Source organism: Streptomyces sp. NPDC046939, assembly GCF_040644575.1.
Lineage (GTDB): Bacteria > Actinomycetota > Actinomycetes > Streptomycetales > Streptomycetaceae > Streptomyces.
Genome location: NZ_JBEYWV010000019.1, coordinates 55,908 through 111,026, shown reverse-complemented (window position 1 = coordinate 111,026; position 55,119 = coordinate 55,908). Strand labels below are relative to the sequence as shown.

At 71.2% G+C, this 55,119-nt stretch carries 54 protein-coding genes (2 of these 54 running past the window's edge); 21 read left to right on the top strand and 33 right to left on the bottom strand.

What is annotated here, in order from left to right:
* From ABZ877_RS21670 to ABZ877_RS21650, 5 genes are all read right to left on the bottom strand, one after another.
* Nucleotides 1–11, bottom strand: partial view of a hypothetical protein gene (locus ABZ877_RS21670; RefSeq protein ID WP_361073648.1) — the 5' portion only. It extends 580 nt beyond the left edge of the window; only the first 11 of its 591 coding nucleotides appear in the window; the start codon lies at nt 9–11; its stop codon lies off the left edge, out of view.
* A 14-nt stretch (nt 12–25) separates the two neighbouring features.
* A complete protein-coding gene (mqnC, locus tag ABZ877_RS21665; protein ID WP_361073646.1) occupies nt 26–1,225 on the bottom strand; it encodes a cyclic dehypoxanthinyl futalosine synthase in 1,200 nt (399 codons plus the stop codon).
* Between the two features lie 68 nt (nt 1,226–1,293).
* Nucleotides 1,294–1,998, bottom strand: a complete 705-nt coding sequence (locus tag ABZ877_RS21660) for an A24 family peptidase (RefSeq protein WP_361073645.1) — start codon at nt 1,996–1,998, stop codon at nt 1,294–1,296.
* Nucleotides 1,999–2,003: 5 nt separating this feature from the next.
* Entirely contained in the window at nt 2,004–3,686 is a 1,683-nt protein-coding gene (locus ABZ877_RS21655; RefSeq protein ID WP_361073643.1) for a protein kinase, read from the bottom strand.
* A 213-nt stretch (nt 3,687–3,899) separates the two neighbouring features.
* A complete protein-coding gene (locus tag ABZ877_RS21650; RefSeq protein ID WP_361073641.1) occupies nt 3,900–4,772 on the bottom strand; it encodes a menaquinone biosynthesis protein in 873 nt (290 codons plus the stop codon).
* Nucleotides 4,773–5,121: 349 nt separating this feature from the next.
* On the opposite strand from ABZ877_RS21650, the gene ABZ877_RS21645 reads away from it, so the two are divergent.
* Nucleotides 5,122–5,325, top strand: a complete 204-nt coding sequence (locus tag ABZ877_RS21645) for a cold-shock protein (RefSeq protein WP_003948780.1) — start codon at nt 5,122–5,124, stop codon at nt 5,323–5,325.
* 151 nt (nt 5,326–5,476) lie between these two features.
* Here the strand turns inward: ABZ877_RS21645 and ABZ877_RS21640 are convergent, their stop codons facing one another.
* Nucleotides 5,477–6,001: a DUF2000 domain-containing protein gene (locus ABZ877_RS21640; protein ID WP_361073639.1), complete on the bottom strand. Its 525-nt coding sequence runs from the start codon at nt 5,999–6,001 to the stop codon at nt 5,477–5,479.
* On the opposite strand from ABZ877_RS21640, the gene ABZ877_RS21635 reads away from it, so the two are divergent.
* A complete protein-coding gene (locus tag ABZ877_RS21635) occupies nt 6,000–6,821 on the top strand; it encodes an AraC family transcriptional regulator (RefSeq protein WP_361073637.1) in 822 nt (273 codons plus the stop codon). The genes ABZ877_RS21640 and ABZ877_RS21635 overlap by 2 nt on opposite strands.
* A 746-nt stretch (nt 6,822–7,567) precedes the next feature.
* Here ABZ877_RS21635 and ABZ877_RS21630 read toward each other — a convergent pair.
* The gene (locus ABZ877_RS21630) at nt 7,568–8,863 is read right to left on the bottom strand and encodes an acetyl-CoA C-acetyltransferase (RefSeq protein ID WP_361073635.1); all 1,296 of its coding nucleotides are present in this window, start codon (nt 8,861–8,863) and stop codon (nt 7,568–7,570) included.
* 69 nt (nt 8,864–8,932) lie between these two features.
* Between ABZ877_RS21630 and ABZ877_RS21625 the strand changes: the two genes are divergently transcribed.
* Both ABZ877_RS21625 and ABZ877_RS21620 read left to right on the top strand, forming a co-directional pair.
* Complete coding sequence (locus tag ABZ877_RS21625; protein ID WP_361073633.1) at nt 8,933–10,279, top strand: 3-oxoacyl-ACP reductase; 1,347 nt, start codon at nt 8,933–8,935, stop codon at nt 10,277–10,279.
* Between the two features lie 47 nt (nt 10,280–10,326).
* Nucleotides 10,327–11,181 carry a MaoC/PaaZ C-terminal domain-containing protein gene (locus ABZ877_RS21620; protein WP_361073631.1) on the top strand — a complete coding sequence of 285 codons (855 nt, stop codon included), beginning with the start codon at nt 10,327–10,329 and terminating at the stop codon, nt 11,179–11,181.
* Here the strand turns inward: ABZ877_RS21620 and ABZ877_RS21615 are convergent.
* From ABZ877_RS21615 to ABZ877_RS21605, 3 genes are all read right to left on the bottom strand, one after another.
* The gene (locus tag ABZ877_RS21615; protein ID WP_361073762.1) at nt 11,167–11,784 is read right to left on the bottom strand and encodes a TetR/AcrR family transcriptional regulator; all 618 of its coding nucleotides are present in this window, start codon (nt 11,782–11,784) and stop codon (nt 11,167–11,169) included. The two genes, ABZ877_RS21620 and ABZ877_RS21615, sit on opposite strands and share 15 nt — an antisense overlap.
* Before the next feature lie 157 nt (nt 11,785–11,941).
* Complete coding sequence (locus tag ABZ877_RS21610; protein WP_361073629.1) at nt 11,942–13,270, bottom strand: dicarboxylate/amino acid:cation symporter; 1,329 nt, start codon at nt 13,268–13,270, stop codon at nt 11,942–11,944.
* Nucleotides 13,271–13,650: 380 nt separating this feature from the next.
* Nucleotides 13,651–13,944, bottom strand: coding sequence for a DUF4229 domain-containing protein (locus tag ABZ877_RS21605; RefSeq protein ID WP_361073627.1), 294 nt, complete (start codon nt 13,942–13,944; stop codon nt 13,651–13,653).
* A 97-nt stretch (nt 13,945–14,041) separates the two neighbouring features.
* Here ABZ877_RS21605 and ABZ877_RS21600 point away from each other — a divergent pair, with 97 nt between their 5' ends.
* Nucleotides 14,042–14,566 (top strand): GNAT family N-acetyltransferase, encoded by a 525-nt coding sequence (locus ABZ877_RS21600; protein WP_361073625.1) that lies wholly within the window; start codon nt 14,042–14,044, stop codon nt 14,564–14,566.
* A gap of 15 nt (nt 14,567–14,581) precedes the next feature.
* On the opposite strand, the gene mqnE is transcribed toward ABZ877_RS21600, so the two are convergent.
* From mqnE to ABZ877_RS21585, 3 genes are all read right to left on the bottom strand, one after another.
* The gene (gene mqnE, locus ABZ877_RS21595; protein ID WP_361073623.1) at nt 14,582–15,745 is read right to left on the bottom strand and encodes an aminofutalosine synthase MqnE; all 1,164 of its coding nucleotides are present in this window, start codon (nt 15,743–15,745) and stop codon (nt 14,582–14,584) included.
* Between the two features lie 73 nt (nt 15,746–15,818).
* Entirely contained in the window at nt 15,819–16,274 is a 456-nt protein-coding gene (locus ABZ877_RS21590) for an Lrp/AsnC family transcriptional regulator (protein WP_361073621.1), read from the bottom strand.
* Nucleotides 16,275–16,375: 101 nt separating this feature from the next.
* Entirely contained in the window at nt 16,376–17,053 is a 678-nt protein-coding gene (locus tag ABZ877_RS21585; protein WP_361073619.1) for a UbiX family flavin prenyltransferase, read from the bottom strand.
* A gap of 79 nt (nt 17,054–17,132) precedes the next feature.
* On the opposite strand from ABZ877_RS21585, the gene ABZ877_RS21580 reads away from it, so the two are divergent.
* Together ABZ877_RS21580 and ABZ877_RS21575 are read left to right on the top strand one after the other, a co-directional pair.
* A complete protein-coding gene (locus ABZ877_RS21580; protein WP_361073617.1) occupies nt 17,133–17,762 on the top strand; it encodes a rhomboid family intramembrane serine protease in 630 nt (209 codons plus the stop codon).
* A gap of 59 nt (nt 17,763–17,821) precedes the next feature.
* Nucleotides 17,822–18,580 (top strand): hypothetical protein, encoded by a 759-nt coding sequence (locus ABZ877_RS21575; RefSeq protein ID WP_361073615.1) that lies wholly within the window; start codon nt 17,822–17,824, stop codon nt 18,578–18,580.
* Here ABZ877_RS21575 and mqnP read toward each other — a convergent pair.
* From mqnP to ABZ877_RS21560, 3 genes are read right to left on the bottom strand one after another with little or no spacing between them, the layout of a single operon-like run.
* Nucleotides 18,570–19,475 carry a menaquinone biosynthesis prenyltransferase MqnP gene (gene mqnP / locus ABZ877_RS21570; RefSeq protein WP_361073613.1) on the bottom strand — a complete coding sequence of 302 codons (906 nt, stop codon included), beginning with the start codon at nt 19,473–19,475 and terminating at the stop codon, nt 18,570–18,572. The genes ABZ877_RS21575 and mqnP overlap by 11 nt on opposite strands.
* A complete protein-coding gene (locus ABZ877_RS21565; RefSeq protein WP_361073611.1) occupies nt 19,472–20,926 on the bottom strand; it encodes a menaquinone biosynthesis decarboxylase in 1,455 nt (484 codons plus the stop codon). The genes mqnP and ABZ877_RS21565 overlap by 4 nt, the downstream gene beginning before the upstream one ends.
* 46 nt (nt 20,927–20,972) lie before the next feature.
* On the bottom strand, nt 20,973–21,374 hold the full coding sequence (locus tag ABZ877_RS21560; protein WP_361073609.1) for a hypothetical protein: 402 nt from the start codon (nt 21,372–21,374) through the stop codon (nt 20,973–20,975).
* A gap of 125 nt (nt 21,375–21,499) precedes the next feature.
* Between ABZ877_RS21560 and ABZ877_RS21555 the strand changes: the two genes are divergently transcribed.
* Nucleotides 21,500–21,889: a PLD nuclease N-terminal domain-containing protein gene (locus ABZ877_RS21555; protein WP_361073607.1), complete on the top strand. Its 390-nt coding sequence runs from the start codon at nt 21,500–21,502 to the stop codon at nt 21,887–21,889.
* 11 nt (nt 21,890–21,900) lie between these two features.
* On the opposite strand, the gene ABZ877_RS21550 is transcribed toward ABZ877_RS21555, so the two are convergent.
* The 8 genes from ABZ877_RS21550 to hemL form a co-directional block, all read right to left on the bottom strand.
* Nucleotides 21,901–22,407: an SRPBCC domain-containing protein gene (locus ABZ877_RS21550; RefSeq protein ID WP_361073605.1), complete on the bottom strand. Its 507-nt coding sequence runs from the start codon at nt 22,405–22,407 to the stop codon at nt 21,901–21,903.
* Nucleotides 22,408–22,432: 25 nt separating this feature from the next.
* The gene (ccsB, locus tag ABZ877_RS21545; RefSeq protein WP_361073603.1) at nt 22,433–23,533 is read right to left on the bottom strand and encodes a c-type cytochrome biogenesis protein CcsB; all 1,101 of its coding nucleotides are present in this window, start codon (nt 23,531–23,533) and stop codon (nt 22,433–22,435) included.
* A complete protein-coding gene (locus ABZ877_RS21540; protein ID WP_361073601.1) occupies nt 23,530–25,296 on the bottom strand; it encodes a cytochrome c biogenesis protein ResB in 1,767 nt (588 codons plus the stop codon). Before ABZ877_RS21540 ends, ccsB begins: the two co-directional genes overlap by 4 nt.
* A gap of 3 nt (nt 25,297–25,299) precedes the next feature.
* Nucleotides 25,300–26,064, bottom strand: coding sequence for a cytochrome c biogenesis protein CcdA (locus ABZ877_RS21535; RefSeq protein ID WP_361073598.1), 765 nt, complete (start codon nt 26,062–26,064; stop codon nt 25,300–25,302).
* A 6-nt stretch (nt 26,065–26,070) separates the two neighbouring features.
* A complete protein-coding gene (locus ABZ877_RS21530) occupies nt 26,071–26,691 on the bottom strand; it encodes a TlpA disulfide reductase family protein (RefSeq protein WP_361073596.1) in 621 nt (206 codons plus the stop codon).
* A 78-nt stretch (nt 26,692–26,769) separates the two neighbouring features.
* Entirely contained in the window at nt 26,770–28,056 is a 1,287-nt protein-coding gene (locus tag ABZ877_RS21525) for a hypothetical protein (protein ID WP_361073594.1), read from the bottom strand.
* Nucleotides 28,057–28,221: 165 nt separating this feature from the next.
* A complete protein-coding gene (locus ABZ877_RS21520) occupies nt 28,222–28,929 on the bottom strand; it encodes a histidine phosphatase family protein (RefSeq protein ID WP_361073592.1) in 708 nt (235 codons plus the stop codon).
* A complete protein-coding gene (hemL, locus tag ABZ877_RS21515) occupies nt 28,926–30,251 on the bottom strand; it encodes a glutamate-1-semialdehyde 2,1-aminomutase (protein WP_361073590.1) in 1,326 nt (441 codons plus the stop codon). The genes ABZ877_RS21520 and hemL overlap by 4 nt, the downstream gene beginning before the upstream one ends.
* Nucleotides 30,252–30,501: 250 nt before the next feature.
* Between hemL and ABZ877_RS21510 the strand changes: the two genes are divergently transcribed.
* From ABZ877_RS21510 to ABZ877_RS21500, 3 genes are all read left to right on the top strand, one after another.
* The gene (locus tag ABZ877_RS21510; RefSeq protein ID WP_361073588.1) at nt 30,502–31,092 is read left to right on the top strand and encodes a hypothetical protein; all 591 of its coding nucleotides are present in this window, start codon (nt 30,502–30,504) and stop codon (nt 31,090–31,092) included.
* Nucleotides 31,093–31,317: 225 nt separating this feature from the next.
* Nucleotides 31,318–32,625 carry a glycosyltransferase family 4 protein gene (locus ABZ877_RS21505; RefSeq protein WP_361073586.1) on the top strand — a complete coding sequence of 436 codons (1,308 nt, stop codon included), beginning with the start codon at nt 31,318–31,320 and terminating at the stop codon, nt 32,623–32,625.
* Nucleotides 32,573–34,159 carry a hypothetical protein gene (locus ABZ877_RS21500; RefSeq protein ID WP_361073584.1) on the top strand — a complete coding sequence of 529 codons (1,587 nt, stop codon included), beginning with the start codon at nt 32,573–32,575 and terminating at the stop codon, nt 34,157–34,159. Before ABZ877_RS21505 ends, ABZ877_RS21500 begins: the two co-directional genes overlap by 53 nt.
* A 13-nt stretch (nt 34,160–34,172) precedes the next feature.
* Here the strand turns inward: ABZ877_RS21500 and ABZ877_RS21495 are convergent, their stop codons facing one another.
* The 3 genes from ABZ877_RS21495 to ABZ877_RS21485 form a co-directional block, all read right to left on the bottom strand.
* On the bottom strand, nt 34,173–34,829 hold the full coding sequence (locus ABZ877_RS21495; RefSeq protein ID WP_361073582.1) for a CE1759 family FMN reductase: 657 nt from the start codon (nt 34,827–34,829) through the stop codon (nt 34,173–34,175).
* The gene (locus ABZ877_RS21490) at nt 34,826–35,935 is read right to left on the bottom strand and encodes an LLM class flavin-dependent oxidoreductase (protein ID WP_361073580.1); all 1,110 of its coding nucleotides are present in this window, start codon (nt 35,933–35,935) and stop codon (nt 34,826–34,828) included. Before ABZ877_RS21490 ends, ABZ877_RS21495 begins: the two co-directional genes overlap by 4 nt.
* A gap of 93 nt (nt 35,936–36,028) precedes the next feature.
* Nucleotides 36,029–36,634 (bottom strand): TIGR03086 family metal-binding protein, encoded by a 606-nt coding sequence (locus tag ABZ877_RS21485; RefSeq protein ID WP_361073578.1) that lies wholly within the window; start codon nt 36,632–36,634, stop codon nt 36,029–36,031.
* A gap of 85 nt (nt 36,635–36,719) precedes the next feature.
* Between ABZ877_RS21485 and ABZ877_RS21480 the strand changes: the two genes are divergently transcribed.
* Nucleotides 36,720–37,547, top strand: a complete 828-nt coding sequence (locus tag ABZ877_RS21480) for a helix-turn-helix domain-containing protein (RefSeq protein WP_361073576.1) — start codon at nt 36,720–36,722, stop codon at nt 37,545–37,547.
* Nucleotides 37,548–37,556: 9 nt separating this feature from the next.
* On the opposite strand, the gene ABZ877_RS21475 is transcribed toward ABZ877_RS21480, so the two are convergent.
* Together ABZ877_RS21475 and ABZ877_RS21470 are read right to left on the bottom strand one after the other, a co-directional pair.
* Nucleotides 37,557–38,324 carry an SDR family NAD(P)-dependent oxidoreductase gene (locus ABZ877_RS21475; protein ID WP_361073574.1) on the bottom strand — a complete coding sequence of 256 codons (768 nt, stop codon included), beginning with the start codon at nt 38,322–38,324 and terminating at the stop codon, nt 37,557–37,559.
* A gap of 65 nt (nt 38,325–38,389) precedes the next feature.
* Nucleotides 38,390–38,725, bottom strand: coding sequence for a YnfA family protein (locus ABZ877_RS21470; RefSeq protein WP_361073572.1), 336 nt, complete (start codon nt 38,723–38,725; stop codon nt 38,390–38,392).
* Nucleotides 38,726–39,025: 300 nt separating this feature from the next.
* Here ABZ877_RS21470 and ABZ877_RS21465 point away from each other — a divergent pair, with 300 nt between their 5' ends.
* Nucleotides 39,026–39,820: a hypothetical protein gene (locus ABZ877_RS21465; RefSeq protein ID WP_361073760.1), complete on the top strand. Its 795-nt coding sequence runs from the start codon at nt 39,026–39,028 to the stop codon at nt 39,818–39,820.
* A 44-nt stretch (nt 39,821–39,864) separates the two neighbouring features.
* Here ABZ877_RS21465 and ABZ877_RS21460 read toward each other — a convergent pair whose 3' ends face one another.
* Complete coding sequence (locus ABZ877_RS21460; protein WP_361073570.1) at nt 39,865–41,058, bottom strand: RtcB family protein; 1,194 nt, start codon at nt 41,056–41,058, stop codon at nt 39,865–39,867.
* Between the two features lie 223 nt (nt 41,059–41,281).
* On the opposite strand from ABZ877_RS21460, the gene ABZ877_RS21455 reads away from it, so the two are divergent.
* The 3 genes from ABZ877_RS21455 (at nt 41,282) to ABZ877_RS21445 (ending at nt 44,537) form a co-directional block, all read left to right on the top strand.
* Nucleotides 41,282–42,109: a DUF3558 domain-containing protein gene (locus ABZ877_RS21455; protein ID WP_361073568.1), complete on the top strand. Its 828-nt coding sequence runs from the start codon at nt 41,282–41,284 to the stop codon at nt 42,107–42,109.
* A gap of 158 nt (nt 42,110–42,267) precedes the next feature.
* Nucleotides 42,268–43,131, top strand: coding sequence for a DUF3558 family protein (locus tag ABZ877_RS21450; RefSeq protein ID WP_361073566.1), 864 nt, complete (start codon nt 42,268–42,270; stop codon nt 43,129–43,131).
* Between the two features lie 131 nt (nt 43,132–43,262).
* Complete coding sequence (locus ABZ877_RS21445; protein WP_361073564.1) at nt 43,263–44,537, top strand: DUF2637 domain-containing protein; 1,275 nt, start codon at nt 43,263–43,265, stop codon at nt 44,535–44,537.
* A 71-nt stretch (nt 44,538–44,608) separates the two neighbouring features.
* On the opposite strand, the gene lysS is transcribed toward ABZ877_RS21445, so the two are convergent.
* Entirely contained in the window at nt 44,609–46,387 is a 1,779-nt protein-coding gene (lysS, locus tag ABZ877_RS21440; RefSeq protein ID WP_361073562.1) for a lysine--tRNA ligase, read from the bottom strand.
* 141 nt (nt 46,388–46,528) lie between these two features.
* Between lysS and ABZ877_RS21435 the strand changes: the two genes are divergently transcribed.
* Nucleotides 46,529–47,659: a PA14 domain-containing protein gene (locus ABZ877_RS21435; protein WP_361073560.1), complete on the top strand. Its 1,131-nt coding sequence runs from the start codon at nt 46,529–46,531 to the stop codon at nt 47,657–47,659.
* A gap of 139 nt (nt 47,660–47,798) precedes the next feature.
* Complete coding sequence (gene argS / locus ABZ877_RS21430) at nt 47,799–49,565, top strand: arginine--tRNA ligase (RefSeq protein ID WP_361073558.1); 1,767 nt, start codon at nt 47,799–47,801, stop codon at nt 49,563–49,565.
* 7 nt (nt 49,566–49,572) lie between these two features.
* On the opposite strand, the gene ABZ877_RS21425 is transcribed toward argS, so the two are convergent.
* Together ABZ877_RS21425 and ABZ877_RS21420 are read right to left on the bottom strand one after the other, a co-directional pair.
* A complete protein-coding gene (locus ABZ877_RS21425; protein WP_361073556.1) occupies nt 49,573–50,778 on the bottom strand; it encodes a PLP-dependent aminotransferase family protein in 1,206 nt (401 codons plus the stop codon).
* Nucleotides 50,779–50,902: 124 nt separating this feature from the next.
* Nucleotides 50,903–52,732 carry a helix-turn-helix domain-containing protein gene (locus ABZ877_RS21420; RefSeq protein ID WP_361073554.1) on the bottom strand — a complete coding sequence of 610 codons (1,830 nt, stop codon included), beginning with the start codon at nt 52,730–52,732 and terminating at the stop codon, nt 50,903–50,905.
* Nucleotides 52,733–52,919: 187 nt separating this feature from the next.
* Here ABZ877_RS21420 and ABZ877_RS21415 point away from each other — a divergent pair, with 187 nt between their 5' ends.
* From ABZ877_RS21415 to ABZ877_RS21405, 3 genes are all read left to right on the top strand, one after another.
* A complete protein-coding gene (locus ABZ877_RS21415; protein WP_361073552.1) occupies nt 52,920–53,693 on the top strand; it encodes a DUF4232 domain-containing protein in 774 nt (257 codons plus the stop codon).
* A 109-nt stretch (nt 53,694–53,802) separates the two neighbouring features.
* A complete protein-coding gene (locus ABZ877_RS21410; protein ID WP_361073550.1) occupies nt 53,803–54,717 on the top strand; it encodes an NAD(P)-binding domain-containing protein in 915 nt (304 codons plus the stop codon).
* Nucleotides 54,718–54,730: 13 nt separating this feature from the next.
* Nucleotides 54,731–55,119: the 5' portion of a nucleoside/nucleotide kinase family protein gene (locus ABZ877_RS21405; protein WP_361073548.1), read on the top strand. The gene runs 286 nt beyond the window's last position; the window shows 389 of its 675 coding nt (coding positions 1–389); it begins with the start codon at nt 54,731–54,733; its stop codon lies off the right edge, out of view.

The following is a 55,119-nucleotide window of genomic DNA, read 5'->3' as shown; positions in this document are numbered from 1 at the left end:
AGGGTCAGCACAGGGGGGGCCGGGCCTAGTTGGTCGCGACGAGCTTGAGCTCGGGGTGGGCGGTGCCGCCGTCGATGGCCGTGGAGGAGATGTGGGACATGACGCGCTCGTCGACGGGGTCGTTGGCCGGGTCGTCGTGCACGACGAGGTGCTCGTAGGTGGTGGCCCGCTGCGCGGGGACGCGGCCCGCCTTGCGGATCAGCTCGATGATCTCCATGCGGTTGGAGCGGTGCTTGGCTCCGGCGGAGGAGACGACGTTCTCCTCCAGCATGATCGAGCCGAGGTCGTCGGCGCCGTAGTGCAGGGAGAGCTGGCCGACCTCCTTGCCCGTGGTCAGCCAGGAGCCCTGGATGTGCTGGACGTTGTCGAGGAAGATCCGGGCGATCGCGATCATGCGCAGGTACTCGAAGAGGGTGGCCTGCGTGCGGCCCTTGAGGTGGTTGTTCTCGGGCTGGTACGTGTACGGGATGAACGCGCGGAAGCCGCCGGTGCGGTCCTGCACGTCGCGGATCATCCGCAGGTGCTCGATGCGCTCGGCGTTGGTCTCGCCGGTGCCCATCAGCATGGTGGAGGTCGACTCGACACCCAGATTGTGCGCGGTCTCCATGATCTCCAGCCAGCGCTCGCCGGACTCCTTCAGCGGCGCGATGGCCTTGCGCGGCCGCTCAGGCAGCAGCTCGGCGCCGGCGCCCGCGAAGGAGTCCAGACCGGCCGTGTGGATGCGCTGGATCGCCTCCTCCACCGACACCTTGGAGATCCGCGCCATGTGCTCGACCTCGGAGGCGCCCAGGGAGTGGATGACCAGCTGCGGGAACTCCTTCTTGATCGCGGAGAAGTGCTGCTCGTAGTACTCCACGCCGTAGTCCGGGTGGTGCCCGCCCTGGAACATGATCTGCGTGCCGCCGAGTTCGACGGTCTCCGCGCAGCGGCGCAGGATGTCGTCGAGCTCCCGGGTCCAGCCCTTCTTGGTGTCCTTCGGGGCGGCGTAGAAGGCGCAGAACTTGCACGCCGTGACGCAGACGTTCGTGTAGTTGATGTTCCGCTCGATGATGTACGTGGCGATGTGTTCGATGCCCGCGTACTTGCGGCGGCGGATCGCGTCGGCGGCGGCGCCCAGCGCGTGCAGCGGCGCGTCGCGGTAGAGGGCGAGGCCCTCTTCGGGGGTGATACGCCCGCCGGCGGCGGCGCGGTCGAGGACGGACTGAAGCGCGGCCTTCTCGGTCACCGGACGTGCCCCTTTCGGAGGGTTGAACACGGTTTGAACAAAATCAGGGCGGACCGTCTCAGCGTACGTCAGGCCCCCAGAGCGCCCAGCAGAACCCCCGCACAGGCCCCCGCGATCATGAACGGGCCGAAGGGCAGCAGCGTTTTCCGGCCCGCCCGCCGGAAGACGACGAGCACCGCCGCGAACAGGCCGTTGAGGCACACCCCGACGAACGCGCCGAGGAACAGCACACCCCACCCGTACCAGCCGAGCGCCGCCCCGAGCCCGACCGCCAGCTTCACGTCACCGAAGCCCAAGCCCGGGGGATAGAGGAGGTGCAGGATCAGGTATCCGCCGCCCATCCCCGCGGCACCGAGCAGCGTGCCGCGCCAGGACCCGCCGGGTTCGGGCAGCAGCGCGGCGGCGCCGAGCACGGCGAGGGCTAGCGCGGCGAGCGGCAGTGTCAGTAAGTCGGGGAGCCGGTGCACGGCGAAGTCGACGGTGGCAAGGAGCACGCCGAGCGGGGCGAGCAGCAGCCAGGCGGCCAGTTCGGGCCGGGTGCCGGTGGCGGCGGCGAGCAGGGCACAGATGAGGGCCGTACAGGTGGAGAGAACCACGGTGCTGGGCCCGTACCGCGCGGGGCCTATCCAGCCGGGGATCGGCCGGCCCTCGGGGTCCGTGGAGCGCCACGGTTCCTCCGGCTCCACGGAGAGGCGGTAAGCGGGGCGCGGCAGGAGCGCTCCGGCCGCGGCGCCCCAGAGGGCGGCGAGGACGGTCAGCGCGACGGTCTCCACCCGGGTCAGCCTTTCGGTACGCGCGCGAGGTCGGCCGTGGGGTTGCCCGCCTGGGGGTACTGGGACGTGTACGTGAGGGCGTCGCCGTCGCGCGTGAGGTGCACGGTGTGCGGGCCCTTGGCGCACGTGCCGGGGTTGTCCCGCGCGGCCTCGCCCCCGGCGACCAGTTCCTTGCCGTCGACGGACTTCAGTGTGAGTACGTCGACGCACTGGATGCCGAGCGGGTCGGTCGAGGTCACCTTGCCGACCTGTTCGCCGGCAGCGGCCTGCCTCAGGTCGACCCGGAACGTGCCGAAGGGCATGCCCGCCTGTACCGCCGGGCCGTTCCAGGCGCCTAGGTAGAACGCCGGTACGGACCCCGTCCCGGACGGTGACGCCGACCCTGAGGGCGGGACGGAGTCCATGGGCGGGGCCGGTGTGGAGGTCGAGGGCTTCGCTCCCGCCTCCTTGCTGCCCGAATCCGGCAGCATGTTCACCACAAGAATCCCGCCGACCGTGACCGCCGCGAGCGCCCCGGCCACCGCGAGCGCCACCGAGCAGCTCAGCCTGCGTCCCCGTCCGTCGGCGGACGTGGGCGTGGACGTCGCCGACACGGAGACGGAGAAGCGGCCCGGAGTGGCGTCCTCCGTGACGGATGCGGGGTCGGGGGACGGCGGCGCTTCCTGCGGGCGCTGCGGCGGCACCGTCGCGTACCCCGGGTCCGGCGGTCCGAAGACGCCCGCCGGGGCCGAACCCCCGCTCACCGACGGGCTCGTGAAGCCGACCGGGCCCGACGGCGGCACCGGTGTCGGCGCCCCCTCCAGGTCCAGGAGCTGCACCGCGCTGCGCGAGACCTGCTCCACCAGCGCCCCGGGCAGCCAGCCCGCCGCGACGAGCCGGGCCGCGCCCTCGGGTGCGAGGCGCCGCGCGACCTCCTCCGGGGCGGGCCGGTCCGCCGGGTTCTTCGCCAGGCAGGCAGCGGCCACGTCCCGTACCTCGCCGGTGAGTGCGCCGAGCTCGGGCTCCTCGTGGACGACCTTGTAGAGGAGCGCCGCCGACGAGTCACCGGGGAACGGGGACTCGCCCTTCGCCGCGTACACGAGGACCGCGCCGAGCGAGAACACGTCCGCCGCGCCGGTCACGCCCTTGCCGAGGATCTGCTCGGGCGCCATGTAACCCGGCGAGCCGATGGAGACGCCGGTGCCGGTCAGCGAAGCCGTACCGGCGGTGGCCCGCGCGATGCCGAAGTCGATCAGGCGCGGTCCGTCCACCGTGAGCAGCACGTTCGACGGCTTCACGTCCCGGTGGACGAGGCCCAGGCCGTGCACCGCCGCCAGCGCCTCCGCGAGGCCCGCGCCCAGGACCCGTACGGAGTGCTCCGGCAGCGGCCGGCCGTCACCGGCCGCCTGGGCGAGCGAGGGGCCCGCGACATAGCCCGTCGCCACCCACGGCACGGCCGCGTCGGGGTCCGCGTCCAGGACCGGGGCCGTCCACGCGCCGCCGACCCGCCGCGCCGCGTCCACCTCGCGTCGGAACCGCGCCCGGAACTCCTCGTCCAGGGCGAAGTGCGGGTGCACCACCTTCACGGCGACGGTCCGGCCGCCGGCGCTGCGGCCCAGGTAGACGCGGCCCATTCCGCCGTGCCCGAGCCTGCCGAGGACGCGGTAGGGACCGACCGTCGTCGGATCGTCGGCCGCGAGCGGTTGCATCCGGACCCTCCCCCGTACTCTTCCGGACTCCGTGGCGCTTGAGGCGCTTGTGCTGCAGCAGCGTAGTCGCGTCACCGGAATGCCGTGCGTTCACGCCGATTTCATCCCGGCGCCGGGGAATTCCGGTGCGGCGTTCACGGAATTCCTCCGCGCGTACGTGATGCGCGGGGCACACGCGCCATACGCGGCATACCCGGCGGAATTCCGTCCGCGTCACCGCGCGAGCAGTTCGACCGTCACGTCGGAGGGAAATCCGGTCGACGGGCCGACCCTGCGCGCGAACTCCGTGACGCCTTCGAGCTGCGCCGCGCCGAACCGGAAGTCGAGCGTCGTGAAGTACTCCTCCAGAACGCGCTCGTCGAACACCTCCCAGCGCGCCGCCTGCTCCGCCACCTTCGCGACCTCCTCCAGGGACACGTCCCGCGACCGCAGGAACGCCTCGTGCACCTGGTGCGTGATCACCGGCTCCCGCGCCACGTACTCCTTGCGCGCCGCCCACACCGCGAAGACGAACGGCAGCCCCGTCCACTCCTTCCACATCGCGCCCAGGTCGTGCACCCGCAGCCCGAGGCGCGGCGCGTCGTGCAGGTTCGCGCGCAGCGCCGCGTCACCGATGAGCACCGCCGCCTCCGCGTCCTGCATCATCAGGCCCAGGTCCGGCGGGCACGTGTAGTAGTCCGGCCGTACGCCGACGCGCTCCGCGAGCAGCAACTGCGCGAGCCGGACGGACGTACGGGACGTCGAACCCAGCGCCACGCGGCGCCCGTCGAGCTGGTCGAGCGGGACCTGCGAGACGATCACGCAGGACATCACCGGGCCGTCGCAGCCGACGGCCAGATCGGGGAAGGCGACCAGGTCGTCCGCCGCCTTCAGGAACTCGACGAGGGTGATCGGGCCGATGTCCAGATCGCCCTGGACCAACTGCTCGCTGAGCTTCTCCGGGGTGTCCTTCGTCAGCTCGAAGTCGAGGAGCGATCCCGTCCGCGCGAGGCCCCAGTACAAGGGCAGGCAGTTCAGGAACTGGATGTGGCCGACGCGGGGGCGGGCGCGCCGCTCGGCCTGAGGAGTCTCGGGAGAATTGTCCACATCGGCGAGGCTAGACCCCATGAGGTACGGTGCAGGCTCCGGGCCGGACGGGACATCCGCCCCCGGCTTCCGCGAGACACCGGACCGCGCCGCGTCAAGACGCCGCTCCGGTCGTGTCAAGACGCCGCACCGGTCGTGTCAAACCTCCGAGTGACGTGATCTTGCCCTCTATTGCTTTCGGCTGCCTACGTGCTAGGCTCGCCGCAAGTTGCAGTTTGGTTTCCCTTGCAGTACAGAGCCTGCGGAGCATGTAACCGCAGGCTCTCGTCGTATTCAGACTTTTGCAGTTGTTCGTAAGCGCATTTGCAGGTTCTGGAGCAGGGCGACCCTTTGGCCCATAGGAGGGCTTATGGCTACCGGAACCGTGAAGTGGTTCAACGCTGAAAAGGGCTTCGGCTTCATCGCCCAGGAAGGCGGCGGCCCGGACGTCTTCGTCCACTACTCGGCGATCAACGCGAACGGCTTCCGCTCCCTCGAGGAGAACCAGGCCGTGACCTTTGACGTCACGCAGGGTCCGAAGGGCCCGCAGGCGGAGAACGTCACCCCCGCCTAATTCCTTCGCGATCGCCGCACGGCAGGTGCCGTGACCCGATCCGGAACCTAGCGCAGTACCCAAGGAGCCCCGCTCCCCCGTCCCGGCCTCGCGCCGGGCGGGGTGAGACGGGGCTCCTGCCCTTTCCGTCCCGGGCCCGGCTCAGCCGTCCTCAGCCGTGCATGTGTGCGCCCTTCAGCACCTTGTCCACCGCGTTGCGCGGGCCGTACACCGCGATCCCCACCAGGTCCAGGTCCGCTGCGGCCACCGCCCGTACCGCCGCCCTGTTGTCCGTGTCGTTGCCCGTCGCGAACAGGTCCGACGTGAACACCGAACGGGGCAGCGCCCGCCGCAGCGCCCGCTCGTGCGCCGCCCTCAGCACCTCCTTGCCGCCCTCGAACACCAGCACCGGCTGCCGGAACATCGGCAAGTACGGCGTTCCGTCCGCGTCGGCGTACTCCTCCCCGACCACCTCGGGAACCTCCGTACCGAGACCGCTGACGAGGAACGCCGTCACGTTGAGGCGCTGCCATGTCTCCAGGTCGTCGCGGAGGAGGACGGCGATCTTTGTGTCGAAGCGGGTGGGGGGTTGAGCGGTGTGCTTCGCGCTCTGGGTCCCGGTTCGGGGCTCGGTCTCTGTGCTCATGCCTTGAGACTGCCGGTCGCGTTCGCGCCCCGTCTTGTACGTTTTTTGCATGGCCGCCGCGACGGGCTCCGAGCAGATCACCGCGTGGCGCCCCGAGGTCGCGGGCGTCACCGAGGTCTTCCACGCCCACTTCACCCGGCACGCCTATCCGATGCACGTGCACGACACCTGGACGCTGCTCATCGTCGACGAAGGCGCCGTCCGCTACGACCTCGAGCGGCACCAGCACGGTACGCCGCTCGGGACCGTGTCCCTGCTGCCCCCGCAGGTGCCGCACAACGGGTCCGCCGCGACCCCGCTCGGCTTCCGCAAGCGGGTGCTGTACCTCGACGCGGGGTGCGGGCCGCTCGACGCGTCGTACATCGGGCCCGCCGTCGACACGCCCGATCTCGCCGATCCGCTGCTGCGGCAGCGCATCAGCCAACTGCACGCCTCGCTGGCGCGGCGCGGGGACGAACTGGAGGCGGCGTCCCGGCTGGAGCTGGTCGGGGAGCGGCTGCGGGAACGGTTGCGGCCCCGGCTCGCGGAGGGGGTGCGGCGGCGCCGGACGGATCGGCGGGTGGCCGGGGCGTTGCGGGAGCTGCTCGACGCGCGGGTGGTGGAAGGGGTCGAGCTGAGGGAGGCGGCCTCGCTGGTGCACGCGCATCCCGCGCATCTGGTGCGGTCGTTCGGGGCGGCGTACGGGATTGCTCCGCACCAATACCTGATGGCGCGGCGGGTGGACCGGGCGCGGCGGCTGCTTCTGGAGGGGGTTGCCGCAGGGGAGGTGGCGGTGCGCTGCGGCTTCTACGACCAGTCCCATCTGACCCGCCACTTCAAACGCGTACTCGGCACGTCCCCGGGCCGCTACGCACGAGGCGCGCGTCTGTGAGTGGGGCGGGGCTGGGGCCTGCGAGGGTGCGGTAGGGCGCGGTCGGTTGTGTGGTGGGGCGGGGCCGTGCCAGGGGTACATGCAGGGCGCTGTAGGGCGCGGTCGGTCCGATGATGGGGCGGGGCCGCGCCGGCGTACCTCCTCGGCCGGATAGGTCTGGTCGTCCTCTGTCCGCCAGAGGGCGGGTCACCCGGCGCTGAATTCCGGCGGTGTCCTGCGGGGGCACCCCGACACGTCCCCTCCCGTAGCGACGCGGGTGCACCCCGGTGGTCCCCTACCATGGGCAACCCGCCGCTCCCCGCACCTCCCACCCCCCGGGCGCCCCGCCTAGGGCAACCTGCCATCCACCACCCCCACCCCGGCCGTTCCCGCCCGCCTTGGGCAATCTGCCGCTCCCCGCACCTCCCCACCCGGGACACCCCCGCCCCGCCTCGGGCAACCTGCCATCCACACCCCTACCCGGGGCACCCCGGCCCGCCCCGCCTTGGGCAATCTGCCGCCCACCTCCCCCGCCCAGAGCGCCCCCGCCTTGGGCAATCTGCCGCCTGGGGCGGCAGGGTGGGCAAGGCGGCACCCCAGCGCCGGGTCACCGTGCAAGCAGGCCCCCGCAAACGCCCCGCCCGGCGGCACCCCAGCGCAGGGTGACCGGGCGAGCAGGCCCCCCGCGCATACCCGGACCGCGCAAGAGCGCCGGGTCACCGCTCGAACAGGCCCCCGCCCCACCCCGGGTAACGCACAACCCCGCGTCACGCCCGTTCCAGGATCGCCGTCACTCCCTGGCCGCCCGCCGCGCAGATGGAGATCAGGCCGCGGCCAGAACCGTCGCGTTCCGAGAGGAGCTTGGCCAGGGTCGCGACGATCCGCGCCCCGGTCGCGGCGAAGGGATGCCCCGTGGCCAGGGATGACCCCGCAACATTGAGCCGCCCCCGATCAACCGCCCCGAGCCCCCGCTTCTCCCACGCCGCCAGCGTCGCGAGCACCTGGGAGGCGAACGCCTCGTGCACCTCGATGAGGTCGAAGTCCTCGATCCCGAGCCCGGCCCGTTCGAGCATGCGCGGCACCGCGTACGCCGGCGCCATGAGCAGTCCGTCCCCGCCGCCCCCGGTCACGTCGCCGCCGACGAAGTCGACCGCCGCCGTCTCGTACGCCGTCAGATAGGCGAGCGGTTCCAGCCCGCGCGCCCGCGCCCATTCCTCACTGGCGAGCAGTACCACCGCCGCCCCGTCCGTGAGCGGTGTCGAATTGCCCGCGGTCATGGTGGGGTTGGGGTCCTTCACGCCGAAGACCGGCTTGAGTTTGGCCAGTTGTTCGACGGTGGAGCCGGGGCGCAGGTTCTGGTCGCGTTCGAGGCCGCGGTGGGGGACGACCAGGTCGTCGAGGAAGCCCCGGTCGTACGCCGCCGCGAGGCGCTGGTGACTCGCGGCGGCGAGCGCGTCCTGGTCCGCGCGGGTGATGCCCCATTCGCGGGCCGTGACCGCCGCGTGTTCGCCCATCGACAGGCCGGTACGGGGTTCGGCGTTGCGCGGGATGTCGGGGACGAGGTGGCCGGGCCGTATCCGGGACAGCGCTTGGAGGCGGCCGGCGGTCGTCTTGGCGCGGCGGGCGGCGAGGAGGATCTTGCGCAGGGTGTCGTTGACGCCGAGCGGCGCGTCGCTCGCCGTGTCGGAGCCGCCCGCGACGGCGCTGTCGAGCTGCCCGAGCGCGATCTTGTTGGCGGCGGCGATGATCGCCTGGAGTCCGGTGCCGCAGGCCTGCTGGATGTCGTAGGAGGGTGTGCGGGGGTCGAGCGTCGAGCCGAGCACGGTCTCGCGCGCGAGGTTGAAGTCCCGGCTGTGTTTGAGCACGGCTCCGGCCACGAACTCCCCGACCGCGCCGGGCTCCTGGAGACCGAAGCGGTCCGCGAGGCCGTTCAGCGCCGCGGTCAGCATCTCCTGGTTGGAGGCGGTGGCGTAGGGGCCGTCGGAGCGTGCGAAGGGGATGCGGCTGCCGCCGATGACGGCGACTCGGCGGGGCGGTGCCGGGGTTTTGGCGGGGCTTTCCATCTCGACAACTCCTGACTACTGAGTAACCTTACTCCGAAGTAAATTTACGACCGCGCAGGGAGTTGGACAATGGCCGACCGCTATCTGAACTTCACCGGCACGGCCCCGGGCCGCCTCCTGACCCGCCGCCTGGGTCTGCCGCAGCCCGCGCCCCTGCGCCGCTGGTCGGCGGAGCAGCCCGGGTTCAGCGGGCAGTTGCTGCACTTCTCCGCCGGCCCCTCCTCGTACCGAGGTGAGCTGTCGGAGCTGCTGCGCCGTACCGGGCTCGATGTGCGCGGTTCGCTCTCCGGGCGGGGTCCGGAGGCGGCCCGCCCGGTCGGTGTCGTCGTCGACGCCACCGCCGTCACCGGTCCGGAGACGCTCGCCGAGGTGCACGCCGCCCTGCATCCCGTCGTGCGTTCCGTCGCGACGAGCGGGCGCGTGGTCGTGCTCGGGGCGCCGCTCTCCCCCGACGACCACCACCAGGCGGCCGTGCAGCAGGGGCTCGAAGGGTTCGTCCGCTCCCTCGGCAAGGAGATCGGCCAGGGGCGCACCGTCAACCTGGTGCGGATCGCGGGCCCGGTGAGCGCCGCCGAGTCGACCTTGCGGTTCCTGCTCTCGCCCCGGTCCGCCTACGTCAGCGGGCAGGTCATCGAAGTCGGCACGCCCGCGGGCGATGTGGCCGTGCCGGACGACTGGGCCGCTCCCCTCGCCGGGCGCACCGCGCTGGTCACCGGTGCCGCGCGCGGCATCGGCGAGGCCGTCGCCGAGACCCTCGTACGGGACGGGGCCCAGGTGGTGCTCCTCGACGTGCCGTCCGCCGAGGCCGATCTCGCGAAGGTGGCGGAGCGCCTTGGCGGGCGGGCCCTGCCGCTGGACATCACGGCCGAGGACGCCGGTGAGCGTATCGCCGGGTTCGTCGGCGAGGACGGGCTCGACATCCTCGTGCACAACGCGGGCATCACGCGCGACCGGCGTCTCGCCAACATGCCCGCTGACCGGTGGAGTTCCGTGCTCGACGTGAACCTCGCCGGCGTGCTGCGGACCACCGACGCCCTGCTGAAGGCGGGTGCGGTGCGGCGTGGCGGCTCGATCGTCGCCACGGCCTCCATCGCGGGCATCGCGGGCAACACCGGCCAGACCAACTACGCAACCAGCAAGGCCGGTGTCATCGGCCTCGTCCGCTCCCTCGCGCCCCGCGCCCTCGCCGAGCACGGCGTCACGGTGAACGCGGTGGCCCCGGGCTTCATCGAGACGAAGATGACGGCGGCGGTCCCGCTGTTCATCCGCGAGGCCGGGCGGCGCATGAACTCCCTCGGGCAGGGCGGCCTCCCGGTCGACGTCGCGGAGACCACGGCCTGGCTCGCCGCCGCGGCGTCCGGCGCCGTGAACGGACAGGTCGTCCGGGTCTGCGGGCAGAGCCTGCTGGGCGCGTGAGCCGACAAGCGCCGCCCGTGCCTCATCCCCTTCGGGAAGGACCCGCCATGCCGCCCGCACCCCGCACGCACACCCTCACCTCGCTTCCGTCCCTCGGTCCCCTCATGGCTCGCGGCGCGCTCCTGTCCCCGCTGAAGCGGCCACGGCCGGACGCCGAGGTGCCCGGCACGCGGCTCGTCCTTCCCTCGCTCCGAGTGGCACGGGCGCACCTCGCCGCGTACGAGCGCGTCTGTGCCTTCCCCACCGGGCGGGACGAGCTTCCGGTCACGTATCCGCATGTCCTCGCGTTCCCTGCGGCGATGCGACTGATGTCGGAGCGGGCGTTCCCGCTGCCGCTGCTCGGGCTCGTCCACACGTCGATCGACATCACGCAGCGACGGAGCCTCACCGCCGAGGGGACGTACGGACTGACCGTGTACGTGGACGGGTTGCGGGCCCACCGGCGCGGCACCGAGGCCGTCGTGCGGACCGAACTGCGTGCGGGCGAAAGTCTCGTCTGGGAGTCCATCAGTACGTATCTGGCGCGGCATGGGAGGGGTGGTGGGGGCAGCGTCACGGAGGAGAAGAGCGAGCCGCTTCCCGCGCTCCAGACCTGGGCGCTGCCCGGTGATCTCGGGCGTCGGTACGGGGCCGCGTCCGGCGACCGCAACCCCATCCACCTGCATCCGCTGACCGCCCGCCTCTTCGGCTTCCCGCGCGCCATCGCCCACGGCATGTGGACCGTCGCCCGGTGCCTCGCGGAGTTCGGCGCGGGCGGGCCCGTCCAGGTACAGGCACGGTTCAAGGCGCCCGTGCTGCTGCCGGGCACGGTGACGTACGCGGCCGAGGGGACCGCCTTCGAGCTGCGGGCGGCGAAGGGCGGCCGGGTGCACGTGGAGGGGGAGGTGTCAGCGCTGGGATGACCAGCGGCGTCCGTCCATGAGGTTGCCGAGGCCGGACCACGCGAAGTTCATCATTGTCGTGGCCGCCTCCTTCGCGGAGACGGACGGGGTGGTGTTGGCCCATCCGGCGAGGGCCTCCGCCGCGCCCACGAGGGCTTGCGCGAGCCCGGCGACCTCGCGTTCGGTCGGCCCCGGGTCCTCGTGCGCCTCGCGTGCGGCCTTGGCGATCAGGGACGTCACGAACGCGACGATCTCCTCGCGCATCGCCCCGACCTCCGCGACGAACGGGTCACCGCCGGAGCGTGCCTGGCTGTGCAGCACCGCCCAGCCGTCGGGGCGCTCGGCGGTGTGCGCGAAGAACGCGGTGAGGCCGTCCCAGAGCTGCCGGTCGGCGGGAACGTCCGTGCGGACGCCTGCGCGCACGGCCGCGACGAGCGCCGCCGCCTCGCGCCGGATGCAGGCGGTGAACAGGTCTTCCTTCGAGTTCAGATACAGGTAGACCAGCGGCTTGGAGACCCCGGCGAGCTCCGCGATGTCGTCCATCGACGCCGCCCGGTAACCCCGCTCCCCGAACACCCGTACCGCCGCGTCGAGCATCTGCCGCTCCCGCTCGGCCCGCGGCATCCGCTTCTGCCCCGCCCCGGCCCGCACGTCCCCGCCCACCCCTGCCGCCTTCCACCGCGTCCTGCCGTCCCTGCTTTTGCACAGGTCAGCCTACGACTGTGCCCCGCCCCCGGAGTCCGGGAGCGGGGCACGGGCCGGTGTACGAACCGGGGGACGGTCAGGCGGCGACCGAGACCGGCGCCGACTGCTGCGGCTCGTCCACCGGGGAGGAGGAGGCGTTGTCGTAGGCGTCGTGGTCGAGGATCTTCTCGCGCGCCGAGACGATGACCGGGACGAGCGCCTGGCCGGCCACGTTCGTGGCCGTGCGCATCATGTCCAGGATCGGGTCGATCGCGAGGAGCAGGCCGACGCCCTCCATCGGCAGGCCGAGCGTGGACAGCGTCAGGGTCAGCATGACCGTGGCGCCGGTCAGACCGGCCGTGGCGGCGGAGCCGATCACCGAGACGAAGGCGATGAGCAGGTAGTCACCGACGGAGAGGTCGATGTCGAAGATCTGCGCGACGAAGATCGCGGCGATCGCCGGGTAGATCGCGGCGCAGCCGTCCATCTTGGTCGTGGCGCCGAACGGCACGGAGAAGGAGGCGTACTCCTTCGGGACGCCGAGGCGCTCGGTGACCTTCTGGGTCAGCGGCATGGTGCCGACCGAGGAGCGGGAGACGAAGGCCAGCTGGATGGCGGGCCAGGCGCCCTTGTAGAACTGGAGCGGGTTCAGCTTGGCGACGGTCGCGAGCAGCAGCGGGTAGACGCCGAAGAGGACCAGGGCGCAGCCCACGTAGATGTCGGCGGTGAACGTCGCGTACTTGCTGATCAGGTTCCAGCCGTAGGTGGCGATGGCGTAGCCGATGAGGCCGATGGTGCCGATGGGCGCCAGCTTGATGACCCACCACAGGGCCTTCTGGAGCAGTTCGAGGACCGACTCGGAGAGGGTCAGGATCGGCTTGGCCTTGTCGCCGATCTGGAGGACGGCGATACCGGCGACGACGGCCATGAAGACGATCTGGAGGACGTTCAGCTCGGTGAACGGCGTGATGACGTCCGTCGGGATGATGCCGGTCAGGAAGTCGAGCCAGGAGCCCGCGTGGTCCGGCTTGGCGCCGTCCTTCGGGGTGAGGCCGGTGCCCGAGCCCGGGTTGGTGACCAGACCGATGACGAGGCCGATGGCGACCGCGATCAGCGACGTGATCATGAACCAGAGCAGGGTGCGGGTCGCGAGCCGCGCCGCGTTGTTGACCTTGCGGAGGTTGGTGATCGACACCAGGATCGCGAAGAAGACGAGCGGGGCGACCGCCAGCTTCAGGAGCTGGACGAAGATGTGGCCGACCTTGTCGAGGGTCGTGACCAGCCAGTCGATGTCCTGGCTGCGGGCGAGCCAGCCGAGCAGCACACCGAGGACGAGACCGCCCAGGATCTGCGCCCAGAACGGGATCTTCGGTATGCGGAAGCCCGACGCCGGCTTGGCGTCGGTGGGGGTGGTGTTCGCGGACACGGAAGCACTCCAGTGATAACGCGCGGGGACAAGGCGGGGACGTGACGACGTACGGGAGCGGCGACCGTGAGATGAGGTCAGGTCAGCGGCGCTCGCTGCGGCGGGATCGGTCGCGTCAGGCGCGACACGCCGCGGACACGCAGCGGCAGAGATCGACATGCAGGCGCGCCACGAGCGGGACGCCCGGGGTGGTGCGGTGCGCTGCGGATGTCTTCATGACAAGCACGTTAACACCAGTGCTTTGAGAACATCAAAGGGCTGCTTTGGGGAATAGATGCGGCGTGTGGCGCAGAAAGCCGCAAATGCCTTGAAAACGCAGGCGCCCCCGCCACCTGGAGGGGTGGCGGGGGCGGGTGCGGTGCTTGGGGGTGTGAGCGGGATTACGCGCCGTGGGCACGGGCGGCGTCGTCCGCCTCGTCCTCCATGGAGCGGTTGGCCTCCATGGTCGCCTTGGCGCGGTCGACGCGGGCGACGATCTTCTCGGAGGCCCGGTCGCGCTCGCCGCGCAGCAGGACGAAGCTGAGCGGCGCGGAGATGACGAGGGCGAGCAGCGCGATCCACAGGTAATTGGAGCCGCCCAGGCCGCGCGGGACGATGCCGGTGGCGACGAGACCCCAGACGACGAGGAAGCAGCCCGCGAAGATTCCGAGGCGCATCAGCGTGTAGCGGAGCATCTCAATCCACTCTTCCGTTGCGAAATGGTCCCTCCAGTGAAGCACGCGCCCGTGGAATCTTGTTGAGCGCCCCACTTGTAATGGGTACGGTCCACCCATGACACTTACTTTCGCGTTGGACCCGGTCATGGACGAGGCTCTGTGCGATCAGCTCCTCGCCTTGTGGACCGACGTGTCGAACGCCGGTGGAGCCGTCGGTTTCGTCCCGCCCGTCACCCGCGACGACATCCGGCCCGAGCTGGACAAGCGCCTCACGGCGATCGCGGAGGGCCGCACGCGCCTGCTCGTGGGACGCGACGAGCACGGCACGGTCGCCGCGACCGCCTTCCTCTCCCCCACCCCGCACCGCCTGATGAAGCACCACCTGTGGCTGTACACGGTGATGGTCCACCCCCGGCTCCAGGGCCAGGGGCAGGGCCGCGCCCTCATGGCGGCGGCGGAGCAGGCGGCCCGCACCTTCGACGGGATCGAGGCGCTGCGCCTGACCTGCCGGGGCGGCACGGGCGCGGACCGCTTCTACGCGGCGTGCGGCTACAAGGAGGTCGGCCGGGTCCCGGGCGCCATCCGGGTCGCCCCGGGGGACGACCGGGACGACGTCCACATGATGCTGCCGTTGAACTGAGCCCCGGGAGGGTCCTCAGACCCGCATCGGCTGCGGCTCGTCACGGCGGGCCGGGTCCGGTCCTTCGTACTCACGGATGATCTCGTAGCGGGTGTTCCGCTCGACCGGACGGAAGCCGGCGTCGCGGATCAGGTCGAGCAGGTCCTCGCGGGTCAGCTTGGACGGCGTGCCGTAGTTGTCCGCGTCGTGCGTGATCTTGTACTCGACGACCGAGCCGTCCATGTCGTCCGCGCCGTGCTGGAGCGCGAGCTGCGTGGTGTGCAGGCCGTGCATGACCCAGAAGCACTTCACGTGCGGCACGTTGTCGAACAGCAGGCGGGAGACCGCGAAGGTCTTCAGCGCCTCCGCGCCCGTCGCCATGGTGGTGCGCGCCTGGAGGCGGTTCCTGACCTTGCCGTCCTTCATGTCCACGAAGTCGTGCTGGTAGCGCAGCGGGATGAAGACCTGGAAACCGCCCGTCTCGTCCTGCAACTCACGCAGGCGCAGGACGTGGTCGACGCGGTGGCGCGGCTCCTCGATGTGCCCGTACAGCATCGTGGAGGGCGTCTTGAGGCCCTTCTCGTGCGCCAGGCGGTGGATACGCGACCAGTCCTCCCAGTGGGTGTCGTGGTCGACGATGTGCTGCCGGATCTCCCAGTCGAAGATCTCGGCGCCGCCGCCGGTCAGCGACTCCAGGCCCGCGTCGATCAGCTCGTCGAGGATCTCGGACGCGGAAAGGCCCGAGATCTTCTCGAAGTGGTGGATCTCCGTCGCCGTGAACGCCTTGAGGCCGACGTTCGGCAGGGCCTCCTTGAGCGCCTTCAGCGAGCGCGGGTAGTAGCGCCACGGCAGGTTCGGGTGCAGGCCGTTGACGATGTGCAGCTCGGTGAGGTTCTCCGACTCCATCGCCTTGGCGAGCTTCACGGCCTCCTCGATGCGCATCGTGTACGCGTCCTTCTCGCCCGGCTTGCGCTGGAACGAGCAGTAGGCGCACGAGGCGGTGCACACATTGGTCATGTTGAGGTGCCGGTTGACGTTGAAGTGCACCACGTCACCGTTCTTGCGCGTGCGCACCTCGTGGGCCAGACCGCCGAGCCAGGCCAGGTCGTCCGACTCGTAGAGCGCGATGCCGTCCTCGCGGGACAGCCGCTCACCGTCCCTGACCTTCTGCTCCAGCTCGCGCTTGAGCCCTGCGTCCATGCCCGTACCTCTCCTCACCAACACGACCCTTAAGTCCGCTCCACCGTACGCCCACCCTCGGACAGCGCCGCGCTCACACCTCCTCGGGCAGCTCCCCCACCCGGTTCTCCCACTTCGTGGAGAGCACGATCGTGGTGCGGGTGCGGGAGACGCCCTTGGTGCCGCTGAGGCGGCGGATCGTCTTCTCCAGGCCGTCCACGTCACCGACGCGCACCTTGAGCATGTACGAGTCGTCGCCCGCGATGAACCAGCAGTCCTCGATCTCGTGCAGGTCCTTCAGCCGGTGCGCGACGTCCTCGTGGTCGGCCGCGTCGGAGAGCGAGATGCCGATCAGCGCGGTCACGCCGAGACCGAGTGAGGCGGAGTCGACGGTGGCCCGGTAGCCGGTGATGACACCCGCCGCCTCCAGGCGGTTGATGCGGTCCGTGACGCTCGGCCCGGACAGGCCGACGAGACGGCCCAACTCCGCATACGAGGCGCGGCCGTTCTCGCGCAGGGCCTGGATGAGCTGCCTGTCCACGGCGTCCATAGGTCCAAAGCCTTTCATTGTTCAGCGTTGACGCGAGCTTACGTACGAAAACCAAGGCGCACGGGGATAACGCCTGCAATTAACCGAAGCCGAGCGGTGCGTTACGGCTGACGAGAGCCCCCCAGCTCTCCCTCCCAGCGGCGGTACAGCGTGTGCGGCACCCCTGCCGCGTCGAGGGCCCGGCCCGCGACGAAGTCCACCAGATCCTGGATGTGCGTCGCGCCCGCGTAGAACGCCGGGGAGGCCGGCAGCACGATCGCGCCCGCCTCGTCGAGCGTCACGAGGTGCTTGAGCGTCTGCCCGTTCAGCGGCGTCTCACGGACCGCGACGATCAGCCTGCGGCCCTCCTTGAGCGTCACGCTCGCCGCGCGCTGCAACAGGTCCTTCGACAGGCCGAGCGCCACACCGGCCACGCACGCCGTCGACGCCGGGACGATGATCATGCCCTTGACCTGGTACGAACCCGAGGACGGACCCGCCGCGAGGTCACCCGCGGGCCAGTACCGCACGGCGCCGGTGTCGATGTCGCCGAACGTGTCCGGCTTGCCGTCCGCGCCCCGCGCCAGCCACTGCGCGAGGTCCTCGCGCCAGTGCGCGTCCCGGAACGCGATACCCGTCTCGTCGAGCAGGGTGAGCCGTGAGGCGCGGGAGACGACAAGATCCACGGCCTCGCCCGCGTCGATGAGCGCACGCAGCACGGCGGCGGCGTACGGGGTCCCGGATGCGCCGGACACCCCGACCACCCAGGGCCTGCGGCTCGGTGCGTTAACGTGCTCCACACCACGAGCCTATCCGGCGCCCCCGCAGGGGAACTTGAGCAGGGGCCGTGGCCGTTCTCCATCGGGGGGTGGGGCAGAGATGACGGACAGCACGAGCCGCACGAGCGGCGGCGGTGTACGAGGCACGGGCACGGGCCGCGCGCTGGCCGCGGGCAAGCTCATGGCCGGGTGGGTGGCCCTGCTGTGGCTGCTCGAGATCGTCGACACGGCGTCGGGGCACGCCCTCGACCGCTTCGGCATCCAGCCGCGCGACCCCGCCGAGCTGGTCGACGTCGTCCCGGCGTCGTTCATCCACTTCGGCTTCGACCACGTCGCGGCGAACTCGGTACCGCTCCTTGTCCTGGGCTTCGTCGCCGCGCTCTCCGGGATCCGGCGCTTCCTCCTCGCCTGCGCCCTGATCATCGTCGCGGACGGGCTCGGGGTGTGGCTGGTGGCGCCCGCCCACTCGAACACGGCGGGCGCGTCGGGCCTCATCTTCGGCCTGTTCGGCTTCGTGGTCCTCAGCGGCTTCGTCGAGCGCAGACCGCTCGGCATCGTCGTCGGCATCGCGATAGCCGCCTACTGGGGCACAACAATCCTGGCGGGCCTCTCCCCGACGAACGAGGGCGTGAGCTGGCAGGGCCATCTGATCGGACTGGTGGCGGGGGTGGCGGCGGCCTTCGCGGTGCGGCGCCGCCCGGAGCCGAGGCGCACGGCACTGCCCACCTGAGTACCCGGCTGAGTACGCGGGCCCATGCGGCAGGCCGCGCGCCTCGCCACAGTGTGGCCATGAAGGCCCTCTACATCGTGCTCAGCGGGGCGGCCGCCGTCGTCGCCCTCGTCCTGGTCCACGTGCTCGGCATCCCCGCCGAGACCCTGCTGCTCGTGCTGGGCGGCGCCGTTTGCCTGATGTGGCTCGTGCTGCTGCTCACCGTGCCCTGGAACCTGTACTTCCGCGCCCGTTCCGTCGTGCACGAGGCGCGCGTCAGCCGGGAGAAGGGGCTCAGCGTCCCCGCTGACCGGGACGCGGAGGCCGGGCGGATCGCCGAGGTGATGCTGCGCCTGGCCGTCGGCGCGCATGTCGTCACCGGAGCCGCCACGGTGTTCGCCGCCTGGGCCACCGGGCGCGAGGCCGGCTACTGGCTCGCGGGCGGCTACCTGGCCAGCACCCTGTTCCGCCCGGCCGGTGCCTGGTTCTCCGCGCTGCGGCACCGTCTGACCACGCTCCACGGCGAGGTGCGTTTCCCGCGCGACGACGTGGCCGGCCTGCGCGCCACGGTCGACGGGCTGCGGAAGGGAGCCGTCGTCCTGGAGGAGAAGGCCGAGGAGACGTACCGGGTCCTCGGCGAACTGCGCCTCGCCGTGGACGCCGTCGGCCACTCCGCCCACGAGCGCGCCGACCGCACGGATCAGCGCATCGACACGCTCAGCCGTGAGTTCGAGGCGGTCGTGAACCGGCTGACGGACAACCAGGAGATCATCGGCGGGCTCAAGGCGTTCCTCCGCCTGGTGCGCGCCGATCTCGGCCCCTCCGGGATCACACCGTGAGGCCCCGCACCAGCAGGTCGAGGAGGGCGCACACGAAGAGGGCGATGCCGATGAAGCCGTTGACCTGGAAGAAGGCTCGGTTCAGGCGGGACAGGTCGTGCGGCTTCACGATCGTGTGCTCGTAGAGGAACGCCCCCGCGACGATCAGAAGGCCGATCCAGAAGAAGACCCCGGCGCCGGTGGCCAGCGCGTACCAGACGAACAGGGCCGTGACGACGGTGTGGCAGGCGCGGGCGCCCCAGATCGCCGCCGGGATGCCGAAGCGGGCCGGCACCGACATGACGCCGATCTCGCGGTCGGTCTCCACGTCCTGGCACGCGTAGATCAGGTCGAAGCCGCCGATCCAGATGCCGACGGCGAGTCCGAGGATCACCGCGTCCCAGGACCAGGACCCGGTGATCGCGATCCACGCGCCGATCGGCCCGATCGCCTGCGCGAGACCGAGGATGGCCTGCGGGAAGTTCGTGAACCGCTTGCCGTACGGGTAGACGACCATCGGGATCACCGCGACGGGCGCGAGCGCGAGGCAGAGCGGGTTCAGGAGCGCCGCCGAGGCGAGGAAGACGACGAGCGCGATCAGCGCGCCGGTCCACGCCGACTTCACCGACACCGCGCCCGTGACGAGTTCACGGTGCTTGGTGCGCGGGTTGCGGGCGTCGATCTCGCGGTCGATGATCCGGTTCGCCGCCATCGCGAACGTCCGCAGGCCGACCATGCAGATGGTGACCAGGAGCAGCCGGCCCCAGTGGATGTTCTTGTCCAGCTCGAACATCGCGGTCAGCGCCGCGATGTAGGCGAAGGGCAGCGCGAACACCGAGTGCTCGATCATCACCAGGCGCAGGAACGCCTTGGTGCGCCCCGGCTGCTGGGGCAGGATTCCTTCAGCGGCGCTCACGAGAGTCCGTACTCCTTCCAGCGGCGGTCCACAAGGGCCGCCGTTCGGGGGTCCGAGACGACCATCTCGGGCCAGCCCCCGTCACGCGTGTACCCCTCCTCGGGCCACTTCCGCGTCGCGTCGATGCCTGCCTTGCCGCCCCAGAACTGCTGGTAGGAGGCGTGGTCGAGGTGGTCGACCGGTCCTTCGACGACGGTGAGGTCGCGCGCGTAGTCGGTGTTGCCGAGCGCGCGCCACGAGACCTCGTGGAGGTCGTGGACGTCGCAGTCGGAGTCGACGACGACGATCAGCTTGGTCAGCGACATCATGTGCGCGCCCCAGATGGCGTGCATGACCTTCTGGGCGTGCTTGGGGTACTTCTTGTCGATCGAGACGATGGCGCAGTTGTGGAAGCCGCCGGACTCCGGCAGGTGGTAGTCGACGATGTCGGGGACGATCACCTTGAGGAGCGGGAGGAAGAAGCGCTCCGTGGCACGGCCGAGGGGGCCGTCCTCGGTCGGCGGACGGCCGACGACGATCGACTGGAGCAACGGCCGCCTGCGCATCGTGACGCAGTCGATCGTGAGTGCGGGGAACGGTTCCTGCGGGGTGTAGAACCCCGTGTGGTCGCCGAACGGCCCTTCGGGCAGCATCTCGCCGGGCTCCAGCCAGCCCTCCAGGACGACCTCGGCGTTGGCCGGTACCTGGAGCGGGACCGTCTTGCAGTCGACCATCTCGACGCGCTTGCCCTGGAGGAACCCGGCCAGCATGTACTCGTCCATGTCACCCGGCAGCGGCGCCGTCGAGGCGTATGTGACGGCGGGCGGGCAGCCGAAGGCGATGGCGACGGGCAGCTTCTCGCCCTTGCGGGCGGCCACCTGGTAGTGGTTGCGGCTGTCCTTGTGGATCTGCCAGTGCATGCCGATGGTGCGCTTGTCGTGGCGCTGGAGGCGGTAGAGGCCCAGGTTGCGCACGCCGGACTCGGGGTCCTTGGTGTGGGTGAGGCCCAGGTTGAAGAAGGAGCCGCCGTCCTCGGGCCAGGTGAACAGTGCGGGCAGCTTGTCCAGGTCGACGTCGTCGCCGTGCAGGACGACCTCCTGCACGGGCGCGTCCTTGACCTTGCGCGGCGGCACGTGGGTCATCGCGCCGAGCTTGCCGAACGCCTCCCGGATGCCGACGAACCCGTGCGGCAGCTCGGGCTTGAGCAGGCCGCCGATCTTGTCGCTGATCTCGCTGTACGACTTCAGGCCGAGCGCCTTGAGGAGTCGCCGGTCGGTGCCGTACACGTTCATCGCGAGGGGCATCGACGCGCCCTTCACGTTCTCGAACAGCAGGGCCGGGCCGCCGGACTTCTGCACGCGGTCGACGATCTCACCGACCTCCAGATGCGGATCGACCTCAGCCTTGATGCGCTTGAGGTCACCCTCGCGCTCCAGCGCCCGGAGCAGGGAGCGAAGATCGTCATAAGCCATGCCATCCAGTTTGTCATCCCTGATGGCCGATCTTGCCGGGGGTGGCTCAGCGCCCGGCGCGGTCCAGCTCGGCGGCATGCGCGCGCAGGGCGAGGGCGACGGACCCGGCGGTGCGCAGGGAGGCTCCGACGGCCGCGAGCGGGGCGCCGATCAGCAGCGCCGTCACGGGGGCGGGCCAGTCACGGCCCTCCGCGCACAGGGCGGCCTTGCGCCGGGCCACCCGGTCGTAGGGGCCACCGGCGTCGTACACACCGTCGCGGTCGGCGACGGCGGGGCCCGAGCAGTCGACGCTCCAGACCCGGGTCTCGTACGGCGCGAACATCTGGTAGGCGGCGTACCCCCAGCAGATCCCGGCCGCGACGAGCAGACCGACGCCCCACGCCCGCTGCCGCTCGGCCCGGAGCCGGAAACGGTCCTCGACCACCGCGGGATGCAGCGCCCCCGTCATGGTTCCCCCTGTCCACCCCGCGGTTGCCCACGGGGAGTTCTCGTGCGATGTGGGCCAGACGCTACCCTGGCCCCGCTCTCACGCACCCAGCACTTTCACCACATCTCCCGGGGGGACCGTTTCTCATGCTCAGGTATCTGCCGTTCCTGTTGGTCCTGGCCCTGTGGATCTACGCGTTCATCGACTGCCTGAACACCCCCGAGGAGGAGGTGCGCGGCCTGCCGAAGGTGGTGTGGGTGATCATCATCCTGCTCTTCGGCGAGGTCCTCGTCGGCCCGGTCGCCTGGCTGGTGGCGGGCAAGCGCCGGCACGCCCCGGCCGGGGGCTCGACTCCGTCCGAGTGGCACCGCAACCACCGCACCCGCTTCGTCGCGCCCGACGACAACCCGGACTTCCTGAACTCCCTCAAGGAGGAGAACAAGAAGGACGAGGCGCTGCTCAAGGACTGGGAGGCGGACCTGCGCCGCCGCGAGGAGGAGCTGCGGCGGCGCGAGAAGGAGCAGGGCGAGGGCTGACGCCCCGGTCGCTAACGGGCCGCGTACCGCTCCCGCAGCGACCGCCAGCGCTCCGGCGTCCACGCCTGCCACGCCTCGCCGGTCATGGGGCGGCCGTCGAGCGCGTCGAGCAGGTGCAGGAAGTGGTCGTGCCAGCCGGCCAGGCAGTCCAGGCGCAGGGCGTCGTCACCGTCGAACTCGTTGGTGAAGCGCAGGGTGGTGGCCGGTTCCAGGTGGCAGCGGATGCGGCCGTGCACGCCGCCCAGGGTGTACTCGGCGACGCGCTCGACGTCCCAGGCGGTGATCCGGCCCTGGTGCGCGCCGCCCCCGTTGAGCCAGCGCAGCGTGACGGCGCCGCCGAGCCGGGGTTCGAGGACGTCGGCCGCCGCCAGCCATCCTTCGAGCCCCTCCGGGGTGGCGACGGCCCGCCACACCTGTTCGACCGGGTGCGGCAGGCGCAGGGTGAAGAACAGGGTGTGGACGGTGCCGTCGGTGCGGCTGATTCCGGCGGGTACGAGGTTCTCGCGCGGCTCGGTCATGCGTCCAGCTTGCCGGGGCGACGCCTCAGACGCCCGCGTACGAGTGCTTGCCGGTGACGAAGATGTTCACGCCGTAGTAGTTGAACAGCCAGCAGCCGAACGCGACCAGCGCCAGGTAGGCGGCCTTGCGGCCCTTCCACCCGGCGGTCGCGCGGGCGTGCAGGTAGGCGGCGTACGCCACCCACGTGATGAAGGACCAGGTCTCCTTGGGGTCCCAGCCCCAGTAGCGGCCCCATGCGTCACCGGCCCAGATCGCGCCCGCGATGATCGTGAACGTCCACAGCGGGAAGACCGCCGCGTTGACGCGGTAGGAGAACTTGTCCAGGGACTGCGAGGCGGGCAGCCGCTCCATCACCGAGGTCGCGAACTTCCCCGGCTTGCCGCCACTGGCCAGCTTGTTCTCGTAGGAGTCCTTGAACAGGTACAGGATCGTGCCGACCGCGCCGACGTAGAACACCGCGCCGCAGAAGATCGCCGTGGAGACGTGGATGTACAGCCAGTACGAGTGAAGGGCGGGAACCAACTGGTCGCTGGCGGTGTACAAGACGGTGACAGCGAGACCGAGGTCGAGGAGGACCGTGGTGACCAGCGGCAGGCCCAGCCAGCGGACGTTCTTCTTCAGCGCCAGCAGCGTCAGGTACACGCCGACGGCGACGGTGGAGAAGGTGATGTTGAACTCGTACATGTTGCCCCACGGCGCGCGCTGCACCGACAGGGCGCGGGTGAGGACCCCGGCCGCCTCGATGAGGAAGGCGAGCGCGGTGAGCGAGATGGCGATACGGCCGTAGAGGTCGCCCTGCTCGTCGCCGCCGGAGGCGCCGGGCCCGTCGGGCACGTCGCGTGAGCCCGCGGCGGCCCGGGTGACGACCTCGGGCCGCTCCAGGACCGCGGTGGTGCCGTTCTTCTTGACCTGGACCCGCACCGCGGCGGCGGTGTCGGCGGCAGTGTCGGCGGCGGCGGTCTTGCCGGTCAGGGCGGCGGCGGTGCGGCCGACCTTGCTGCGGCTGCCGAAGATCCACTCGGCCATGTTGGCGAAGAACGCCAGCAGATACACGGCCATGGACGAGTAGATGAGGACGTTACTCGTGTGCGCCAGGGATTCGTTGGTTGCGGCGGCGAGAGTCACTTCTCAGCCCCTTCGGCGGAAACAGCGGCGGATGATGCGGTGGTGTCCTGGGTGCCCGGGACGTCCGGGTTCTCGGCGGGCTCGGGGGCGCTCGGCGCCTGGGCGTGCACATGGCCGACCAGATCGCCCAGCTCCTCGGGAAGCTTCGCGGACTCGCTGCGGCCGAGCCCGGCCATCTCGACGACGGTCACCCCGTCGGGGCCCTCGACGGCGCGCACCCAGACTCGGCGGCGCTGGATGAACAGGGACCCGGCGAGCCCCCCGATGGCGACGATGGCGCCACCGAGCGCCCAGCCCTGACCGGGCTGGTGGGAGATCTGGAAGGTCACCCACTCCTTGATGTCCTTGTCGAAGGTGATGGAGCCCGCCCCGTTCGGCAGCTTCATCGTCTCCCCCGGCAGCAGACGGGCCTTGAGCGTCTGCCCCTTGGAGTCCTTGAACTCCTTCATGTGAGAGGTGTCGAGTTGGTACACGTTCTGCGGAAGCCCCGCGTCCACCCCGAGGTCACCGTGCATCGCGTTGAGCGCGAGCACGGGGAAGTCCAGAGCGGGGAACTGGGAGAACATCGTGCCCTTGCCCGCGCCCGCGAAGGTCGGCACGAACCAGGCGCTGAAGCCGAGCTGCTCCTTCTCCCCCTTGGCGTTGCGGTAGCCGTCCATCACCTTGATGGCGCCCTGCGAGGAGATGTTGGAGTCGATCGGCAGCATCGGCACGGCCTGCCGCGAGACGACCTTGCCCTTGCCGTCGCGGACGGTGACGTTCACGGCGTAGCCGTGGCCGTTGAGGAAGATCTTGGTGCCGTCGATGTCCAGCGGGTGGTTGGACTCGATGGACGTCTTCCTGACCTTGCCGTCGGCGCCCTCGCTGTAGCTGACGTCCGCCCGGAAGGTGCGCGGGGTGCCCTTCTCGGGGCCGGTGCGCGCGTAGGTCGCGGTGAACTTGTCGAGGGTGAAGTTGAACGGCGAGAGGTCGCGGTCGCTGTCGAAGAGGTTGCCGGACTTGAAGTCGTCGTACTGCGGCAGCACGTTGGAGAAGCCGTCGCCCTCGACGACGAGCTTGCCGCCCTCGAACTTGAAGAGCTGGCCCCAGGCGAAGGCGATCAGCATGACGATCAGCGCCATGTGGAAGGCCAGGTTGCCGACCTCGCGCAGATAGCCCTTCTCGGCGGCGACGGCGTTCCCGGCGAGGTGCGCGCGGTAGCGGCGCTTCTTCAGGAGCGCGAGCGCGGCGGTGCGCACCTGCTCCGGGTCGGTCTCGGTGCGCCAGGTCGCGTACGCGGGCAGCCGGTCGAGGCGCTTGGGCGCACCCGGCGGGCGTCCGCGCAACTGGCCGACGAACTGCCAGGTGCGGGGCACGATGCAGCCGATGAGCGAGACGAACAGCAGGATGTAGATCGCGGAGAACCACACCGAGCTGTAGACGTGGAAGAGGCCGAGCTTCCCGTAGAGCGGCCCGAGCGTGGTGTGCGCCTTCTGGAAGTCGCTGACCTTGAGCGGGTCGGTGCCGGACTGCGGGATCAGCGAGCCGGGGATGGCGCCGAGCGACAGCAGGAACAGCAGGATCAGCGCGACCCGCATCGAAGTGAGCTGCCGCCAGAACCAGCGGACCCAGCCGATGACGCCGAGCTTCGGCAGGTTCGGCGCCCGGTCCTCCAGCGGCGCGGTGGAGAGCTGGGAGCCGGCCTCCTGCTCCGTGCTGTCCTGCTCTGCCGTGCCGGGGCTCTGCGGGCTCTGCGTGCTCTCAGGGGTGTGCGTCTTGCTCATAAGTCAGATTCCCACCTGGAAGCCGGTGGACCAGGTCCGCATCTGCCCGACGAGGCTGTCCCAAGCCCCTGTGAGCAGAAGGATTCCGGTCAGGATCATCATGATGCCGCCGATGCGCATCACCCATGTGTAGTGCTTCTTGACCCAGCTGAAGGCGCCGAGGGCCTTGCGGAAGGCGATGGCGGCGAGGACGAACGGGACGCCGAGACCGAGGCAGTAGGCGACCGTCAGTATCGCCCCGCGCCCCGCTCCGCCCTGCGTCGAGGAGAGAGTGAGCACGGAGCCGAGGGTCGGGCCGATGCACGGGGTCCAGCCGATGCCGAACAGCGCCCCGAGCAGCGGGGCGCCCACCAGCCCGGCGGCGGGCTTCTTGTGGATGCGGAACTCACGCTGGGTCATCCAGGGCATCAGGCCCATGAAGAAGACGCCCATGAGGATCATGAGCGCGCCGAGCACCTTGTTCAGGACGCCCTGGTACTCCTGCAGCGTCTGGCCGAAGTAGCCGAACAGCGCGCCGCTCGAAACGAACACGACCGTGAAGCCGAGCACGAACAGCGCGGCACCGGCCGCCATCCGCCCCCGCCGCTGCTCCATGAGGTCGGTGCCGGTGATGCCGGTCACGTAGGAGAGGTAGCCGGGGACGAGCGGCAGGACGCAGGGCGAGAAGAAGGAGACGAGGCCGCCGATCAGCGCGATCGGGATGGCGAGGAGGAGCGCGCCGTCCGTGACCGTGTCACCGGCGGCGAGGGTGACGAGCGTGGGGGACACCGTCGCTCACTTCTCCGCGACGACCGGGTCGAGCATCTTGCGCAGGCTCTCCTCGCTGAGCGGCTTCAGCGAGCGCGCGGCGATCTTGCCCTCCCGGTCGACGATGATCGTGGACGGGATGGCCTGCGGGTTGAGCGTGCCCTTCTCGAAACTGAGGAGCAGCTTGCCCGTCGGGTCGTAGTAGCTCGGGTACGTGACGTCGAAGCTCTTCTCGAACTCCTTGGCCGGGCTGGTGCTGGTGTCCCGCGTGTTGATGCCGAGGAACTGCACTCCCTGCTTCTCGCTCGCCTTGGCGACCTTGACGAAGTTGGGCGCTTCGGCGCGGCACGGCGGGCACCAGGAGCCCCAGACGTTGAGGACGACGACCTTGCCCTTGTAGTCGGAGAGCTTGAGGGCCTTGCCCTCCAGGTCCTCACCGGTCAGGTCGGGCGCGTCGTGCCGCTCGCCCTTCTTGACGGTGGCGATGCCGCCGGAGCTGGTCACGAAGTTGGTGTTGTTGCCGCCACCGGAGGTGCCGCCGGAGCCGCACGCGGTCAGCGCGAGCGCCGCGACGGCGGCGCCTACGGTCAGCTTGGCGGCGCGGCGCGAGGTCGCGGGGGTGCGCGGGGTGCGGCGGGCGGCACTCATGTGAAAAGTTTCGCATGTCTGTTTAGGGGATCTTCCGCACCCCCCTCATGGACGGATAAGTCCAGTTCAGGCGGTGTTTTACGAGGGATTGGCAGGCGCGCCGGCGGACTGCTTCCCGGTGGGCTCCGTGAGGAACGTCCGCCAGCCTTCGGCGGGCTTCTGCCCGACGTCGAGCGTGCGGAGCTTCGCGAGGACCCGCGGGTCCTGCGCGTCCATCCAGTCGACGTACTGCCGGAAGGAGACGAGGCGTACGTCGCTGTGTTTGTCGGCAGCCGCGGCGATGTGCTTGAGCGCTTCCTCGACGGCGTCCATGTAGATGCCGCCGTTCCACTCCTCGAAGTGGTTGCCTATGAAGAACGGCGCGCGGTTGGTCTCGTAGGCCCGCTGGAAGCCGGATATGTAGGCGTCGGTGGCCTGCTTGCGCCAGCCCGGGTAGTTGTGCGCGGGCGCCTTGGTGGAGTTGAGGGACTGGTTGGCCAGCATGTTGTAGTCCATCGAGAGCACCTCGAAGCTGTGCCCGGGGAACGGGACGGCCTGCAGGGGCAGGTCCCAGATGCCGTTCTTCTTGTCGGGCCAGCGCTGGTGGCCGCCGGGCGAGGAGGCGTCGTAGCGCCAGCCGAGCTCGCGGGCGGTGGGCAGCAGGTTGTCCTGGCCGAGCAGGCAGGGGGTGCGCCCGCCGACCAGCTCCTTGTCGTAGTCGAAGGGGAGCGGGGGCTCGTCGTGCCAGCCCGTGTTGGTCCGCCACTGCTTGACGAAGGACGTGGCCTGGTCGATCTCGCTGCGCCACTGCTGCGGTGTCCAGTTGGCGACGGTGCCGGAGCCGGTGCAGAAGTGGCCGTTGAAATGGGTGCCTATCTCGTGGCCGTCGAGCCAGGCCTGGCGCACGTGGGTGAGCGTCGCCTTGATGTGCTCGTCGGTGAGGTAGCCGATGTCGGAGGCGCCGACGGGGTTGTTCGGCCCGTGGTAGAGCCGCTTCTTCGACTCGGGCAGCAGGTACAGGCCCGAGAGGAAGAAGGTCATGTGCGCGCCGTGGTCCTTGGCGAGCTTGAGGAAGCGCGGGAAGAGGCCGTTGCCCACCTCGCCCGCGCCGTCCCAGGAGAAGACGACGAACTGCGGCGGCTTCTGTCCGGGTTCGAGCCGCTCGGGCGCGGCGGGTTGGTGCGGCTGCTTCCCGGTGTAGGCGGTCGAGCCGTCCCCGATCGGCTTCGCGGCCGGCCGCTTCGGTCCTCGCGTACTTCCGGAGTGGCTGCCGGGCGAGACGGTCGGGGCTCCGCCCGAGCCGCCGGATCCGCATCCGGCGAGCGCCACCGCAGTCGCCGCCCCGGCGCTCAGACCGAGAAGTCCCCTACGGCTGACATCGCGCATAACGTCCTCATTCGTCGCACTGTGCACCCGTTCATGGCGGGCACACAGTTAGAGGGCGCGATCAAGACGCGGGTTCCGGCAATTCGTAGGTATTTGCGATGTTATGTGTGGAGATGGCAAAGGCCGCCGTCGGGCGACGGCGGCCCGTGCTCCGCAGGTCAGGGCTCAGGCGCCGAAGGCCTTGCCGCCCTGGGGCTGCCGGGCGCCCTTCTTGCCGCCGGCCAGCAGATGGGCCGGGACGAGGTCGCGGGCGGGCTCGGTGTAGCCGACCGACACGATCTTGTCACCCTGGTAGGTGAAGGTGGTCAGCGAGGCGAGCGTGCACTGCCGCTTGCGCGGATCGTGCCACAGGCGCCGCTTCTCGACGAAGCTGCGCACGGTCCAGATCGGCAGCTGGTGGCTGACGCAGACCGCCTCGTGGCCGCGGGCGGCGTCCTTGGCGGCGTCGAGCGCGCCCATCATCCGCACGACCTGCTCGACGTAGGGCTCGCCCCACGACGGCTTGAACGGGTTGACGAGGTGCTTCCAGTTCTCCGGGTTGCGCAGGGCGCCGTCGCCGACGCCGAAGGTCTTGCCCTGGAAGACGTTGCCCGCCTCGATGAGCCGCTCGTCCGTGTCCAGGTCCAGGCCGTGGACCTTGGCGATCGGCGTCGCCGTCTCCTGCGCCCGCTCCAGCGGGGAGGCGACGACGTGGGTGATGTCGCGGGAGGACAGGTGCTCGGCGACCCGGTCGGCCATCTGCCGGCCCAGCTCGGAGAGGTGGTAGTCGGGCAGCCGCCCGTAGAGGATCCCCTCGGGGTTCTCCACCTCGCCGTGGCGCATCAGGTGGACGACGGTGATGTCCTTCTCGGTGCCCTTCGTGCGCTCGCTCATGCCGTGGCCTCCGCGGCCGCGCGGGCGGCGGCAGGGAGCGCGGCGGCGACGCGCTCGACGGCCCGCTCGTCGTGGGCGGTCGAGACGAACCAGGACTCGAACGCCGAGGGCGGGAGGTAGACGCCTTGCGCCAGCATCGAGTGGAAGAAGGCGGTGAAGCGGAAGGACTCCTGGGCCTTGGCGCCCTCGTAGTCCCTCACCTCGTTGTCCGTGAAGAAGACGGAGAACATGTTGGAGGCGTTCTGCACGCGGTGCGCGACGCCCTCCTTGGTGAACGCCTCGGTGACCAGGGTGCGCAGCTGCTCGCTGACCGCGTCGACCTTCGCGTACGCGGCGTCGTCGAGCAGGCGCAGCTGGGCGAGGCCCGCGGCGGTGGCGACCGGGTTACCGGAGAGGGTGCCCGCCTGGTAGACCGGGCCGGCCGGGGCGAGGTGGGCCATGACGTCGGCGCGGCCGCCGAACGCGGCGGCGGGGAAGCCACCGCCCATGACCTTGCCGAACGTCATCAGGTCCGGCACGACACCGTCGACGCCGAACCAGCCGGCCTTCGACGTACGGAAGCCGGTCATGACCTCGTCGGAGATGTAGAGCGCGCCGTTCTCCTGGCAGAGCGCCTTCAGCCCGGCGTTGAAGCCGTCGAGCGGCGGGACGACGCCCATGTTGCCCGGCGAGGCCTCGGTGATCACACAGGCGATCTCGCCGGGGTGGGCGGCGAACGCCTCGCGCACGGCCTCCAGGTCGTTGTACGGCAGCACGATCGTGTCGACGGCCTGGGCGCCGGTGACGCCGGGGGTGTCCGGCAGGGCGAAGGTGGCGAGACCGGACCCGGCGGCGGCGAGCAGCGCGTCCACGTGCCCGTGGTAGCACCCGGCGAACTTCACGACCTTGGCGCGGCCGGTGAAGCCGCGGGCGAGGCGGATCGCGGACATGGTCGCCTCGGTGCCGGAGGAGACAAGCCGCACCTGCTCGACCGGGGCGACGCGCTCGACGATCGCCTCCGCGAGCGCCACCTCGCCCTCACCCGGCGTACCGAAGGAGGTGCCGCGGGCGACGGCCTCCTGCACGGCCGCGATGACCTCGGGGTGGGAGTGGCCGAGGATCATCGGCCCCCACGAGCACACGAGGTCGACGTACTCGCGGCCGTCGGCGTCCGTCAGATACGGACCGGTACCGGACACCATGAAACGGGGCGTACCGCCCACGGCCCGGAACGCGCGCACCGGCGAGTTCACGCCACCGGGCGTGACCTGGGCCGCGCGGTCGAAGAGCCCCTGCGAAACGGGTGCCTCATAGGGATAGGGGGTGTTGTTCGCCTCTGCCATGCCTCTCAGCGTACGGCCCGCTTCCCCGGCCCCCACCGCGCGGCTCCCGGGCGCCCTAGACTCGGGCTGTCAGGGCGCTGTACCGCTTCACTACGGCGGCCGGGGCCGGCCACTCGCGCAGTTGTCCCACTCGGACGTTTCGGCGGGTGACCGTGGGGGAGGTCACTGACACGATGATCGGGTTGCGCGTCGGCGGTCGCGCGGCCTAGAAAAGGGCCTGGCGCCCTGGGAACAGCAGTCGGGTGGAGATATGCATCGCGGTGGCGGCGGACTGGGCGAGGGGACCGACGACCTGGGCCCCCGGCGTGCCCGGCGGGGGAGGCACCGGCGCGAGGGCCACGACGAGACGGTGGCACGGGTCCGAAAAGCGACAGGCGGCGGGGACAGCGGAAATGGTGGCCGGGTGGGGGTGACGTACAAGTACTTCGGCGCGCCGGACGGCGCGACGGCGGCCCGCGTCCCGATCTCCATGCGTCCCGAGGAGCTCGGCGGTGACGAGCTGGGCATGGGCGGCATGTTCACGAAGATCAAGCCGGAGACGATGGCCGCGATGGTCCTCACCGGTATCGAGGGCATACCCCTGCACAAGGTCCCGCCGCTCGAACTGGTCGTCCTGCACCCGGACTACGCGGTCGTGAAGCTGCCGATGACGGTCGTCGACCCGCTGCGCGGGGTGGGCGAGGAGGCCGTCGGCGCGGCGGCGTTCATCTGGTCGACGGTCCCCGACCGCGGCGGCCCGCAGGACGCGTTCAACGTGTACCAGTTGCTCCACGAATGGCAGGACTTCAGCCACCGGCTGCACGACGCGGGGCATCAGGCGTACTGCCTGGTCTGGCCCTGATTCCGGCCCGGCGCTCCTCCCGAGCGGGCGCCGCGCCCACCCCCGTACACCCTGGCGTGGCCGTGTGCCGTCGAGGGCCGTCCCCTGATCGGGCGACCGCCAAGGGGCTTTTTACCCGGGCCTGCCCCTGTTCCGACGAGCGGCTTACCCGACGCGGGGAGACTGAGCCGGTACTCAAGGGGTGTGCGGGTCCTTACCGGGCGCCCGCTCGGGAAGGCACTAGTCATGAAGATCGTGTTCCTGCTGCACAACGCCTACGCGGTCGGCGGCACCGTGCGCACCACGCTCAACCTCGCCGCCGCGCTCACCGAGCACGGCGGACACGAGGTGGAGATCGTGTCGATGTCGCGGCACCGGGAGAGCCCGAGGTTCGCCGTGGACCCGCGGCTCACCCTCGTACCGCTGGTGGACACGCGGGCCGACGGCGCGGACACCCGGCTGGGCGCGTTCGTGGAGCCCTCGCGGGACTTCCCGGCCGCCGAGAAGCGGTACAAGCAGTACTCGCTCCTGCACGACCAGCGGGTCCGCGCCTATCTGGAGGAGCGGTGCGACGCGGACGTCGTCATCGCGACCCGGCCCGGCATCAACGTCTACCTCGCCAAGTGGGGCCCGCGCCGGGCGCTGCGCATCGGGCAGGAACATCTGCGCCACGACGCGCACGGCAAGAAGCTCCGCGCCGATCTCGCCCGGTACTACCGGCGGCTCGACGCGCTCGTGACGATGACCGAGGCGGACGCGGCGGTGTACCGGGCGCGGGTGCCGCTGCCGGGGGTGCGGGTGCTGTCCGTGCCGAACATCGTGCCGCCCGCGTCGGTCCCGCCCTCGGACGGCAGCTCGAAGATCATCGCGGCGGCAGGCCGGCTCGCCCCCGGCAAGCGCTACGACCTGCTCCTGGAAGCCTTCGCCGAAGTGGCCGCCGCGGCCCCGGAGTGGGAGCTGCGGATCTACGGCGGCGGCGCGCAGGAAGCCCATCTGCGGGCGCTCGTCGAGCGGTTCGGCCTGACCGGGCGGGCCCGGCTGATGGGCACGGTGTCGCCGATCGAGCCGGAGTTCGCCAAGGCGGCGCTGGTGGTGAGCGCCTCCGACGCCGAGTCGTTCGGGATGACGCTGGTCGAGGCGATGCGCTGCGCGGTGCCCGTGATCAGCACGGACGCGCCGCTCGGCCCCGCCGAGATCATCACCGACGGCGTCGACGGACGGCTCGTCCCGGTCGGTGACGCGCGGGCGCTCGCGGCGGCCATGACCGAACTGATCGAGGACCCGGAGCGCCGGGCGAGCATGGGCGCGGCGGCGCTCGCCTCCGCCCATCGCTTCGACCCCGAGCCCATTGTGGCGCGATATCACACCCTTTTCGCGGAACTCAGGGCCTCCCGATTCCGTCGAGCAGGGCGACGGTTCCGCGCCCGGGTGACCAACTGGGCGCGCAGGAAGGTCCGCTCGCTGCGTACCGCGCGGCCGGGCGGCCGAGGGGGGACAGCGCATGACCGCCGACGCAGTCGCGCCCATGGCACCGCGCAGCCCGGGCGCTCGTGAGGTGAACGCCCTCAAGACATCGCCCGCACGGCGGACCGCGCCCGCGGAGGCGTCCGCCCGCGCGCCGGGCGGCCGGTGGGGGGCCGCGCTGCGGTCCGTGCGGAGCGGCGACTGGCTGGCGGTCGTCGCCGTCCTGTACCTGGTGGCGCAGCTCGCGCTGGTCGTGCCGCGCCTCGGCCATGGGCTCGGCTGGGACGAGTCGGTGTACGTGTCGCAGCACGACCCCCGCAATCCGGCCGTCTTCTTCAGCGCCCCGCGCTCGCGCGGCACCAGTCTGCTCACCGCGCCGGTCATCGCGGCGACGGACTCCGTCGTCGTCCTGCGGGTCGCCCTCGCGCTGCTGTCGTCGGCCGCGCTGTACGCCGCGTTCCGCGTGTGGCGGCCGCTGGTCGGGGCGCGCACGGCGGCGTTCGCGGCGCTGCTCTTCGCCGGGCTGTGGATCGCCGTGCTCTCCGGCGCGATGGCGATGCCGAACCTGTGGGTGGCGTTCGGCTCGGTCGGCGCCGTCGGCTGGTTCCTGCGCGACGACGGCACCCGCACAGGCACCGGCGGCGACTCCCGTAAGAGCAAGGGCCGGTACTGGTGGCTCGCCGGATGCGTCGCCGCGGTCGCGCTGTTCCGGGCGCCGGACGCGGTCTGGCTGGTGCTCCCGCTCGCCGCGATCGCGCTGGTGCGGCGCGAGCGGCGCCGCACCCTGCCCTACCTCGCGGCCGGTCTCCTCGCGGGGCTCGCGCAGTGGGTCGTGGAGGCGTACGCGCGCTGGGGCGGCGTCGCCGAGCGGCTGCGCGTGTCCAGCGCCACCGAGGGCGACATGGGCCTGCACTGGAACATCGGCACCGCCTGGCGCGCGGTCAACGGCCCGCTGCTGTGCCGCCCCTGCACGGCGGGCAGCCCCGACTCCCCCGGACTCGCCCTGTGGTGGCTCGCCCTGCCGCTGCTCACGGCGGCGGCCGTCTACGTCGCGCTGCGCGGACGCCGCCCCGCGCCGACCCTCGTCCCCGTCGCCTGCGCCGCCGCGCTGGCGGTCCCGTACCTCCTGCTCATCGGCTACTCGGCGCCGCGCTTCCTGCTCCCCACCTACGCGCTGCTCTCCCTGCCGGTGGCGGTGCTGCTGCGCCGGATGCGCCGCCGCCGGGCGCTCGCGATGGCGGCCGTCGCGCTGGTCGTGCTCCAGTCGGCCTCGCAGATCGCCGTGCTGCACCGCGAGGTCGGCTCGACCGCGCGCACGGACGCCCGCTACGTCGCCGCCGCCGAGGGCCTGCGTTCCCTCGGCGTGACGCCGCCGTGCCTGGTGACGGGCCCGCGCGCGCTGCCCATCGGGTACGCGGCCGGCTGCGCGTCGGCGCAGACGCACGGGAACAACGCGTCCACAACCCGCGCCGAGCTGCTGCGCCGCGCCGCCGAGGTGCCGACGGCGGTCCTCACGCAGCGCGGCCACCGGCCGCCGAAGTACGCCAGGGACTGGACCCCGTACGAGCTTCCGCACACGCCGGGGTGGACGGCGTGGAAGGCGCCGTCCACCGGCCGACAGTAAGCGGGACCTGCGGCTATTCGGCTCGCAGGGCCGCGAGGCGCTCCTCGAACGGGGTCACCTCGAAGCCGTCCGCCGGGTCCACCGAGGTGATCGCCCCGGTCAGTGAGCGGGGCGCGATCGCGGCGGCGGTGTCCACGTCCGGCGCCGCGTCGGCGGCGGCCGGGGCCATGAACCGGGCGAGTTCGCCGCCCGCACGGACGATGCGGCGCTCCAGGCCCTCCTCGCCCCAGTCCTCCGACGCCGCGAACACGGCGGTCGGCAGGACCAGAGCGCGCAGGTAGCTGAAGAGGGGCCGCAGCGCGTGCTCGGTGACCAGCGAGTGCCGGGCCGTGCCGCCGGTCGCGGCGACGAGCACGGGCTTGCCGGTCAGCGCGTCCTTGTCGATCACGTCGAAGAACGACTTGAAAAGGCCGCTGTACGACGCCGCGAACACCGGGGTCACCGCGATCAGGCCGTCCGCCGCCGCCACCGCGTCGAGCGCGGCGGCGAGACGGGCGGGCGGGAAGCCGGTGACGAAGTGCTGCGCGATCTCCGTGGCGAGGTCGCGCAACTCGATGACCTCGACGTCGGCGCCGCCGGCCTGCCGCACGGTCGCGGCGGCGAGCCGGTCGGCGAGCAGCCGGGTGGAGGAGGGCGAGCTGAGCCCCGCGGAGACGACTACGAGCTTCACTTCGCGCTCCCTTCGGGTGCGGTCTGCGGGGCCGCCGCCTTGGCGGCGACGCGGGCGGCGTGGGTCGGCGCGTCCGGGACGTTCGCCGGGCGCAGGTTGGCGAACTCCTTGCGCAGCACCGGCACGACCTCCTCGCCGAGCAGGTCGAGCTGTTCCAGGACGGTCTTCAGCGGCAGGCCCGCATGGTCCATCAGGAACAACTGGCGCTGGTAGTCCCCGACGACGTCCCGGAAGGACAGCGTCCGCTCGATGACCTCCTGCGGCGAGCCGACGGTCAGCGGCGTCTGCGAGGTGAACTCCTCCAGGGACGGGCCGTGGCCGTAGACCGGCGCGTTGTCGAAGTAGGGGCGGAACTCGCGCACCGCGTCCTGGCTGTTCTTCCGCATGAACACCTGGCCGCCGAGGCCGACGATGGCCTGCTCCGGGGTGCCGTGCCCGTAGTGGGCGTAGCGGGTGCGGTACAGGTTCACCATCTGCTTGGTGTGGCTGGCGGGCCAGAAGATGTTGTTGTGGAAGAAGCCGTCACCGTAGTAGGCGGCCTGCTCGGCGATCTCGGGCGAGCGGATCGAGCCGTGCCAGACGAACGGCGCGACGCCGTCGAGCGGGCGCGGGGTCGAGGTGAAGGACTGCAGGGGCGTACGGAACTTGCCCTTCCAGGTCACGACGTCCTCGTCCCACAGGCGGCGGAGCAGGGCGTAGTTCTCGACGGCGAGGTCGATGCCGTCCCTGATGTCCTTGCCGAACCAGGGGTAGACCGGGCCGGTGTTGCCGCGGCCCATCATCACGTCGACGCGGCCCTCGGCGACGTGCTGGAGCATCGCGAAGTCCTCGGCGATCTTCACCGGGTCGTTGGTGGTGATCAGCGTCGTGGAGGTCGACAGGATCAGGTTCTCGGTGCGCGCGGCGATGTAGCCGAGCATGGTCGTCGGCGAGGACGGCACGAACGGCGGGTTGTGGTGCTCCCCGGTCGCGAAGACGTCCAGGCCGACCTCCTCGGCCTTCTGCGCGATGGCGAGCATCGCCTTGATGCGCTCGTGCTCGCTCGGCGCGCGTCCGGTGGTCGGGTCGACCGTGACGTCGCCGACGGTGAAGATTCCGAACTGCATGATGCTCACCCTTCCCGGGTTTTTGTTGACCGTTCAACTATACCCCGGAACGGTGGCGCCCGCTCCCCTATTCCCGGCCACAGTGGTGGCTGGTCACCACTGATGCGGATGGCGTCCCGTCGCCGCGAGGAGCCGGTCGAAGGGCGACGCACCGGCCCGCGCCGGTACGGGCTCCCCGAAGACGCCCATCGACCTCGCCGTCGGCGCCAACTCCGCCACCGCCTCCGCCAGCACACCCACCACCTGCGGCGGAGCCTCGTACGGCTGGCCCGTGGCCCGCGCCAGGTCCCACGCGTGCACGGTGAGGTCGAGGAGCACCATCGCGCCGACGAGCCGCGCGGGCATGTTCATCGCACCGCTCGTCCCCTCCTCAGCGCCCGGCGCCGACCACGCGGCGACCAGCTCCTCCACCGCGCCCGCGAACCGCTCCCGCCAGTCGCCCTCCTCCCCCACCCGGTCCGGCGTCGTCGTGAAGTCGGCATCCCGCTTGGCAGCCAGCTTCCGGAACTCCACGACCACCTGGAACAAGTGGTTGACCAGGGCTTTCACGTCGTACTCCGCACACGGCGTCGGAGCCGTGAGCGCGGCGTCCGGGAGACCGGAGACGACCGGGACCGCGCGCTCGGCGGCGCTCCCCAGGAGCTCCCCCATGCGCCGCGCCTGCTGCTTCTGCTGCGTCTGCTGCTCGTACGTGTCCATGCGTCCGACGCTACGAGCGAGCACCGCCGCGCCTCTTGAAAGAACGCGACAGGCCGCTGTCAGTGCCCCGCCGTACGATCCGGACATGGAGCGGGACATCCGGGACACCCGAGGGATCGTCGACCCGGCCGCGCTGCTCACGCGCGTGCGCTTCCGTCGGCACACGCCCGCCGAGCCCCTGCGCCCGTACGTCGAGAACTACTGGCTGATCGACTGGGACCTGCCCGCCCCCTACGCCTCGCACATCGTGCCGCACCCGGCCGTGAACCTGACGTTCCAGTGGGACGAGGACGACGGCCCGCCCTACGGCGAACTGACCGGCGTCTCCGCGCCCGGCCTCTACACCCGCAAGCTCGCCGGGCGGGGGCGGGTGTGCGGGGCGAAGTTCTGGCCGGGGGCGTTCCGGCCGTTCGTACCGGAGGTGCCGGTCGCGGAGTGGACCGGCCGGGTCCTGCCCTACGAGGAGGTGTTCCCGGCGACGGACGTGGCGGCCGTCGTCGCGCCCGAACCCGACCCGGACGACGACCGGGCCAGGGTCGCCGCCCTCGACGCCTACCTGCTCGCCCTCGCCCCGGCCGAACCGGACCCGGCGGCCGAACTGGCGCGCGGGCTCGTCGCACGGATCCGGGCCGGACGCGGAGTGCGCCGCGTCGCGGACCTCGCGCGGCAGGAGGGCATGTCGGTGCGGTCGCTGCAACGACTGTTCGCCGCACACGTCGGCGTCAGCCCCAAGTGGTGCATCCTGCGCTACCGCATCCACGAAGCACTGGAGACGGCCGCCGCGCACGCGGACGGCCCCGGGGTCGACTGGGCCGCCCTCGCCGCCGACCTCGGCTACGCGGACCAGGCACACCTGGTCCGCGACTTCACGGCGACGGTGGGCGTCCCGCCGACCGCCTACCCGACCTCGTAGAGGAGGTCCTCACTGCTCGCGGTGGACCTTCGAATTGGAGGCCTGGGCGCGCGGCCGGACCACGAGCAGGTCGATGTTGACGTGGCTCGGCCGGGTGACCGCCCAGGCGATCGTGTCCGCCACGTCGTCGGCGGTGAGCGGCTCGGCGACGCCCGCGTACACCTTCGCCGCCTTCTCCTGGTCGCCGCCGAACCGGGTCAGCGCGAACTCTTCCGTCTTCACCATGCCGGGCGCCACCTCGACGACCCGCACCGGCGTGCCCACGATCTCCAGACGCAGCGTCTCCGCGAGGACGTGCTCGGCGTGCTTGGCCGCCACGTACCCGGCGCCGCCCTCGTACGTGCTGAACCCGGCGGTCGAGGAGACGACCACGACCGTGCCGTCGCCGGACGCGGTCAGCGCGGGGAGGAGGGCCTGCGTGACGTTGAGGGTGCCGATGACGTTCGTCTCGTACATCTGCCGCCACTGCTCCGGGTCGCCGGAGGCCACGGGGTCCGCGCCGAGCGCGCCGCCCGCGTTGTTCACCAGGACGCCGATCGTCTTGAACGCGGTGGCGAACTCGTCCACCGCCGCCCGGTCCGTGATGTCCAGGGCGTACGCGGTGGCCTGGTGCCCGGCGCCGTTGATCTCCTCGGCCAGCGCCTCGATGCGGTCCTTGCGGCGGGCCGTCAGCACCACCCGGTACCCGGCCGCGGCCAGCTGCCGCGCGGTGGCGGCGCCGATGCCGCTGCTCGCGCCGGTGACGACGGCGATACGGGAAGACGCGGCGGGGGCCATGAGCTACTCCTCGAACAGCTGGGCGACAGGACTGCCGCCCAGCGTACGTGGCGAAGATCGCCGGGTCAGCGGTTCCTCGGCGCGTACATGATCACCGCCATGCCGGCCAGGCAGATCAGGGCGCCGACCACGTCCCAGCGGGTCGGCCGGTACCCGTCCGCAACCATCCCCCACGCGATCGAGCCCGCCACGAAGACCCCGCCGTACGCGGCCAGGATCCGCCCGAACTCGGCGTCCGGCTGCAACGTGGCCACGAACCCGTACACCCCGAGCGCGATCACCCCACCCCCGACCCACACCCACCCCCGCTCCTCCCGCACCCCCTGCCACACCAGCCACGCACCCCCGATCTCGAAGAGCGCGGCAAGCACGAACAACAACACGGAACGAGCGACGATCATGCGGGCCAGGGTGCCACGTGCCGCAGGGGCCCGGGGGGCGCGCACCGCGCTCCGGCGCTCCCCCTCGAACGGGTGACGCCGATCGATTGCGTGCGCGGCAGGGGAACGGGCTGGCTACGTTCGCGCCAACAGGACCGCACACAGTGCGACCCCCAGCACGGGATTGCCGTCCCGGCCGGGGGCCTGACCACCGAGGAAGAGAAGAGCTTCCCCATGGCTGCACGCGAGCCTAGCGCTCACCAGTTCACATTCGAAGAAGCACTCGGCCTTGAATCATTCGGCACGTCAGCGCCGGGGTTCATGGACCTGGAAGTGCCCGAGTACGCGTACATGTTCGGGTTCCTGCAGATGGACGGACACATGGCAGCAGGAACCAGGCAAAGAGGCCAACTCACCGCCGAAATCAGCATCCGGGACATCGAGATCCTGCGTAAATTCCAACAGCTGACGCCCTACTACAGCAGCATCACGGAGCGAGTTCGCACGACCAACTTCGCCGCTTCGCACCACTCTGCGACTTGGACGCTTTGCTCCTTGGAGGCACGTACGACGCTCAACGAGCTGGGGCTGCCCTACGGCCGTAAGTCGAAGAAGATCACGCCCCCGCGCGTGCCGTTCTCACGGCGCGACTACCTGCGAGGGGTCATCGACGCGGATGGCTCCATCGGCTACACGAGTCGCGGCTTCCCCTTCGTCTCCCTCACCACGCAGAGCACCGCCATCGCCGCCTACCTCTGCTTCTACGCGAGAAAAATCACCGAGGTGCAGCGCATTCCGAAGCGCAACACCCGCGACGGCCTCTACAACATCATGTTCGCGATGGAGGCTGGCCAGAAGCTCGGCGCCCACCTCTACTACCCCGGCTGTCTGGCCCTGGACCGCAAACAAGCGGCCGCCGATTCCCTGGCCGCCTGGACCCGCCCTGCCGACATGAAGGCCGCGTACACGGCACGTCGCTGGAAGGACTGGGAGGACCGGGCACTCCTGCGGCACAACGACGCGGCCTCCGCCGCCGAGGAGCTGGGCCGTACGAAGAACAGCTGCTATCTACGTCTGTGGCGGCTGCGCAGCGGCAAGCTCCCGATGCCGGGGTGACCACACGGGGCCCGAGTCGGCAACGACTCGGGCCCCTCACAGACTCAACCCTTCACGCAGACGACCTGCTTCAGCTTCGCCACGACCTCCACCAGGTCCCGCTGCTGATCGATGACCTGCTCGATCGGCTTGTACGCGCCCGGGATCTCGTCCACGACGCCGGAGTCCTTGCGGCACTCCACACCCCGCGTCTGCTCCTCCAGGTCCCGCGTCGAGAAGCGCCGCTTCGCCGCGTTCCGGCTCATCTTGCGGCCCGCGCCGTGCGAGGCGGAGTTGAAGGACGCCGCGTTACCGAGGCCCTTCACGATGTACGAACCCGTGCCCATCGAGCCCGGGATGATCCCGTACTCGCCCGAGCCCGCGCGGATCGCTCCCTTACGGGTGACCAGCAGGTCCATCCCGTCGTAGCGCTCCTCGCTCACGTAGTTGTGGTGCGCGCTGATCTCCGGCTCGAAGGTCACCTTCGCCTTCTTGAACTCCTTACGGACCACGTCCTTCAGGAGCGCCATCATGATCGACCGGTTGTACTTCGCGTACTCCTGCGCCCAGAACAGGTCGTTGCGGTACGCCGCCATCTGCGGGGTCTCCGCGATGAAGACCGCGAGGTCGCGGTCGACGAGGTTCTGGTTGTGCGGCAGCTTCTGCGCGACACCGATGTGGTGGTCGGCCAGCTCCTTGCCGATGTTGCGGGAGCCGGAGTGCAGCATGAGCCAGACCACACCGTCAGTATCGAACGTAATTTCGAGGAAATGATTTCCGGCTCCGAGCGTCCCGATCTGCTTCCGCGCCCGCCCCTCCCGGAACTTCACCGCATCCGCGACACCCCCGAACCGCCCCCAGAAGTCGTCCCAGCCCGCCGTGCCGAAGCCGTGGAGGCGGGTCGGGTCGACCGGGTCGTCGTGCATGCCCCGGCCCACCGGGATCGCCTGCTCGATCTTGGAGCGGAGGCGGGAGAGGTCGCCGGGGAGGTCGTTGGCGGTGAGGGAGGTCTTGACCGCGCTCATGCCGCAGCCGATGTCGACCCCGACCGCCGCCGGGCACACCGCGCCCTGCATCGCGATCACCGAGCCGACCGTGGCGCCCTTGCCGTAATGAACGTCGGGCATGACGGCCAGGCCCTTGATCCAGGGCAGGGTCGCGACGTTGCGGAGCTGCTGCATCGCCACGTCCTCGACGGACGCCGGGTCCGCCCACATACGGATGGGGACCTTCGCCCCCGGTACCTCTACGTACGACATGAAATCCCCCGAAAGGTGATGAAGCTGGCCGAACTCCGCTGAAGCCGAATGAAGCTCGCCGAAGTCCGCTGAAGTTTTGAAACGCAGATACCGGAGCCAAGGTCCACGAAACGGTCGCCGGACCGGCGTCCACGGCAGTGCGTGCGATAGACATTGTCATCATCGGCCGCCTCGCCGCGGCAACCGATTAACCAGGCGCAACCCGCCGAGAGGAGCCCTTACGGTGCAGCGGAAGTCGTACGCGTACGTGCCGGGTGTCGCCGTACTCCTGACGGGACTGCTCACCGGGTGCTCCGGTGGCTCCGGCTCCGACGACAGCGCGGGCGACTCCAAGCCGGGCAGCCTGGCCTCCGCGTCGTCGGCCAAGCCCGGCAAGTACCGGACGCTGCCCGAGCCGTGCGCCCAGCCCGACCAGGGGATGCTGGACGCGATGCTCCCCGGCATCAAGGAGCTGACGGACGAGCAGGCGCGGGAGAAGGCGTACGAGGGGACGGCGACGGCCACGTACGACACGGCCCGCCGGGCGGGGTGCGGCTGGAAGGACCAGTCGGCGTCGGGCGGCACGCACCGTCTCACGCTCGACTTCGAGCGGGTCGTCTCCTACGACGCGGCGGTCAGCGACGACACGCGCGCGCAGGATGTCTTCGCGGCGAAGGTGGCGAAGGCCGGTGTGCCCGCGGCGGCGCCGACCGGTTCCGTCACGCCGTCGAGGGGCGCGACGAGCGGGAGCGGTGACGACAGCGGCGACGGGAAGTCGTCGCCCGGCGCCGACACCGGCACCGCCTCGCCCTCCTCCTCCGTGTCCGCCGCCGAGCTGCAGCCGCGCATGCTGGAGGGGCTCGGCGACGAAGCCTTCATCGACGACGAGCTGTCGGGCCCGCTGGCGTCCCGGAGCCGGACGGTGACTGTGGTGTTCCGCACGTCGAACGCCTTGGTGACCGTCCAGTACGTGGCCCAGTCGGCGGCCCCCGGGGAGACCCCCGACAGCAAGGAATCGCAGGACAGGGCGCAGGAACTGGCCCAGAAGCTGGTCGGCAAGTTCGACGAGTAGGGCGGTCGTGGGCGCTGTCGCCGCTCGGGGGAAGTCGAGGCGCCGGGGGTGGCCACGGCGTACGGTTGCCCCTCGGACCCGGGTTCGTGGTGGCTCCGTGAAGGAAGCCGTCGCGTGTCCGGGGCCGTGCTCACGACAGCGTCCGATGTAGAGGAACCATGCACCGTCCCACCAAGCGACTCACCCGCATACTCACCTGCGCAGCCGCCGTGCCGGTGGTTCTCCTGGCGGCAGGCTGCTCCTCCGACTCCGACGGGGGTTCCGGCTCCGGCGACAAGGCGGAGAAGGGGTCCACGGCCACGGCGTCCTCCTCGACGGCCGGGGACGCGGCGAAGAAGGTGGCTCCGGCGACGTACAAGGCGTTGCCGCAGGCGTGCTCGGCGCTGTCGAAGAAGACGCTCGACGAGCTGGTCCCGAAGGGGGACAGCAAGGCGGGTGCCTCGGACGACGAGTCGACGCGGGCGAACTGCTCCTGGTCGAGCCTGGACAACAACGGCATCAAGGGCTCCCAGTTCCGCTGGCTGAATGTCTCGATGGTCCGTTTCGAGTCGGATCTGAACCGGGGCAGTGGTGACAAGCTGGCCACGGAGTACTACACGAAGCAGGTCGCGGACGCGCAGGCGACCGAGGGCGCGAAGAACGTGAAGACGGCGCCGGTGGCGGGTACGGGTGACGAGGCGACGCTGGTCCGCTTCGACAGCACGTACAAGGAGAAGAAGAAGGACGTCACGTCCCGGCAGCAGACGGTCGTCTCGCGCGTGGACAACGTCGTGGTGACGGTCCACTACAACGGTTCGGGTCTCGCGGGTGAGAAGACGCCGGCCGCGGACGGTCTGGTGAAGGACGCGGAGAAGGCGGCCAAGGAGGTCGTGGCGTCGGTGATGCACGCGAAGGCGTCCCCGTCCGCGTCCGCGTCTTCTTCCTCTTCCTCTTCCTCCTCCCCGTCGGCCAAGCCGAAGGCGTCCGCGTCCGCCTCCGCCTCGAAGAAGGCCGACGAGAAGGACAGCGGCAAGGACAACTAGCCGTTGTTGCAAGCGGTTTGAGGAGCCCGGCCCCTTTTGGGCGCCGGGCTCCGGGCGTACCGGCCCACAGCCGTCCGCACACGTGTGCCAGTCTGTTGGGCGCAACAAGCCGAACTGGGAGGGGAACTGGAGTGGCCGCGCCACTGAAGCTGACACGGACGCACCGGATACTCATCGGTCTGGTGGTGGCCGGTGCGGTCGTCATCGCGGGGATCGGCTTCGCCGGTTCCTACGCGGCCGTCCGCGAGCTGGCCCTGGAGAAGGGGTTCGGGAACTTCGCCTATGTCTTCCCGATCGGCATCGACGCGGGCATCTGCGTCCTGCTCGCCCTCGATCTGCTGCTGACCTGGATCCGGATCCCGTTCCCGCTCCTTCGGCAGACCGCCTGGCTGCTGACCGCCGCGACGATCGCCTTCAACGGCGCCGCCGCCTGGCCGGACCCGCTCGGCACCGGCATGCACGCCGTGATCCCGGTCCTGTTCGTCGTCGCGGTCGAGGCGGCGCGGCACGCGATCGGGCGGATCGCGGACATCACCGCCGACAAGCACATGGAGGGCGTGCGCATCACGCGCTGGCTGCTCTCCCCGCTGCCCACGTTCCTGCTGTGGCGCCGGATGAAGCTGTGGGAGCTGCGCTCCTACGACGCCGTGATCAAGCTGGAGCAGGAGCGGCTGGTCTACCAGGCGCGGCTGCGTTCCCGCTTCGGCCGGGCGTGGCGGCGCAAGGCCCCGGTGGAGTCGCTGATGCCGCTGCGGCTCGCCCGCTACGGGGTGCCGCTCGCCGAGACCGCTCCGGCCGGGCTCGCCGCCGCCGGGATCGAGCCGCAGTTGCTGCCGCCCGCGCCGGTGGCGGCGCAGCCGGAGCTGGAGCCGTCGCCGGTCGGGTCGGAGGCGCCGGTGGCGGAGGAGGCCGTCGCCGATGTGCCGAGCCAGTGGTTCGCGGCGCCGCGCGAGGTGGCGTACCAGGGGGACTACGACCCGAACTTCGAGCCGCCGACGTTCGTCCCCGAGCAGGAGCACCAGGGGTGGTACGAGGGTCAGCCGCAGCAGATCCCGGTGGCGCGGCCGCACGCGGCCGAGCCCGAGCAGCAGTTCCCCGTGCCGAACGGGGCCGGGGGCACGCGCCCGCTCGGTGACGGCGCGCAGGAGGCGGCGGACGCGGTGCGGGCGGCGGAGGCGGTGAGCGCGGTGGAGACGGCCGAAGCGGTCGGTGCCGTGCCCACCGAGGAGGACCTGTACCGGGTGTACCGGCAGGCCATAGACGGTGAGATGCCGACGCCGGGGCGGTTCGCGGCGGACGTCGAGGACTCGTTCGGCATCAAGCTCGAACCGCGTGACGTGAACCGTTACGCGGACCAGTTCTCCGCGCGGTACAACGCGGAGCTGATGGAGGACCACATCGCCTGAGCCCGGCGGCCATGACGCGGAAGGGGCGGCACCGGAGAGATCCGGTGCCGCCCCTTTTCCGTCCGGCCGGGTTACGCGCCGAGCAGCTTGCGTACCCGGTCCGCGCCGACCGCGAGCAGCAGGGTGGGCAGGCGCGGGCCCGTGTCGCGGCCCACGAGCAGGTGGTAGAGCAGCGCGAAGAAGGTGCGCTGGGCCACCTTGATCTCGGGCGGGAGTTCCTTGGCGGTGGCGTCGGCGGGGAAGCCGGCCTGCACCTTCGGGACGCCGTAGACGAGGTGGGTCAGGCCGTCGAGCGACCAGTGGGAGTCCAGGCCGTCGAGGAGGAGCTGGAGGGACGTGCGGCTCTCCTCGTCGAGCGCGGCGAGCGCCTCGGTGTCGGGCTCGGAGCGGACGATGGTGCGGGACTCGGCGGGCACGTACTTGGAGATCCACGCCTCGGCCTTGTCGAGCCGGGGGCGGACCACGGACAGGTCCGTGACCGGGTTCTCGGGGTCGAGTTCGGCGAGGATGCGCAGGGTCTGCCGCTCGTCCCCGGCGGTCACGTCGGCGACGGAGGCCAGCGTGCGGTAGGGCAGGGGGCGCTCGGTGCGCGGGAGTTCACCGGCGGCGGTGCCGACGGCGCGGCTGTACGCGGCGGCGTCGGCGGGCAGCACGGAGCCGTCCGCCACCTTTCCGGCGAGCTTGTCCCACTCGTCGTAGAGCCGCTGGATCTCCTGGTCGAAGGCGATCTTGAAGGACTGGTTGGGGCGGCGGCGGGCGTAGAGCCAGCGCAGGATCTGCGGCTCCATGATCTCCAGGGCGTCGCCCGGGGTGGGGACACCGCCCTTGCTGGAGGACATCTTCGCCATGCCGCTGATGCCGACGAACGCGTACATCGGGCCGATCGGCTGCTCGCCGCCGAAGATCCCGACGATCTGGCCGCCGACCTGGAACGACGAGCCCGGCGACGAGTGGTCGACGCCCGACGGCTCGAAGATCACGCCCTCGTAGGCCCAGCGCATGGGCCAGTCGACCTTCCACACGAGCTTGCCGCGGTTGAACTCGCTGAGGCGGACGGTCTCGGTGAAGCCGTCGAGGGTGCAGGTGTAGGTCAGCTCGGTGGTCTCGTCGTCGTACGAGGTGACCGTGGTGAGGTCCTTGCCGCACTGGCCGCAGAACGGCTTGTACGGGTAGTAGCCGCCCGCGCCGCCGCTGCCGTCGTCCTCCGACGCGGCGCCGGAGCCCTCGGCGGCCTCGACCTCGGCCTCGTCCTGCGGCTTCTGCTGCTTCTTGGCCGGGGCCTTCTTGGTGCGGTACTGGGCGAGGATCGCGTCGATGTCGCCGCGGTGCTTCATGGCGTGCAGGATCTGCTCGCGGTAGGCGCCGGAGGTGTACTGCGCGGTCTGGCTGATCCCGTCGAACTCCACGCCGAGCGCGCCGAGCGCCTCGATCATGGCGGCCTTGAAGTGCTCCGCCCAGTTCGGGTACGGGGATCCGGCCGGGGCCGGTACCGAGGTCAGCGGCTTGCCGATGTGCTCGGCCCAGGACTCGTCCGTACCGGGCACACCGTTCGGGACCTTGCGGTAGCGGTCGTAGTCGTCCCAGGAGATCAGGTGCCGGACCTCGTGGCCGCGGCGGCGGATCTCGTCGGCGACCAGGTGGGGGGTCATGACCTCGCGCAGGTTGCCCAGGTGGATCGGGCCGGACGGGGACAGACCGGAGGCGACGACGACCGGTTTGCCCGGGGCACGACGCTCGGACTCGGCGATGACTTCGTCCGCGTAGCGCGACACCCAGTCGGCCTGCTGGGCGCTCGGAGCGCTGCTGTCTGCCACGGTCGGCACGTCCTTCTCTCTCTGTTTCCGTCTCATACGTGGTTCTGGCGCACGAGGCGCACGGGGCGCGTCCTCCGTCGTGGACGCCCGCCGTCCATTGTCACCCCCGGCGGTTCGTGCCGGAAAACGGATAAGGAAGCCGTACAACCTCCGGGGCCCCGCGCGTGTCCTCAGTTCGTGATCACAGACAGATTCCGCGCGGGGCTGCGTCTGGGGGCCGCCGGGCTCTCCATGGCCCTGCCGTCGGCTTGCCTCGTCCTCGCGGCGCCCGCCGCCGACGCCGCCACCACGTGCGGCGACACCACGTTCAAGAGGACGTTCTACAGCAATACCTCCTTCTCCGGGACGCCGAAGAAGACGGACTGCGACACCACCATCGACCAGAAGTGGTCCGGTGCGCCGCTCTCCGGGATGCCCGCGAACAACTTCTCGGTGCGCTTCTCGCTCACCCGTGACTTCGGTTCGGGCGGCTGCTTCACCTACCGGCTCGCCGGTACGGACGGTCTGCGGCTCTACGTGGACAACGCCCGCAAGGTGAACAAGTGGACGAACACCGGTGACGCGGGCAACAGCGTCCCGGGCCGGTTCTGCATCGGCTCGGGCAAGCACACCGTCCGCGTCGACCACGTGAACTGGTCGGGGCTCTCCCGGGTGAAGTTCACGTGGCCCGCCTCGTCCGACAGCAAGGCGCCGCTGGCCCCGGCCGGCGTCACCACCTCGTACTCCGCGACGACCGGCAAGGCGTCCGCCCGCTGGACGAAGAACCGTGAGCTGGACATCGCGCACTACCGGGTCCTGGTGGAGACCCCCGGGACGGGTGTGTCGGACTGGAACACCACCGGCACCAGCGCCTCGTACACGCTGCCGAAGGACGGCCGGAAGTACCGGTTCTGCATCCAGGCCGTCGACAAGTGGACGAACTACGGCAAGTACGCCTGCGGCCCGTACGTCACCCCGCCGGACAAGACGGCTCCGTCCGTCCCCGCCGTGCGCGCCTCGGACGTCACGGTCTCGACGTATCTGGGCACGTCGACCGTCAGCGTGTGGCTGGGCCAGGTGCAGCCCTCCGACGGCCCCGTCTTCACGCTGTGGCGCGCCACCACCGCGGCGGGCCCGTTCACCAAGGTCGCCACGTTGGACCTGCGCACGTCGCCCGGTGAGCAGCACCTCCACGACGAGGGGCCCGGCGAGGGGAAGACGTACTACTACGCGGCGACGGCGACCGACGCCGCGGGCAACACCTCGAAGCGCACCACACCGGTGAAGGTGAGCACGCCGGCCGCGGTGGCTTCGGCGCCCGCGTCCTGACGTGGGGGCGCGGGGGCGGGCGGGAATGCAGGCGACCGCCCTCGCGGCCCCGTGGGAGACTGGGGACGGTTCAGCAGTCGGTCCACCTGACTCCTGGGCCCTGTCTCCTGGCATCTACGAGCGGAACGGCATCTACTCCATGGCCTCGGTCACGTCCCTCACGTCCTCCGTCCACCAGCGTCTCGCCGACGCCCTCAGCGCCGCCCTCCCCGAGGCCGGTGCGGGCGCGGACCCGCTGCTGCGACGTAGCGACCGGGCCGACTACCAGGCCAACGGGATCCTGGCCCTCGCCAAGAAGGCGAAGGCGAACCCGCGCGAGCTGGCCACCCAGGTCGTGGAGAAGATCGTCAAGGGTGATGTCCTCGCCGACGTCGAGGTCTCCGGGCCCGGCTTCCTGAACGTGACGGTCACCGACCGCGCCATCACCGAGACCCTCGCCGCGCGCGCCGCCGACGGCGACCGGCTCGGCGTGCCCCTGAAGGAGAACCCGGGCACGACGGTCATCGACTACGCGCAGCCGAACGTGGCGAAGGAGATGCACGTCGGCCACCTGCGCTCGGCGGTCATCGGTGACGCGCTGCGCGGGATGCTGGACTTCACGGGCGAGAAGACGATCGGCCGCCACCACATCGGTGACTGGGGCACCCAGTTCGGCATGCTCATCCAGTACCTGATCGAGCACCCGGGCGAGCTGGCCCCGGCCGACGAGGTCGACGGCGAGCAGGCCATGTCGAACCTGAACCGGATCTACAAGGCGTCGCGCGCCGTCTTCGACGCGGACGAGGAGTTCAAGGAGCGGGCCCGCAAGCGGGTCGTCGCGCTCCAGTCCGGCGACAAGGAGACCCTCGACCTGTGGCAGCGGTTCGTGGACGAGTCGAAGGTCTACTTCTACTCGGTCTTCGAGAAGCTCGACATGGAGATCCGCGACGAGGAGATCGTAGGCGAGTCGGCGTACAACGACATGATGCCGGAGACGGCGCGGCTCCTCGAGGAGTCGGGTGTCGCGGTGCGCTCGGAGGGCGCGCTCGTCGTGTTCTTCGACGAGATCCGCGGCAAGGACGGCGAGCGGGTGCCGCTGATCGTGCAGAAGGCGGACGGCGGCTTCGGCTACGCGGCCTCCGACCTCTCGGCGATCCGCGACCGCGTGCAGGGCCTGAACGCGACGACGCTGCTCTACGTCGTGGACGTACGGCAGTCGCTGCACTTCAAGATGGTCTTCGAGGCGGCCCGCCGGATGGGCTGGCTGAGCGACGACGTCACCGCGCACAACATGGGCTACGGCACCGTGCTCGGCGCGGACGGCAAGCCGTTCAAGACCCGCGCGGGCGAGACCGTGCGCCTGGAGGACCTCCTCGACGAGGCGGCCGAGCGGGCGACGGCCGTGGTGCGGGAGAAGGCCGAGCGGGTGGGCCTCTCCGAGGAGGAGATCGTCGAGAACGGGCGGTACGTCGGGATCGGCGCCGTGAAGTACGCGGACCTGTCGACGTCGGCCAATCGTGACTACAAGTTCGACCTGGACCAGATGGTGTCGCTGAACGGCGACACGAGCGTGTACCTGCAGTACGCGTACGCCCGGATCAAGTCGATCCTGCGCAAGGCGGAGGGCGCCGGCCCCGTCGCGCACCCGGAGCTGGCGCTCGCCCCGGCCGAGCGCGCCCTCGGTCTGCACCTGGACGCGTTCGGCGACGTGGTCCACGAGGCGTCGGCCGAGTACGCGCCGCACAAGCTGGCCGCGTACCTGTACCAGCTGGCGTCGCTGTTCACGACGTTCTACGACCAGTGCCCGGTGCTGAAGGCGGACACGGCGGAGCAGACCGAGAACCGGCTGTTCCTGTGCGACCTGACGGCCCGGACGCTCCACCAGGGCATGGCCCTGCTCGGCATCCGGACCCCCGAGCGCCTGTAAATACCCGCTACTGGTTCTTCAGGGCGCGGCCAAGACGCCGCAGCCCCTCCGCGATCTCCTCCGGTTCCTGCGTCACGAAGCAGAGCCGGAGGGTCGTGGGGTCGGCGTCCGTGATGTGGAACGGGGCGCCGGGCACATACGCCACCTCGTTCTCGACCGCCTTGCCGAGCAGGGCGGTCGAGTCGTGTCCGCCGGTCGCGGGGAGCCGCACCCACAGGAACATGCCGCCCTCGGGCCGGGTCCACGTGGAACCCTCCGGCAGGGCGTCGGGCAGGCCCGCGAGCATCGCGTCGCGGCGGGAGCCGTACACGGCGGCGACCTTCGCCACGTGCGCGTCGAGGTCGCGGTCGGCCAGGTAGCGGGCGGCGGCGAGCTGGTTGACGGTCGGGGTATGCAGGTCGGCGGCCTGCTTGGCGACGGCGCAGGCGCGGCGCAGCGCTGCGGGCGCCCGCAGCCAGCCGAGGCGCAGGCCCGGCGCCATGACCTTGGAGAAGGAGCCGAGCAGGACGGTGCGGTCGCGGGCCTCCTCATACGTGGCGATCCAGGGCACGCGCTCGCCCTCGAAGCGGAGTTCGCCGTACGGGTCGTCCTCGACGATCCACAGTCCGCGCCGCGCGGCGACCCGCGCGAGGGCGGCGCGGCGTTCGGCGGGCAGGGTGCGGCCGGTCGGGTTCTGGAACGTGGGCACCGTGTAGAGCAGCTTCGGCCGGTGCTCGGCGGCGAGCGCGTCGAGGGCGTCGGGGTCGATACCGTCGGCGTCGCAGGGGACGGCAACGATGCGGGCGCCCGCGAAGCCGAAGGTCTGCAGGGCGGCCAGGTAACAGGGGTTCTCTACGAGGACCGTGTCACCGGGTTCGATCAGCGCCGTCGCGAGGAGGGACAGGGCCTGCTGGGAGCCGGTGGTGATCAGCAGGTCGTCGGCGGTGGTGGGCAGCGAACGCGCGGTGGTGCGGGCGGCGAGCGCCGCGCGCAGGGCGGGTTCGCCCTCGGTGGTGGAGTACTGGAGCGCGCGCTGCGGCTCGGACGCGAGGACGTGGGCGAACGCGGCCGCGACGCCGTCGGTGTCGAAGAGTTCGGGCGCGGGGAGGCCGCCCGCGAAGTTGATGACCTCGGGTCGGGCGGTGACCGCCAGGATGTCCCGGATCGGGGAGCCGCCGACGGTGGCGACGCGAGCGGCGAGCTCGGCGGGCGGGACGGGCGTGGTGACGGTCATGGGGGCGCGGGTCCTTCCGGGCGCGGGCGGCGGTTGTCCGGAACCCTAGATAAGTAGATGCCCTGTGCACCTGCCGTTTCGGGATACGGACGGCCGCCCGCCGCTTCCCGCCGGGCCCAGCCCCTCAGTCGGCGCTCTGCTCCCACCTCTTGATCCACTCGTTGTCGCCGAGCGGGTAGTCGTACCCCGGGCGGCCGGTGTTGGCGCTCGTACGGAACGGGGTGCCATTGTTGTCGATGTGGACGGTGCCGCGCCGGTTGCCGCTGGACCACTCCAGGGTGAGGTCCCAGCGGACGTCACGCGTCGTGGTGTGCGCGGTGACGTAGAAGACCTCGGGGTCGGACTCGCTCACCTTGTACGGGAAGTCGCGCTGCCCGTTCATGCCGTGCACGACCGGGCTGCCCGCGTCCAGATTCACGTCGAACGACTTGGTTCCGACGCCGCCGCCGCAGCCGACGCCCATCGAGTAGTCGTTCCAGGCGAGCGGGGCGTTGCTGCTGACGACGCGGACGTGCAGCGCCTCCAGGACGACGGTGTCGTGCCCGGTGCCCTGCACGGTCAGCGCGACGCGCTGCTCCCCGGAGGAGACCGCGCCGTACGCCGCCGCCCAGCGGGACGCGTCCTGCTCGGGGGCGGGCGGGCCGACCTGCGCCGGTTCACTGTCGACGAGGAAGTGCTGGCTGCACGGGCTCTCGTAGACGTAGGGGCGAGTGGCGACGGTGAGGGGCGTCCCGGTGGGCCCGTCCTCGGCCTCTCCCCGCGGGCCGCCGGTCGGGCGGGCATGGGCGGTGGGCGGGGCGCCCGTGCGGGCGGACGCGGACGGGGACGGGGAGGGCTTGGCCGACCCGGACGCCGACCCGGAGGGTGACGGCGACGCGGACGCCGCCTTCGACGGGCCCCGCTCGGTGGTCTCCCGCCCTCCGGCCGCCGTCGCCCCGACCGCCTGCGGCGCCGCGCCGCCCTTGTCGTCCCCGGAACTCAGATTCACGGCGAGGGCAACGGCCCCGAACAGCGCGGCGACCCCGATCCCGACCACGAGAGCGGTACGCCTGCGGCGCGGGAACCGGACTCTGGCGGGCCCGGCCGTGCCCGAGGCCGCGCCGGGGGCGGGGGAGGCGGACGGGTCGACATCGGGGCTGGGCGGAGTACTGGGGTTGGGGTCGGGGTTGGTGCCGGTTCCGGTACGCGGGTCGGTACTCGGTCCGGTGCCGCTACCGGCCGCGCCGAGCGCCACGCCCGAAGCGGGACCCGGACTCGACGTCGGGCCCTGCTCCGGTGCGGAGTCCGGCGTCGCGTCCTGCCCCGGCGCCGCACCCAGTGCGGCGCTCGACCCGGCTGCCGCACCCGGCACCGCACCCGACCCGCCCGGGGCCGTGCTCGGCCCAGGTGTCGCGCCCGACCCGGCTGCCGCACCCGGCGTCGTGTCTTGCTCCAGTGCCGCGTCCGGCGTCGGTGTCACACCCGGTGCGGCGCCCGACCCGTGTGCCGCGCCCGGCACGGCTGCCGCACCCGGCACCGCACCCGACCCGCCCGGGGCCATGCTCGGCCCAGGTGTCGCGCCCGGCACCGGCACCGCACCCGACCCGGTCGGTGCGCTCGGCGTCGGAGTCGCACCCGGCCCGGGGGCCGCGCCTGACCCGGCCGCCGCGCCCGCCGTCCGCGCCCCCTCCCCCGTCCTCGGCGAAACCTTCCGCCCCCGGCTCGCGTCCGCCAGGAGCCAGTTGCGGTGGAGTTCGACCAGTTCCGGCGGGGTCGCCTTGCAGAGGCGGGCCAGGCGTTCCACCGGGGCGTAGTCCGTCGGCACCGCTGTGCCGTTGCAGTAGCGGTGCAGCGTCGACGTGCTCATGTGCAGGCGCTTGGCCAGCGTCCCGTAGCTGAGCCCCGAACGTTCCTTCAGCCCCCGCAGCAGCGACGCGAACGCGTCCGCGCTGTCTCCCGCCAGATCCCCTGACACCCGTTCCTCCGTTCCCCCACGTCCCACCCGAGCGTTCCAGGCAGGGCGCGTTTCCCCTGGTCAAACCCTGTTTCAGCGTTCCAGTGTCCCGTACTGCCCGTGGAGTGTGGCGGCTGGGACGGATCACCGCACAAGCTCTGGTCATCCAAGCACCACACCCACCGCTCCACCGAAGGGGACCACCAGAATGTCCGGCATCCGTACCTCCCGTACCCGTCGTGTCCGCCGTGCCCGTCTCGCCACCGCCGCCGCGACCGTCGCGATCGCGGCGTTCTCGCTGACCGCGTGCAGCGACGGCGCGGGCGTCAAGGACGAGGGCGCGTCGGCCGCGTCGAGCACGTCCCCGACCCCGGTGCACGACGCGTCCCCCGTCTCCGACGCGAAGCCGGCCGCCTCCGGTTCGAAGCAGGCCGCGTCCACGCCGGCCGCCTCGGCCCCCGCCGGGCAGTCGGCCGCCAAGCCCGCCACGAAGCCGACCGCCGACACCGCCGCCGCCGCGAAGCCCGCCGCGTCCCGCCAGACCTCCGCGAAGCGGACGGTCTGCGACGGCTCCAACACCCGTACCGTCGCCGCGCCCGTCAACCGCCCGGTCAACCACATGCTCCTGACGGTCACCAACACCGGCTCCACCACCTGCGACCTGTACTACTACCCGTCGGCCCGGTTCGGCGAGGCGCAGTCCGTGCCGCCGGTCATCGAGGACTCGCAGCCGCAGGCGGTGGTCTCCCTGGCGCCGGGTGAGTCCGGTTACGCGGGTGTCACCCTCTCCGCGACCGACGGCAGCGGCACGAACGGCTACTGGGCGAAGTCCCTCTCGGTCTACTTCTCGGACGCCAAGGGCGCGGCGGGCTACAACGGCAAGTCCGCGCGGCCGTCCCTGCCCGCGAAGGGTGTCTGGGTCGACAGCACGGTGAAGGTCACGTACTGGCAGTCGGAGATGGACGACGCGCTGATGTGGTGACCCACCGAGCGACTCACCAGGTGACTTACCAGGTGACTTACCTTTTGGTGCGCACCCGACCGAATAGTGGGTTCTTGTGCGCAATCGGGCGGCGGAAAAGGATGCGGTCATGACGAAGAACTCCCCCGCATCCATCTCCGCCCCCGTATCCACCTCCACACCCGCGCCCGTCTCCGTCCTGGGCCTCGGCATGATGGGCTCCGCGCTCGCCGCCGCGCTCCTCGGGGCCGGGCACCGCACCAACGTCTGGAACCGCACCGCCGCGAAGGCGGAACCGCTCGTCGCGCGGGGCGCGGTCGCGGCCGGCTCGGCGGCCGACGCGGTCGCCGCGAGCCCGCTCGTGATCGTCTGCCTGACGACCTACGACGACGTGGCCAAGGTCCTGCACCCGCTGGGCGACGCCCTGGACGGCAGGACGGTCGTGAACCTCACCAACGGCACCCCGGACCAGGCCCGCGAGTTCGCCGCCCGCGCGAGGGCCGCCGGGGCCGCCTACATCGACGGCGGGATCATGGCCGTACCGCAGATGATCGCGACACCCGGCGCGTACGTCTTCTACAGCGGCGACGAGGAGGCGTACGAGGCGCACCGGTCGACGCTCGCCGCGTTCGGCGGCACCCGCTGGACCGGCGGGGACCCGGGGCTCGCCGCGCTGTGGGACCTGTCCTTGCTGACCGGGATGTACGGGATGGTGATGGGCGCGGTGCAGGCGTTCGCGCTGGCGGGTTCGGCGGGCGTACCGGCGCGGGACCTCGCCCCGCTGCTCGCGGACTGGACGGTCGCCATGACGCGCGGCCTGGTCCCCGGCGCGGCGGAGGCGATCGACGCGGGGCAGCACCGCACCGACGTGTCCAGCCTGGCGGTGAACCAGGCCGCGTTCCCCAATCTCCTCGCCACATACGAGGCGGCGGGCGTCGGGACGGAGCTGTTCGCCCCGTTGCGGACGCTCCTCGACCGCGCGGTGGAGGAGGGTCATGGCGCGGACGGCCTGTCCCGCCTGGTGGAGCTGGTGCGGCGGGGCTGAAAAACTGGCCCTCATGGACTACGTAGACGAACTGGCGGCCCGCGCACGCGCCCTGGCCACGGCGGCGGGCCCCCGCCGCGTCCTCGGCATCGCGGGTCCGCCCGGCGCGGGCAAGTCCACGCTGGCGGAGGCGGTCGTGGAGGCCCTGGGCGGCCTGGCCGCGCTCGTCCCCATGGACGGCTTCCACCTCGCCGACGCGGAGTTGGCGCGGCTGGGCCGCGCGGACCGCAAGGGCGCTCCCGACACGTTCGACGCGTACGGCTACGCGGCGCTCCTCGCCCGCCTGCGCACCCCGCGCTCCGGCGAGACGGTCTACGCCCCATCGTTCGAGCGTGAGTTGGAGCAACCGCTGGCGGGCGCGCTCCCGGTGTCCCCGGAGACTCCGCTGATCGTGACGGAGGG

Bases quoted from the DNA above. Each gene is read 5' to 3' on its own strand.
- ABZ877_RS21485 (WP_361073578.1), bottom strand. From the start codon at position 36,634: ATGGACACGTACGAGCAGCAGACGCAGCAGAAGCAGCAGGCGCGGCGC.
- ABZ877_RS21550 (WP_361073605.1), bottom strand. From the start codon at position 22,407: ATGACCGAGCCGCGCGAGAACCTCGTACCCGCCGGAATCAGCCGCACC.
- ABZ877_RS21615 (WP_361073762.1), bottom strand. From the start codon at position 11,784: ATGCCGCGGGCCGAGCGGGAGCGGCAGATGCTCGACGCGGCGGTACGG.
- ABZ877_RS21530 (WP_361073596.1), bottom strand. From the start codon at position 26,691: ATGAGTGCCGCCCGCCGCACCCCGCGCACCCCCGCGACCTCGCGCCGC.
- ABZ877_RS21540 (WP_361073601.1), bottom strand. From the start codon at position 25,296: ATGAGCAAGACGCACACCCCTGAGAGCACGCAGAGCCCGCAGAGCCCC.
- ABZ877_RS21565 (WP_361073611.1), bottom strand. From the start codon at position 20,926: ATGGCTTATGACGATCTTCGCTCCCTGCTCCGGGCGCTGGAGCGCGAG.
- ABZ877_RS21520 (WP_361073592.1), bottom strand. From the start codon at position 28,929: ATGAGCGAGCGCACGAAGGGCACCGAGAAGGACATCACCGTCGTCCAC.
- ABZ877_RS21460 (WP_361073570.1), bottom strand. From the start codon at position 41,058: ATGTCGTACGTAGAGGTACCGGGGGCGAAGGTCCCCATCCGTATGTGG.
- ABZ877_RS21465 (WP_361073760.1), top strand. From the start codon at position 39,026: ATGGACCTGGAAGTGCCCGAGTACGCGTACATGTTCGGGTTCCTGCAG.
- hemL (WP_361073590.1), bottom strand. From the start codon at position 30,251: ATGGCAGAGGCGAACAACACCCCCTATCCCTATGAGGCACCCGTTTCG.
- ABZ877_RS21410 (WP_361073550.1), top strand. From the start codon at position 53,803: ATGACGAAGAACTCCCCCGCATCCATCTCCGCCCCCGTATCCACCTCC.
- ABZ877_RS21600 (WP_361073625.1), top strand. From the start codon at position 14,042: ATGACACTTACTTTCGCGTTGGACCCGGTCATGGACGAGGCTCTGTGC.
- ABZ877_RS21525 (WP_361073594.1), bottom strand. From the start codon at position 28,056: ATGCGCGATGTCAGCCGTAGGGGACTTCTCGGTCTGAGCGCCGGGGCG.
- ABZ877_RS21490 (WP_361073580.1), bottom strand. From the start codon at position 35,935: ATGCAGTTCGGAATCTTCACCGTCGGCGACGTCACGGTCGACCCGACC.
- ABZ877_RS21590 (WP_361073621.1), bottom strand. From the start codon at position 16,274: ATGGACGCCGTGGACAGGCAGCTCATCCAGGCCCTGCGCGAGAACGGC.
- ABZ877_RS21475 (WP_361073574.1), bottom strand. From the start codon at position 38,324: ATGGCCCCCGCCGCGTCTTCCCGTATCGCCGTCGTCACCGGCGCGAGC.
- ABZ877_RS21425 (WP_361073556.1), bottom strand. From the start codon at position 50,778: ATGACCGTCACCACGCCCGTCCCGCCCGCCGAGCTCGCCGCTCGCGTC.
- ABZ877_RS21625 (WP_361073633.1), top strand. From the start codon at position 8,933: ATGGCCGACCGCTATCTGAACTTCACCGGCACGGCCCCGGGCCGCCTC.
- ABZ877_RS21640 (WP_361073639.1), bottom strand. From the start codon at position 6,001: ATGCAAAAAACGTACAAGACGGGGCGCGAACGCGACCGGCAGTCTCAA.
- ABZ877_RS21470 (WP_361073572.1), bottom strand. From the start codon at position 38,725: ATGATCGTCGCTCGTTCCGTGTTGTTGTTCGTGCTTGCCGCGCTCTTC.
- ABZ877_RS21630 (WP_361073635.1), bottom strand. From the start codon at position 8,863: ATGGAAAGCCCCGCCAAAACCCCGGCACCGCCCCGCCGAGTCGCCGTC.
- ABZ877_RS21450 (WP_361073566.1), top strand. From the start codon at position 42,268: ATGCACCGTCCCACCAAGCGACTCACCCGCATACTCACCTGCGCAGCC.
- ABZ877_RS21555 (WP_361073607.1), top strand. From the start codon at position 21,500: ATGCTCAGGTATCTGCCGTTCCTGTTGGTCCTGGCCCTGTGGATCTAC.
- ABZ877_RS21620 (WP_361073631.1), top strand. From the start codon at position 10,327: ATGCCGCCCGCACCCCGCACGCACACCCTCACCTCGCTTCCGTCCCTC.
- ABZ877_RS21635 (WP_361073637.1), top strand. From the start codon at position 6,000: ATGGCCGCCGCGACGGGCTCCGAGCAGATCACCGCGTGGCGCCCCGAG.
- lysS (WP_361073562.1), bottom strand. From the start codon at position 46,387: ATGAGACGGAAACAGAGAGAGAAGGACGTGCCGACCGTGGCAGACAGC.
- argS (WP_361073558.1), top strand. From the start codon at position 47,799: ATGGCCTCGGTCACGTCCCTCACGTCCTCCGTCCACCAGCGTCTCGCC.
- ABZ877_RS21575 (WP_361073615.1), top strand. From the start codon at position 17,822: ATGAAGGCCCTCTACATCGTGCTCAGCGGGGCGGCCGCCGTCGTCGCC.
- ABZ877_RS21580 (WP_361073617.1), top strand. From the start codon at position 17,133: ATGACGGACAGCACGAGCCGCACGAGCGGCGGCGGTGTACGAGGCACG.
- ABZ877_RS21560 (WP_361073609.1), bottom strand. From the start codon at position 21,374: ATGACGGGGGCGCTGCATCCCGCGGTGGTCGAGGACCGTTTCCGGCTC.
- ABZ877_RS21645 (WP_003948780.1), top strand. From the start codon at position 5,122: ATGGCTACCGGAACCGTGAAGTGGTTCAACGCTGAAAAGGGCTTCGGC.
- ABZ877_RS21605 (WP_361073627.1), bottom strand. From the start codon at position 13,944: ATGCTCCGCTACACGCTGATGCGCCTCGGAATCTTCGCGGGCTGCTTC.
- mqnE (WP_361073623.1), bottom strand. From the start codon at position 15,745: ATGGACGCAGGGCTCAAGCGCGAGCTGGAGCAGAAGGTCAGGGACGGT.
- ABZ877_RS21415 (WP_361073552.1), top strand. From the start codon at position 52,920: ATGTCCGGCATCCGTACCTCCCGTACCCGTCGTGTCCGCCGTGCCCGT.
- ABZ877_RS21500 (WP_361073584.1), top strand. From the start codon at position 32,573: ATGACCGCCGACGCAGTCGCGCCCATGGCACCGCGCAGCCCGGGCGCT.
- ABZ877_RS21505 (WP_361073586.1), top strand. From the start codon at position 31,318: ATGAAGATCGTGTTCCTGCTGCACAACGCCTACGCGGTCGGCGGCACC.
- ABZ877_RS21655 (WP_361073643.1), bottom strand. From the start codon at position 3,686: ATGCAACCGCTCGCGGCCGACGATCCGACGACGGTCGGTCCCTACCGC.
- ABZ877_RS21480 (WP_361073576.1), top strand. From the start codon at position 36,720: ATGGAGCGGGACATCCGGGACACCCGAGGGATCGTCGACCCGGCCGCG.
- ABZ877_RS21510 (WP_361073588.1), top strand. From the start codon at position 30,502: ATGCATCGCGGTGGCGGCGGACTGGGCGAGGGGACCGACGACCTGGGC.